The sequence below is a fragment of the Streptomyces bluensis genome, assembly GCF_014650715.1.
GTDB lineage: Bacteria > Actinomycetota > Actinomycetes > Streptomycetales > Streptomycetaceae > Streptomyces > Streptomyces bluensis.
In genome coordinates this window covers 739051-795902 of the sequence record NZ_BMVM01000001.1, presented here as the reverse complement: position 1 = coordinate 795902, position 56852 = coordinate 739051, and the positions used below count along the sequence as shown (strand labels likewise).

General features: G+C 70.3%; 52 protein-coding genes (2 of these 52 only partly in view). 19 read left to right on the top strand and 33 right to left on the bottom strand.

Annotated elements, in window-relative coordinates:
- Positions 1-2447: the 5' portion of a DEAD/DEAH box helicase gene (locus tag IE262_RS03625; RefSeq protein WP_189871181.1), read on the bottom strand. It extends 67 nt beyond the left edge of the window; the window shows 2447 of its 2514 coding nt (coding positions 1-2447); its start codon is at positions 2445-2447; its stop codon lies beyond the left edge, outside the window.
- Between the two features lie 145 nt (positions 2448-2592).
- Here IE262_RS03625 and IE262_RS03620 point away from each other — a divergent pair, with 145 nt between their 5' ends.
- Positions 2593-3384 carry a metal-dependent hydrolase gene (locus IE262_RS03620; RefSeq protein WP_134030787.1) on the top strand — a complete coding sequence of 264 codons (792 nt, stop codon included), beginning with the start codon at positions 2593-2595 and terminating at the stop codon, positions 3382-3384.
- Positions 3385-3518: 134 nt separating this feature from the next.
- On the opposite strand, the gene IE262_RS03615 is transcribed toward IE262_RS03620, so the two are convergent.
- The 4 genes from IE262_RS03615 to IE262_RS03600 all read right to left on the bottom strand — a co-directional run bounded on the left by IE262_RS03615 (position 3519) and on the right by IE262_RS03600 (position 8168).
- Positions 3519-3773, bottom strand: coding sequence for a type B 50S ribosomal protein L31 (locus tag IE262_RS03615; protein WP_134030783.1), 255 nt, complete (start codon positions 3771-3773; stop codon positions 3519-3521).
- A gap of 25 nt (positions 3774-3798) precedes the next feature.
- On the bottom strand, positions 3799-4269 hold the full coding sequence (locus tag IE262_RS03610; RefSeq protein WP_134030780.1) for a DUF5709 domain-containing protein: 471 nt from the start codon (positions 4267-4269) through the stop codon (positions 3799-3801).
- A 261-nt stretch (positions 4270-4530) separates the two neighbouring features.
- Complete coding sequence (locus IE262_RS03605) at positions 4531-6312, bottom strand: ABC transporter ATP-binding protein (protein WP_189871179.1); 1782 nt, start codon at positions 6310-6312, stop codon at positions 4531-4533.
- The gene (locus tag IE262_RS03600) at positions 6309-8168 is read right to left on the bottom strand and encodes an ABC transporter ATP-binding protein (RefSeq protein ID WP_189871176.1); all 1860 of its coding nucleotides are present in this window, start codon (positions 8166-8168) and stop codon (positions 6309-6311) included. Before IE262_RS03600 ends, IE262_RS03605 begins: the two co-directional genes overlap by 4 nt.
- Before the next feature lie 255 nt (positions 8169-8423).
- On the opposite strand from IE262_RS03600, the gene IE262_RS03595 reads away from it, so the two are divergent.
- The 3 genes from IE262_RS03595 (at position 8424) to IE262_RS03585 (ending at position 12411) form a co-directional block, all read left to right on the top strand.
- Positions 8424-9176: a hypothetical protein gene (locus IE262_RS03595; protein ID WP_189871175.1), complete on the top strand. Its 753-nt coding sequence runs from the start codon at positions 8424-8426 to the stop codon at positions 9174-9176.
- A 79-nt stretch (positions 9177-9255) separates the two neighbouring features.
- The gene (locus tag IE262_RS03590) at positions 9256-10860 is read left to right on the top strand and encodes a peptide-N4-asparagine amidase (RefSeq protein ID WP_189871173.1); all 1605 of its coding nucleotides are present in this window, start codon (positions 9256-9258) and stop codon (positions 10858-10860) included.
- Positions 10861-11004: 144 nt separating this feature from the next.
- Entirely contained in the window at positions 11005-12411 is a 1407-nt protein-coding gene (locus IE262_RS03585; protein WP_134030768.1) for a cation:dicarboxylate symporter family transporter, read from the top strand.
- A 25-nt stretch (positions 12412-12436) separates the two neighbouring features.
- Here the strand turns inward: IE262_RS03585 and IE262_RS03580 are convergent, their stop codons facing one another.
- Entirely contained in the window at positions 12437-12898 is a 462-nt protein-coding gene (locus IE262_RS03580; protein ID WP_134030765.1) for a MarR family winged helix-turn-helix transcriptional regulator, read from the bottom strand.
- Between the two features lie 153 nt (positions 12899-13051).
- Here IE262_RS03580 and IE262_RS03575 point away from each other — a divergent pair, with 153 nt between their 5' ends.
- Together IE262_RS03575 and mltG are read left to right on the top strand one after the other, a co-directional pair.
- Positions 13052-14857 carry an ABC transporter ATP-binding protein gene (locus IE262_RS03575; RefSeq protein ID WP_189871171.1) on the top strand — a complete coding sequence of 602 codons (1806 nt, stop codon included), beginning with the start codon at positions 13052-13054 and terminating at the stop codon, positions 14855-14857.
- A gap of 136 nt (positions 14858-14993) precedes the next feature.
- Positions 14994-15836, top strand: a complete 843-nt coding sequence (mltG, locus tag IE262_RS03570; protein ID WP_134030759.1) for an endolytic transglycosylase MltG — start codon at positions 14994-14996, stop codon at positions 15834-15836.
- 15 nt (positions 15837-15851) lie between these two features.
- Here mltG and IE262_RS03565 read toward each other — a convergent pair whose 3' ends face one another.
- From IE262_RS03565 to IE262_RS40480, 6 genes are all read right to left on the bottom strand, one after another.
- On the bottom strand, positions 15852-16934 hold the full coding sequence (locus IE262_RS03565) for an NAD(P)-binding domain-containing protein (RefSeq protein ID WP_134030756.1): 1083 nt from the start codon (positions 16932-16934) through the stop codon (positions 15852-15854).
- 93 nt (positions 16935-17027) lie between these two features.
- Positions 17028-18188, bottom strand: a complete 1161-nt coding sequence (locus IE262_RS03560; protein WP_134030753.1) for an LLM class flavin-dependent oxidoreductase — start codon at positions 18186-18188, stop codon at positions 17028-17030.
- A gap of 11 nt (positions 18189-18199) precedes the next feature.
- Positions 18200-19231 (bottom strand): ABC transporter substrate-binding protein, encoded by a 1032-nt coding sequence (locus IE262_RS03555; RefSeq protein ID WP_189871169.1) that lies wholly within the window; start codon positions 19229-19231, stop codon positions 18200-18202.
- Positions 19232-19326: 95 nt separating this feature from the next.
- Positions 19327-20091 carry an ABC transporter ATP-binding protein gene (locus tag IE262_RS03550; protein WP_189871167.1) on the bottom strand — a complete coding sequence of 255 codons (765 nt, stop codon included), beginning with the start codon at positions 20089-20091 and terminating at the stop codon, positions 19327-19329.
- On the bottom strand, positions 20064-20981 hold the full coding sequence (locus IE262_RS03545; RefSeq protein ID WP_134030743.1) for an ABC transporter permease: 918 nt from the start codon (positions 20979-20981) through the stop codon (positions 20064-20066). Before IE262_RS03545 ends, IE262_RS03550 begins: the two co-directional genes overlap by 28 nt.
- 146 nt (positions 20982-21127) lie before the next feature.
- Positions 21128-21211, bottom strand: coding sequence for a putative leader peptide (locus tag IE262_RS40480; RefSeq protein ID WP_350955903.1), 84 nt, complete (start codon positions 21209-21211; stop codon positions 21128-21130).
- 122 nt (positions 21212-21333) lie between these two features.
- Between IE262_RS40480 and IE262_RS03540 the strand changes: the two genes are divergently transcribed.
- Positions 21334-21756 carry a secondary thiamine-phosphate synthase enzyme YjbQ gene (locus tag IE262_RS03540; protein WP_189871165.1) on the top strand — a complete coding sequence of 141 codons (423 nt, stop codon included), beginning with the start codon at positions 21334-21336 and terminating at the stop codon, positions 21754-21756.
- Between the two features lie 22 nt (positions 21757-21778).
- On the opposite strand, the gene IE262_RS03535 is transcribed toward IE262_RS03540, so the two are convergent.
- Positions 21779-22243, bottom strand: a complete 465-nt coding sequence (locus IE262_RS03535) for a universal stress protein (RefSeq protein ID WP_134030737.1) — start codon at positions 22241-22243, stop codon at positions 21779-21781.
- A gap of 192 nt (positions 22244-22435) precedes the next feature.
- On the bottom strand, positions 22436-23311 hold the full coding sequence (locus IE262_RS03530; RefSeq protein ID WP_189871641.1) for a universal stress protein: 876 nt from the start codon (positions 23309-23311) through the stop codon (positions 22436-22438).
- 285 nt (positions 23312-23596) lie between these two features.
- Here IE262_RS03530 and IE262_RS03525 point away from each other — a divergent pair, with 285 nt between their 5' ends.
- The 3 genes from IE262_RS03525 (at position 23597) to IE262_RS03515 (ending at position 26417) form a co-directional block, all read left to right on the top strand.
- Complete coding sequence (locus tag IE262_RS03525) at positions 23597-24502, top strand: universal stress protein (RefSeq protein WP_189871163.1); 906 nt, start codon at positions 23597-23599, stop codon at positions 24500-24502.
- A gap of 85 nt (positions 24503-24587) precedes the next feature.
- On the top strand, positions 24588-25280 hold the full coding sequence (locus tag IE262_RS03520; protein WP_189871161.1) for a TetR/AcrR family transcriptional regulator: 693 nt from the start codon (positions 24588-24590) through the stop codon (positions 25278-25280).
- An 84-nt stretch (positions 25281-25364) separates the two neighbouring features.
- Positions 25365-26417, top strand: a complete 1053-nt coding sequence (locus IE262_RS03515) for a threonine aldolase family protein (RefSeq protein WP_189871159.1) — start codon at positions 25365-25367, stop codon at positions 26415-26417.
- A 69-nt stretch (positions 26418-26486) separates the two neighbouring features.
- Here IE262_RS03515 and IE262_RS03510 read toward each other — a convergent pair whose 3' ends face one another.
- The 3 genes from IE262_RS03510 to IE262_RS03500 all read right to left on the bottom strand — a co-directional run bounded on the left by IE262_RS03510 (position 26487) and on the right by IE262_RS03500 (position 28520).
- The gene (locus tag IE262_RS03510) at positions 26487-27302 is read right to left on the bottom strand and encodes an SAM-dependent methyltransferase (protein WP_189871157.1); all 816 of its coding nucleotides are present in this window, start codon (positions 27300-27302) and stop codon (positions 26487-26489) included.
- An 85-nt stretch (positions 27303-27387) separates the two neighbouring features.
- Complete coding sequence (locus IE262_RS03505) at positions 27388-27651, bottom strand: DUF397 domain-containing protein (RefSeq protein WP_134030722.1); 264 nt, start codon at positions 27649-27651, stop codon at positions 27388-27390.
- Entirely contained in the window at positions 27648-28520 is an 873-nt protein-coding gene (locus IE262_RS03500) for a Sco1979 family transcriptional regulator (protein ID WP_134030719.1), read from the bottom strand. The genes IE262_RS03505 and IE262_RS03500 overlap by 4 nt, the downstream gene beginning before the upstream one ends.
- Before the next feature lie 322 nt (positions 28521-28842).
- Between IE262_RS03500 and IE262_RS03495 the strand changes: the two genes are divergently transcribed.
- The 6 genes from IE262_RS03495 to IE262_RS03470 all read left to right on the top strand — a co-directional run bounded on the left by IE262_RS03495 (position 28843) and on the right by IE262_RS03470 (position 34145).
- Complete coding sequence (locus IE262_RS03495; RefSeq protein ID WP_134030714.1) at positions 28843-29289, top strand: ATP-binding protein; 447 nt, start codon at positions 28843-28845, stop codon at positions 29287-29289.
- A 162-nt stretch (positions 29290-29451) separates the two neighbouring features.
- Complete coding sequence (locus tag IE262_RS03490) at positions 29452-30279, top strand: DUF427 domain-containing protein (RefSeq protein ID WP_189871155.1); 828 nt, start codon at positions 29452-29454, stop codon at positions 30277-30279.
- Positions 30280-30656: 377 nt separating this feature from the next.
- Complete coding sequence (locus IE262_RS03485; RefSeq protein ID WP_189871153.1) at positions 30657-31829, top strand: ABC transporter ATP-binding protein; 1173 nt, start codon at positions 30657-30659, stop codon at positions 31827-31829.
- Positions 31826-32491 carry an ABC transporter permease gene (locus IE262_RS03480; protein ID WP_189871151.1) on the top strand — a complete coding sequence of 222 codons (666 nt, stop codon included), beginning with the start codon at positions 31826-31828 and terminating at the stop codon, positions 32489-32491. The genes IE262_RS03485 and IE262_RS03480 overlap by 4 nt, the downstream gene beginning before the upstream one ends.
- Entirely contained in the window at positions 32488-33177 is a 690-nt protein-coding gene (locus IE262_RS03475; protein WP_189871149.1) for an ABC transporter permease, read from the top strand. The genes IE262_RS03480 and IE262_RS03475 overlap by 4 nt, the downstream gene beginning before the upstream one ends.
- A gap of 38 nt (positions 33178-33215) precedes the next feature.
- Entirely contained in the window at positions 33216-34145 is a 930-nt protein-coding gene (locus IE262_RS03470) for an ABC transporter substrate-binding protein (protein ID WP_189871146.1), read from the top strand.
- 111 nt (positions 34146-34256) lie between these two features.
- On the opposite strand, the gene IE262_RS03465 is transcribed toward IE262_RS03470, so the two are convergent.
- The 16 genes from IE262_RS03465 to IE262_RS03390 all read right to left on the bottom strand — a co-directional run bounded on the left by IE262_RS03465 (position 34257) and on the right by IE262_RS03390 (position 54727).
- A complete protein-coding gene (locus IE262_RS03465) occupies positions 34257-35408 on the bottom strand; it encodes a S1 family peptidase (protein WP_189871144.1) in 1152 nt (383 codons plus the stop codon).
- A gap of 249 nt (positions 35409-35657) precedes the next feature.
- Positions 35658-36110, bottom strand: a complete 453-nt coding sequence (locus IE262_RS03460; protein WP_134030695.1) for a YbhB/YbcL family Raf kinase inhibitor-like protein — start codon at positions 36108-36110, stop codon at positions 35658-35660.
- Between the two features lie 90 nt (positions 36111-36200).
- The gene (locus IE262_RS03455) at positions 36201-37073 is read right to left on the bottom strand and encodes an LLM class flavin-dependent oxidoreductase (protein WP_134030692.1); all 873 of its coding nucleotides are present in this window, start codon (positions 37071-37073) and stop codon (positions 36201-36203) included.
- A gap of 61 nt (positions 37074-37134) precedes the next feature.
- On the bottom strand, positions 37135-38766 hold the full coding sequence (locus tag IE262_RS03450) for a cellulase family glycosylhydrolase (protein WP_189871142.1): 1632 nt from the start codon (positions 38764-38766) through the stop codon (positions 37135-37137).
- Between the two features lie 35 nt (positions 38767-38801).
- On the bottom strand, positions 38802-39941 hold the full coding sequence (locus IE262_RS03445) for a GDSL-type esterase/lipase family protein (RefSeq protein WP_189871140.1): 1140 nt from the start codon (positions 39939-39941) through the stop codon (positions 38802-38804).
- A gap of 235 nt (positions 39942-40176) precedes the next feature.
- Entirely contained in the window at positions 40177-43080 is a 2904-nt protein-coding gene (locus tag IE262_RS03440) for an ATP-binding protein (RefSeq protein ID WP_189871138.1), read from the bottom strand.
- 174 nt (positions 43081-43254) lie between these two features.
- The gene (locus IE262_RS03435) at positions 43255-44268 is read right to left on the bottom strand and encodes a (-)-alpha-amorphene synthase (protein ID WP_229877078.1); all 1014 of its coding nucleotides are present in this window, start codon (positions 44266-44268) and stop codon (positions 43255-43257) included.
- 5 nt (positions 44269-44273) lie between these two features.
- Positions 44274-45617 carry a cytochrome P450 gene (locus IE262_RS03430; protein ID WP_229877077.1) on the bottom strand — a complete coding sequence of 448 codons (1344 nt, stop codon included), beginning with the start codon at positions 45615-45617 and terminating at the stop codon, positions 44274-44276.
- Positions 45618-45870: 253 nt separating this feature from the next.
- Positions 45871-47970: a PQQ-dependent sugar dehydrogenase gene (locus tag IE262_RS03425; RefSeq protein ID WP_229877076.1), complete on the bottom strand. Its 2100-nt coding sequence runs from the start codon at positions 47968-47970 to the stop codon at positions 45871-45873.
- A gap of 98 nt (positions 47971-48068) precedes the next feature.
- Entirely contained in the window at positions 48069-49025 is a 957-nt protein-coding gene (locus IE262_RS03420; RefSeq protein WP_134030677.1) for a LamG-like jellyroll fold domain-containing protein, read from the bottom strand.
- A 161-nt stretch (positions 49026-49186) separates the two neighbouring features.
- Positions 49187-49978, bottom strand: a complete 792-nt coding sequence (locus tag IE262_RS03415) for an ABC transporter ATP-binding protein (protein WP_229877075.1) — start codon at positions 49976-49978, stop codon at positions 49187-49189.
- The gene (locus IE262_RS03410; protein ID WP_229877074.1) at positions 49968-50771 is read right to left on the bottom strand and encodes an ABC transporter ATP-binding protein; all 804 of its coding nucleotides are present in this window, start codon (positions 50769-50771) and stop codon (positions 49968-49970) included. Before IE262_RS03410 ends, IE262_RS03415 begins: the two co-directional genes overlap by 11 nt.
- On the bottom strand, positions 50746-51846 hold the full coding sequence (locus IE262_RS03405; RefSeq protein WP_229877073.1) for a branched-chain amino acid ABC transporter permease: 1101 nt from the start codon (positions 51844-51846) through the stop codon (positions 50746-50748). The genes IE262_RS03410 and IE262_RS03405 overlap by 26 nt, the downstream gene beginning before the upstream one ends.
- Positions 51830-52717, bottom strand: a complete 888-nt coding sequence (locus IE262_RS03400; protein WP_134030674.1) for a branched-chain amino acid ABC transporter permease — start codon at positions 52715-52717, stop codon at positions 51830-51832. The genes IE262_RS03405 and IE262_RS03400 overlap by 17 nt, the downstream gene beginning before the upstream one ends.
- Positions 52718-52724: 7 nt before the next feature.
- Positions 52725-53951 carry an amino acid ABC transporter substrate-binding protein gene (locus IE262_RS03395; RefSeq protein WP_189871136.1) on the bottom strand — a complete coding sequence of 409 codons (1227 nt, stop codon included), beginning with the start codon at positions 53949-53951 and terminating at the stop codon, positions 52725-52727.
- Between the two features lie 200 nt (positions 53952-54151).
- Entirely contained in the window at positions 54152-54727 is a 576-nt protein-coding gene (locus IE262_RS03390; RefSeq protein WP_189871134.1) for a TetR/AcrR family transcriptional regulator, read from the bottom strand.
- 348 nt (positions 54728-55075) lie between these two features.
- Here IE262_RS03390 and IE262_RS03385 point away from each other — a divergent pair, with 348 nt between their 5' ends.
- The 3 genes in view from IE262_RS03385 to IE262_RS03375 are tightly spaced (each overlapping or abutting the next) and all read left to right on the top strand, a layout consistent with a single transcriptional unit that may run on beyond the window.
- Positions 55076-55648, top strand: coding sequence for a (2Fe-2S)-binding protein (locus IE262_RS03385; RefSeq protein WP_189871132.1), 573 nt, complete (start codon positions 55076-55078; stop codon positions 55646-55648).
- A complete protein-coding gene (locus IE262_RS03380) occupies positions 55645-56637 on the top strand; it encodes an FAD binding domain-containing protein (RefSeq protein WP_189871130.1) in 993 nt (330 codons plus the stop codon). The genes IE262_RS03385 and IE262_RS03380 overlap by 4 nt, the downstream gene beginning before the upstream one ends.
- Positions 56634-56852, top strand: partial view of a xanthine dehydrogenase family protein molybdopterin-binding subunit gene (locus IE262_RS03375; protein ID WP_189871128.1) — the beginning only. It continues 1914 nt past the right edge of the window; the window shows 219 of its 2133 coding nt (coding positions 1-219); the start codon lies at positions 56634-56636; its stop codon lies off the right edge, out of view. The genes IE262_RS03380 and IE262_RS03375 overlap by 4 nt, the downstream gene beginning before the upstream one ends.

The window sequence follows — 56852 nt, the reverse complement described above, 5'->3', positions numbered from 1 at the left end:
ACCTCCGCGCTGATGCCCCAGTCATGATCGCCATTCGGGTCGGCGAAGGTCTGGCGGACCCTCCACAGCCCGTTCTGCGGCTCCTCCTCGATCATCAGCAGCCGGGGACCGCGTGCGTCCGGGCCGGTGCCCAGTTCCTCGTACTCGTCCCAGTACGTGCCCATCGCCTCGCCCCACCGCTCGGCGTCCCAGCCGGCGTCCGCGTCCATCTCGCCGAGTTCGTCGATCTGGTCGAGGGCGGCGAGTTCCACCCGGCGGAACATGGCGTTGCGGACGAGGACCCGGAAGGCGCGCGCGTTCGCGGTGACCGGCTTGACCTGGTCGGCCTTTTCCTGGGCCTCCTCGGCGGTCATCTCCTCCGGATTGGCGAGCTGCTCCCACTCGTCGAGGAGGCTGGAGTCGACCTGGCGCACCATCTCACCGAGCCAGGCGATCAGGTCCTCCAGGTCATCCGACTTGAGGTCGTCGGGGACGGTGTGGTCGAGGGCCTTGTAGGCACTGGCGAGGTAGCGCAGCACGATGCCCTCGGTGCGGGCGAGCTCGTAGAAGGACACGAACTCGGTGAAGGACAGCGCCCGTTCGTACATGTCGCGGATGACGGACTTCGGCGACAGCGGATGGTCACCCACCCACGGGTGGCTCTTGCGGTACGTGTTGTAGGCGTGGAAGAGGAGCTCCTCCAGCGGCTTGGGGTACGACACGTCCTGGAGCCGCTCCATGCGCTCCTCGTACTCGACGCCGTCCGCCTTCATCGCGGCCACGGCCTCGCCGCGCGCCTTGTTCTGCTGGGCGGCGAGGATCTGCCGCGGATCGTCCAGCGTGGACTCGACGACGGACACCATGTCGAGGGCGTAGGAAGGGGACTCGGGATCCAGCAGCTCGAACGCGGCGAGGGCGAATGTCGACAGCGGCTGATTGAGCGCGAAGTCCTGCTGGAGGTCGACCGTCAGGCGGACGATACGGCCGGTGGCGTCCGGCTCGTCGAGTTTCTCCACGATGCCGCCGTCGAGGAGCGAGCGGTAGATGGCGATAGCCCGCCGGACGTGCCGCAGCTGCTGCTTGCGCGGCTCGTGGTTGTCCTCCAGAAGCCGCCGCATCGCTTCGAAGGCGTTGCCGGGGCGGGCGATGACCGACAGCAGCATCGTATGCGTGACCCGAAAGCGGGACGTGAGGGGTTCCGGCTCGGAGGCGATGAGCTTCTCGAAGGTGTTCTCCGTCCAGCCGACGAAGCCCTCGGGCGCCTTCTTGCGGACCACCTTGCGGCGTTTCTTGGGATCGTCGCCGGCCTTGGCGAGCGCCTTCTCGTTCTCGATGACGTGCTCGGGAGCCTGCGCCACCACAAAGCCCGCCGTGTCGAAGCCGGCGCGGCCGGCCCGCCCCGCGATCTGGTGGAACTCCCGGGCACGGAGGGTCCGTACCCGGTTACCGTCGTACTTGGTCAAGGCGGTGAACAGCACCGTCCGGATGGGTACGTTGACGCCGACGCCGAGGGTGTCCGTGCCGCAGATGACCTTCAGCAGACCGGCCTGGGCCAGCTTCTCCACCAGGCGCCGGTACTTGGGCAGCATGCCGGCATGGTGCACACCGATGCCGTGCCTTACGTAACGGGACAGGTTGCGGCCGAACTTGGTGGTGAAGCGGAAGTTGCCGATCAGCTCGGCGATCTTGTCCTTCTCCTCCCGCGAGCACATGTTGATGCTCATCAGCGCCTGCGCCCGCTCCACGGCCTGCGCCTGTGTGAAGTGCACGATGTAAACGGGAGCCTGTTTGGTCTCCAGCAGCTCCGTGAGCGTCTCCGTGAGCGGGGTGAGCCGGTACGCGTAGGAAAGGGGGACGGGCCGGGTCGCCGAGCGGACCACCGAGGTGGGGCGGCCGGTGCGGCGGGTGAGGTCCTTCTCGAACATCGAGACATCGCCGAGCGTCGCCGACATCAGGATGAACTGCGCCTGCGGCAGCTCAAGGATCGGGATCTGCCACGCCCAGCCGCGGTCGCCCTCCGCGTAGAAGTGGAACTCGTCCATCACGACCTGGCCGACGTCGGCGTCCTTGCCGTCGCGCAGCGCGATCGACGCGAGCACCTCGGCGGTGCAGCAGATGACGGGCGCGTCCGCGTTCACGGAGGCGTCGCCGGTCAGCATGCCGACGTTCTCGGTGCCGAAGAGCTTGCACAGCTCGAAGAACTTCTCCGAGACCAGGGCCTTGATCGGCGCTGTGTAGAAGGTGACCTCGTCCCGGGCGAGCGCCGCGAAGTGGGCACCCGCGGCGATCATGCTCTTGCCGGAACCGGTGGGCGTCGACACGATCACGTTGGCCCCGGAGACCACCTCGATCAGCGCCTCCTCCTGGTGCGGATAGAGGGTGAGACCGCGCTCCTGGGCCCACGACTCGAAGGCGTCGAACAAGGCATCGGGGTCGGCGGTCTGCGGCAGCTGATCGATGAGGGTCACGCACCCATCTTGCCTGCCGTCCCACCTGATAGGGGAATCGGCTGCGAGTGCCAAGATCATGAACGCTACGCTGTGGCGCCGACGGAGTGTCAGAGCACTCTGACAACTGGGCAGCGGCACAACGGGAATGGGGCGGGACGCGGCCATGATGGGACCAGCACACTCACTGTCGGGGGCCGCGGCCTGGCTCGGCGTCGGGGCGGCTGCCGCAGCGGCAGGGCACACGATGCCCTGGCCGGTCCTGCTGATCGGTTCGCTGGTCTGTGCGGGCGCCGCGCTCGCCCCGGACCTGGACCACAAGGCGGCCACCATCTCCCGGTCCTTCGGTCCTCTCTCGCGCTGGCTGTGCGAGATCGTCGACAAGCTCTCGTACGCCGTCTACAAGGCGACGAGGAAGCCGGGCGACCCGCGTCGCTCCGGCGGGCACCGCACGTTGACGCACACCTGGCTGTGGGCGGTGCTGATCGGCGCCGGCTTCGCCGTCGCGGCGATGGCCGGGGGCCGGTGGGCGGTGCTGGCCATCCTCTTCGTCCACATGGTGCTCGCCATCGAAGGGCTGCTGTGGCGTGCGGCCCGGCCCAGCAGCGATGTCCTGGTGTGGCTGCTGGCCGCCACCAGCGCCTGGATCCTCGCGGACATACTCGACCAGCCGGGCAGCGGGGCGGACTGGCTGTTCACCGCGCCGGGGCAGGAGTACCTGTGGCTTGGGCTGCCCGTCCTCCTCGGCGCCCTGGTGCACGATCTTGGGGACGCGCTGACGATCTCCGGCTGCCCGATCCTGTGGCCCATACCCGTGGGCCGCAAGCGCTGGTACCCCGTGGGCCCACCGAAGGCCATGCGGTTCCGCGCCGGAAGCTGGGTCGAGCTGAAGGTGCTGATGCCGGTGTTCATGCTTCTCGGGGGAGTGGGCTGCGCGGCGGCGCTGAACTTCGTCTGAGAGCTGAAACTCATCTGAGTGAGGGGCCCGACCGGGCGGCGCGGACCGACGGGTCGCCGCTCCCGGGCTCGCGGGCTCCAGCCTGGCCGCCGGGCGCCCGAAGGCCTTGCCCCCAGCCGGCGCCCCGGGCCGTCTCAGGCTGTGCCACCGCCGCCGTAACGCCGCTCGAACCGGGCGATGCGGCCCTCGGAGTCCACGGTCCGCGCCCTGCCCGTGTAGAAGGGGTGGCTCTCCGAGGAGATCTCGACATCGACGACCGGGTACGTCTCGCCGTCGTCCCACTCGATGGTCTGGTCGCTGGTGGCGGTCGACCGGGTGAGGAAGGCGTAGCCGGCGGCGCGGTCGCGGAAGACCACGGAGTGGTAGTCGGGGTGCTTGTCCTGCTGCATGGTGCTCCTTCGCGGGAGGGCGGCGTCAGCCGGACGGGTTGTCCTCGTCGACGATGTGCATCGCGGCCTCCTCGGCCGACGCCGCCGCACCGTCGATGCCCACGTCGGTGGCGACCAGACCGCTCTCCTCGTCTTCGTGCGCGCCCTCGTCGGGGGCGACGAGACGGCCGGAGCGGGCGTCACCCACCTCGTTGTCCAGGGGTTCGCCGTCGGTGCCCTGACAGTCGCCGATGTCGTCTCCGTCGGGGGCTCGGATGTCCGGCTGTTCTTCGGAGAGCCGCTGCTCCAGGGTCTCGCCCCGTTGACGCTCGGCGGCGGTCACACCGGTGCTTTCCACCGCCCACGGCCGCTCCGGGGGTGACCAGCCCCGGTCCAGCGGATCGGCGACCCCGTCCGTCTCCAGGGTGTCCTCGGAGTCCAGCAGTCCGGAGTCTTCCTGGATGTCGGATGCGTCGGGCTGGTAGACGTCGTCCCCCCATCCTTCGGTGCTGTCCACGGCTTCCTCCAGTTGGTGGGACGGGGGCCCGGTGTCACCTCCAGCGTTCCACTCGGCTTCGGCACCGTGCAACGGCAGCGACCATGGCTTTTCAGTGGTGCCGTGCAGGTGGCGCGTGCCACCTGCACGGTAGTGACCGGCGTCCCGCCCACGTGCCCGGTACGCGCCCCCGCCGACCCGCGCGGACCGCGTCCATCCCGGTCCCGGCTCGCCCGCCCGCCGGGCACGGGCACCGACGCCGGTGCCCGTGTTCCGGTGCCGTCACCCGTGCCAGGACCTCCACAGCGCCGCGTACGCCCCGTCCGCCGCGACCAACTGGTCATGGCTGCCCAACTCGGTGATGCGGCCGTCCTCGACGACGGCGATGACATCGGCGTCGTGCGCGGTGTGCAGGCGGTGGGCGATGGCCACGACGGTGCGGCCGTCGAGGACGCGGGCGAGGGAGCGTTCGAGGTGGCGGGCCGCGCGCGGGTCGAGGAGCGAGGTGGCCTCGTCCAGGATCAGCGTGTGCGGGTCGGCCAGGACCAGCCGGGCCAGCGCGATCTGCTGGGCCTGCGCCGGGGTCAGCGCGAGGCCACCCGAGCCGACCTCGGTGTCGAGGCCTTCGTCCAGGGCGCGCGCCCAGCCGTCCGCGTCGACTGCGCCGAGGGCCGCCCACAGCTCGGCGTCCTGCGCACCCGTGCGGGCCAGCAGGAGGTTGTCACGCAAGGAGCCCACGAAGACGTGGTGCTCCTGGTTGACGAGTGCCACATGGGAGCGGACGTCCTCGGCCGGCATGCGGGACAGTTCGGCGCCGCCCAGGGTGATGCGGCCGTTCCGGGGCGCGTAGATCCCGGCGAGCAGCCTGCCCAGGGTGGACTTGCCCGCACCGGACGGGCCGACCAGGGCGAGCCGGGTGCCCGGGACGACCTCCAGGGAGACCTTGCGGAGCACGTCGACGCCTGCGCGGTAACCGAAGTGGATCTCATCGGCGTGCACGTGGCGCCCGTCGGGGGTGACGGCAGCGTCACCGGCGTCCGGCTCGATGTCGCGCACGCCCACCAGCCGGGCCAGCGACACCTGCGCGACCTGCAGCTCGTCGTACCAGCGCAGGATCAGGCCCACCGGGTCGACGAGCATCTGTGCGATGAGCGCGCCCGTCGTGAGCTGGCCGATCCCGATCCACCCCTGCAGCACGAACACGCCGCCGATCATCAGGACCGAGCCGAGGACCGTGACATGCGTGATGTTGATGACGGGAAAGAGCACCGAACGCAGCCACAGGGTGTAGCGCTCCCACGCCGTCCACTCCCGGATGCGGCGCTCCGACAGCGCGATGCGCCGCTCGCCGAGCCGATGCGCCTCGACGGTGCGGCCCGCGTCCACGGTCTCCGCGAGGACGGCGGCGACGGCGGCGTACCCGGCGGCCTCCGACCGGTAGGCGGAGGGCGCCCGCTTGAAGTACCAGCGGCAGCCCACCACCAGCAGCGGCAGGGCCACCAGCACGGCGGGCGCGAGCGGCGGCGCGGTCACGGCGAGCCCGCCGAGCAGCAGTCCGGCCCACACCACACCGATCGCGAGCTGGGGCACGGCCTCGCGCATCGCGTTGGCGAGCCGGTCGATGTCCGTGGTGATCCGGGACAGCAGGTCACCCGTCCCCGCCCGCTCCAGCACGCCCGGCGGCAGCCCCACCGACCGTACGAGGAAGTCCTCGCGCAGATCGGCCAGCATCCGCTCGCCGAGCATGGCCCCGCGCAGCCGCACCTGCTGCACGAACACGGCCTGGACGACGAGGGCGGCGAGGAACAGCCCGGCCGTGAGCTCCAGGTGCAGCTCGCGGGCGCCGTCGGAGACGCGCTCGACGAGCCCGCCGAGCAGCCACGGCCCCGCCATCGAGGCCACCACGGCGACCGTGTTCACGGTGACGAGCAGGACGAAGGCACGCCGGTGCCGGCGCAACAGCTCGGTCACATAGGCGCGTACGGTCGCGGGCGCGCCCACGGGCAGGGTGCTCGCCGTGGTCGGGGCGGCCGGGTCGTACGCCGGTGGCGCCACGCCGATCATGCTGTCTCCTCGATCTCTTCCAGTACGCCGCGGGCAGCAGGGCCATGTGCGGCGGCGGTTTCCTCGCCGTGCGGGACGGCTTCGGCCGCCCGTTCTTTGTCCACGGCCTCGCGCAGCGCGGCCTCGTCAGCGGTCTCGCGGGTCACGACCGCCCGGTACCGGGAGTCGCTGTGCAGCAGCTCACGGTGCACGCCCACGGCCACGACCTCCCCGTCGTGCAGCAGCACGACCCGGTCGGCACGGTCCAGCAGCAGCGGAGAGGAGGTGAACACGACCGTCGTACGGGCCGCGCGCAGCGACCGGACGCCCTCGGCGATCCGGGCCTCGGTGTGCGAGTCGACGGCGGACGTCGGCTCGTCCAGGACGAGCACCTCCGGGTCCGTGATCAGCGACCGGGCCAGCGCGAGCCGCTGCCGCTGGCCGCCGGACAGGGACCGGCCACGCTCGGTGATCCGCGTGTCCAGCGGGTCCTCGGCATCCAGCGACCCCTGGGCGAGCGAGTCCAGGACGTCTGCGCACTGCGCTGCGGCCAGCGCCTCGTCGGTGCTCACCGCGCCCGAGGCGGGAACGTCGAGCAGCTCGCGCAGCGAACCGGACAGCAGCACCGGGTCCTTGTCCTGGACCAGGACAGCCGTACGGGCGTGGGAGAGCGGCAGTTCGTCGAGCGGTACACCGCCCAGCAGGACCGATGTGCCCTCCTCGGCCGGATGCCCGCCCAGCCGCTCCGCCAGCAGCCCCGCCGCGTCCGGGTCACCGCACACCACTGCGGTGAGCCGGCCGGCGGGGGCGAGGAGCCCGGTCGAGGGGTCGTACAGGTCGCCGGACGGTACGAGGGCCTCCCGTGACCCGTCGATGTCCGTGGCGCGCTTCAGCGACAGCACCCGGGCGGCCCTTTTGGCGGACGGCCGTGAGAAGGAGTACGCCATCGCGATCTCCTCGAAGTGCCGCAGCGGATACGTCAGCAACATGACCGAGCTGTACACGGTGACGAGTTCACCTACGGTGATCCGGCCCTCGCGGGCCAGGTGCACGCCGTACCAGACGACCGCGATCATCAGCAGACCGGGCAACAGCACCTGAATCGCGGCGATGAGCGCCCACATCCGGGCGCTGCGCACGGCCGCGTGGCGGACCTCCTGCGAGGCCCGGCGGTAGCGTTCCAGGAACAGCTCCTCGCCGCCGATGCCGCGCAGCACCCGCAGGCCCGCGACCGTGTCCGAGGCCAGTTCGGTGGCGCGGCCCGCCTTCTCTCGCTGTTGGTCGGCGCGCCGGGTCGCCTTGGGCAGCAGCGGCAGCACGGCGAGTGCGAGGAGGGGGACGCCCACGGCGACGACGATGCCGAGCGCCGGCTGGTAGACGATCAGGCCGACGCAGACCAGCACCACGGTGAGCGCGGCCGCGGTGAACCGCGACACGGCCTCCACGAACCAGCCGATCTTCTCGACGTCCCCCGTGGAGACCGCGACGACCTCACCGGCCGCCACCCGTCGTGTCAGCGCCGAGCCCAGCAGGGCCGTCTTACGGGCCAGCAGCTGCTGCACGCGGGCGGCGGCGGTGATCCAGTTGGTGACGGCGGACCGGTGCAGGAAGGTGTCACCCAGCGCGATTCCCGCAGCGCAGAGAGCCATCAGCCCACCGGTCAGCGCCAGCCGGCTGCCGGAGCGGTCGACCACGGCCTGCACGGCGAGGCCGACGCAGAACGGCAGACCGCTCACGGCCAGGAAGTGCAGGAGCCCCCAGGCCAGGGCCTTGAGCTGCCCACCGAGCTGGTTCCGGAAGAGCCACCGCAGGAATCGGGGTCCCGAGCGCGCGTCCGGCAGACCCGGGTCGGGATACGGAAGGTCTTGAATCTGCATGACGTCCCAGTGGCTCTAGTCAGGTGGGGGCGGGAGTGGGGGAGAGGCCCGCGCGGACCCGGGCTACCGACCATGACGAGCGGTGGCCACCGGCAGCGCACGCCGACAGCAAACCGTGAAAGGCTCGCGTCATTGCGTGGTCGGAGGCAAACGATTTTCCTCCGCGAGGCAGAGTTCCGGCCCGGTTGCCCGCTGACGGGTGCGAAGGCCGGGGGCACGGGCAGACGTCCGTCGGGTGGTGCGACCATGGACGGCATGGGAACAGGCGGTGCGAGCGGCGCGAAGCGCACGCGGGTCGCGGCAGTGGTCTGCGGTGTGATGGTGATGTCCCTGGCGGCGTGCGGCGGTTCGGGCGGGGACAGCGGAGCCACGGCAGACGCGAGCCCGGGAGGCAAGGCAGCGCAGCCCAAAGCGCGCACCACCGACCTCAAGAGCATTCCGGACGTCAGTGACCGACTGCAGAAGCGGATACCGGCCAACTCCCGACAGGTGGTGGCCGTCTACGGCGAAGGCAAGGACGACGCCGACGCCACGGTCGTGCTCTACACGAAGAACGGCTCCACGTGGGACAAGACCCGCAGCTGGCAGGGCCACAACGGCAAGAAGGGCTGGACCACGAACCACCGTGAGGGCGACAAGCGCAGCCCCGTCGGCGTGTTCTCGCTCAGTGACGCGGGCGGAGTCCTCGCCGACCCCGGCGCGAAGCTCCCGTACACCCGGTCCGCGTCCTTCCAGGCGCCGCGCTACTGGGCCAAGTCGCACTGGCACGACTTCGACTACGTCATCGCCATCGACTACAACCGCGTCAAGGGCACCTCGCCCAACGACCCCACCCGCCCTCAGGGCCAGTCGAAGGGCGGCAGCATCTGGCTGCACATGGACCACGGCAGCGGAACGTCCGCCTGCGTGAGCCTGTCCAAGTCGGGCATGGAGTACCTGCTGCGGACCCTCGACCCGGCCCAGCACCCCATGATCGTCATGGGGGACAAGGCGGAGCTGAAGGCATGAGAGACCCGAGGGGGCGTCGGGTGCTCATGTGACCTGAGGTCTCATTGCGGTCCGGGCCAACTCCCCGTAGAACACCGCCATGAGAAGCAGGATTATCATGTCCATGCTCGCCGGAGCGACCCTCCTGGCGAGCACCCTCCTGGGAGCGAGCCCCGCACAGTCGGCCTCCTCCGCCGACATCCCCGCCGAGTTCGGCACCGACTGGCACGACCCGGTCACCGCCGCACCGCCGGTCACGAAGCCCGGCGGCCCCTCCTGCGAAGTCACGGTCGCCGAAGCGCAGTTCAAGGACTTCACGCCGTACAAGGGGGAGTACGCGCCCCCGCGCGCATGCGGCGACCGCTGGAGCAAGGTCGTCCTCCGCCTCGACGGCAAGGTCAAGGGCCGCCAGTACGACCGCCTCGGCTATCTGCACATAGGCGGCGTCGAGGTCTTCCGCACGTCGACGCCGCAGCCCTCGCCCGACGGCATCGAGTGGTCCGTCGAGAAGGACATCACGCGCTACAGCGACACGCTGCGCACCGCACAGCCCGTGGACATGCTGATCGGCAACGTTGTCGACGACACGTACACGGGCATCATCGACGTCAAGGTCACACTGACCTTCTACGCGGGCGGGCCGGAGGCGACGAAGACACCCGACCGGGTCCTCACCCTTCAGGACGGCACCCTCACCACGCCCCGCAACAGCGAACGCATCGTCGCCGAGGTGTACGCCACCGGCTCCGGCGGCGGCTGCGAGGAGTACTGGTATCTGACAGTGCCCGAACCGGCGCCGTACTCCTGCAAGGCGGACGACGGGCCGTACCGCGAGGTGCAGATCACGGTGGACGGTCAACTGGCGGGCATCGCCGCGCCGTTCCCCACCGTGTGGACGGGCGGCTGGTCCAACCCGTTCCTCTGGTACGTGGTTCCGGGCCCCCGCGCCTTCGACATCAAACCCGTCGAGTACGACCTCACCCCGTTCGCGGGGCTCCTCAACGACGGCCGCCCGCACCGGGTGGAGGTCTCGGTCGTCGGAGTCCCCGAGGGTCAGTCGGGCTGGAGCACCCCGGTCAACGTCCTCGTCTGGCAGGACGCCAAGAGCACGTACGTCAGTGGTGCGCTCACCAAGGTCAGGGCGGGTGACCTCGCCAACTCCTCGACCTACACACCGGGTTCCGGGCACCGTCTCGACACCGAGGGCGGCCACCGGCTGACGGTCGCCGGGTACGTGAACACCTCACACGGACGAGTGGCGACCACCGTGAGCCGGGAGCTGACGAACACCTCCGTCCACACCTGGGCGGACGGCGAGAACCCCGACGCGCTGAAGGCGACCTGGACCGACAACGAGACGGTCACGGTGGAGGGACAGGGACCGGCACGGACCACGCGGGCACACCGGACGTACACGATGGACGGCACGACGACCCTTGGCGCGGGTGACCGGCTGCGGACCGTTCTGACCCTCGGCGACCAGGCAGCGACGACTGAGACACGCGGCGGGCGGCGCACCGCGTGGTCCCGATCGGACGACACCTACACGGGTGACGCCACGTATACGGCGAATGTGCCCCGCGACCAGCGTCATGCGGTCGGCACGACCAGCGAGCGCTACCGGCTGTTCGGGTCGGGCGGCTGCTACGACCGTTCTCTGGTCACCGTGCAGGGCGTGCTGACGGAGGACAGTGACGGCTGCTGAGATGAAATGCCTGTGATGTGACCCCTGTTCGATGATTTACACGGCGGAAACGCGGGGGTCTTCTCCGCGAGCGGCAACTCCCCGATAGTGATCGGCGCGGAAGCGGTTTTCCGCATGCCAGAAAGTCACATCGGAGGAGTGCCCGTGCCGCAGTCCGTACCGTCCCTGCCGCGACGCGTCGCACGCATACTGCGTACCTCACTGTTCGCCCAGGTCGCCGTCGCCCTGGCGCTCGGCATCGTCGTCGGGAGGTTGTGGCCGGACACGGCCACGACCTTCCAGCCACTCGGCGACGGTTTCGTGCGCCTCATCAAGACTGTGATCTCGCCGCTCGTGTTCTGCGTGGTCGTCGTCGGCATCGCCAAGGCCGGAAATCTGAAGGCCTTCGGGCGGATCGGCCTCAAGGCCCTGATCTGGTTCGAGGTCGCGTCCACGGCCGCGCTGCTCATCGGTCTGATCGCCGCCAACGTCTTCGCCCCCGGCGCCGGGATGAACGTCGACCCGTCGAAGCTCGACGCTTCGGCGGTCGACGACAGGACCGCCGGGGGTGCGCTGCCGTCGACCACCGAGTTCGTCCTGAACGCGCTGCCGCAGAGCGCGATCGGCGCGTTCGCCGAGAACTCGCTGCTCCAAGTGCTCGTACTGGCCTGCCTCGTCGGTGCCGCCCTGCTCCACCTCGGTCACACCAAGGTCCCCGCGATCCTGCCGGCCATCGAGCAGGCCCAGGAGATCATCTTCGCGATCGTCGGCTTCGTGATGAAGCTGGCGCCGCTCGCCGTGTTCGGCGCGATGGTCCACCTGGTCGGCGAGTACGGCCTCGGGGTGATGAAGACGTACGGCAAGCTCATCCTCCTCTGCTACGCGGTCGCCGCGGCCTTCCTCGTCCTGCTCGCCGTCGCGCTGAAGCTGGTCACCGGGCTCAACCTGTGGAAGTTCGTGCGCTATACGCGTGAGGAGATGCTGCTCGCGCTGGGCACGGCGTCCAGTGAGGCCGTCATGCCACGCATGATGCAGAAGCTGCGCCAGGCCGGCGCCCGCGACGACGCCGTGGGCCTGGTGCTGCCCACCGGCTACTCCTTCAATCTCGACGGCGCCTCGATCTACCTCTCCATCGGCACGCTGTTCATCGCGCAGGCCGTGGGCGTGGACCTCAGCCTGAGCCAGCAGATCACCGTGATCCTGGTCCTCATGCTGACCAGCAAGGGCATGGCAGGCATCCCCGGTTCGGCCTTCCTCGCCCTCTCGGCCACTGCGTCCGCGCTCGGCGCCATCCCCGCCGGCGCCGTCGCCCTCCTTCTCGGCGTCGACCGCATCATGGACGCGATGCGCGTCGCCACGAACCTGCTCGGCAACTGTGTCGCCGTGTTCGCGGTCTCGAAGTGGGAGGGAGCGCTCGACACGGTGCGGGCCAGGAAGATGCTCGACGGGGAGATCACGTTCATGGAGGAAGAGGACGCCACCGGGAGGGACGCTGCCGAGGGCACGTCCGAGTCATCGGACAGCGACGCCGACTCGCCTGATCACGCTTCGAAGACTCCCATGAACACCTGACCCGACTTGTGCGCGGCTTCGCCGGTCAGCCGCGCCCGGCTCCGGTGGTCGTGTCCACCCCGTCGACGAGGGTGTTCAGCAGGCCACCCAGTATTTCGCGCTGCTCGTCCGTCAGCGGGGCGAGGATCTCCTCCGCCGCCGTACGGCGGGCGCCCCGCAACTCTCGCAGGGCCGTCCGCCCCTCATCCGTCAGCTCGATCCGTATCACCCGCCGGTTGGAGGGATCGGGCACGCGGCGCACCCGCCCGCTCGCCTCCAGCCCGTCGACCAGGGTCGTGACGGCCCGGGGCACCACCTCCAGGCGTTCGGCCAGGTCGGCCATGCGTGGGGGTGAACCGTAGTGGGTGAGGGTGCGCAGCAGTCGGGACTGTGCCGGGGTGATGTCCAGTCCGGACCGCTCCAGATGGCGCTTCTGGATGCGGTGCACGCGGCGGGTGAGCCGCAGCAACTGCTCGGCGAGCAGGCCGTCGGCGTCGGGTGTGGTCATGAGGGAACAATATCAGGACGGTGTTCATTGTGAGCATAGGTAACAATGAGCTATGCTCCATCAGACCGCCTGATCCCTGTGCGTGGGGCCGGCCCGTTTCCACGGGGCCGGCCTTCCGGTCGCGGGGTCCGCCCACACATCCCGTAGGAGCCCATGCATCCCGACGAACCCGCCCCCTGGACACCACCCCGGACCGAGCCGGGGCAGCCGCGGCAGGTGCGCCGCATCCTCAAGCTCTTCCGCCCGTACCGCGGACGCCTCGCCGTTGTCGGCCTGCTCGTCGGTGCCGCGTCACTGGTCTCGGTCGTCACACCCTTCCTGCTCAAGGAGATCCTCGACACGGCGATCCCCGAGGGCCGGACGGGCCTTTTGTCCCTGCTCGCGCTCGGCATGATCCTCAGCGCGGTTCTCACCAGCGTCTTCGGCGTGCTGCAGACCCTGATCTCCACGACGGTCGGCCAGCGCGTCATGCACGACCTGCGCACCGCCGTCTACGGCCGGTTGCAGCGCATGTCGCTCGCGTTCTTCACCCGGACCCGCACCGGAGAGGTCCAGTCGCGCATCGCCAACGACATCGGCGGTATGCAGGCGACGGTCACCTCCACCGCCACCTCACTGGTCTCCAACCTCACCAGCGTCGTCGCCACGATCGTCGCGATGGTCGCCCTGGACTGGCGGCTGACCGCCGTCTCCCTGCTCCTGCTGCCGTTGTTCGTGTGGATCAGCCGTCGCGTCGGCAAGGAACGCAAGAAGATCACAACTCAGCGCCAGAAGCAGATGGCCGCCATGGCCGCGACCGTGACCGAGTCGCTGTCCGTCAGTGGCATCGTGCTCGGCCGCACGATGGGGCGCGCCGACTCGCTGACGAAGTCCTTCGCCGAGGAGTCCGAGGGCCTCGTCGAGCTCGAAGTGCGGTCGAACATGGCCGGGCGCTGGCGTATGGCGGTCATCTCGATCGTCATGGCGGCGATGCCGGCCTTCATCTACTGGACGGCGGGACTGGCTCTCCAGTTCGGTGGTCCGGCCGTCTCGATAGGGACGCTGGTGGCGTTCGTCTCTCTTCAGCAGGGCCTGTTCCGGCCAACCGTCAGCCTGCTCTCCACCGGCGTTCAGATCCAGACCTCGCTCGCCCTGTTCCAGCGCATCTTCGAGTACCTCGACCTGCCCATCGACATCACCGAACCGGAGCATCCGATCCACCTCGACCAGATCAAGGGAGAGGTCCGGTTCGAGAACGTCGTATTCCACTACGACGACAAGAGTGGCCCGATACTCGACGGCATCGACCTCACGGTCCCCGCGGGCGGCAGCCTCGCCGTCGTCGGCCCGACCGGCGCGGGCAAGTCCACGTTCAGCCACCTGGTGCCACGGCTGTACGACGTCACGGGCGGCCGCGTCACACTCGACGGGGTCGACGTGCGCGACCTCGACTTCGACACGCTGGCGCGCGCGATCGGCGTCGTCTCCCAGGAGACGTACCTCTTCCACGCCTCCGTCGCCGACAACCTGCGCTTCGCCAAGCCGGACGCCACCGACGAGGAACTGCGCGCGGCGGCGACAGCGGCACAGATCCACGACCACATCGCGTCCCTGCCCGACGGATACGACACGGTCGTCGGCGAGCGCGGCCACCGGTTCTCCGGTGGTGAGAAGCAGCGCCTCGCCATCGCCCGCACCATCCTGCGCGACCCACCCGTGCTCATCCTGGACGAGGCGACCAGCGCCCTGGACACCCGTACGGAGCGTGCCGTACAGGAGGCCATCGACGCGCTCTCGGCCAACCGGACCACACTGACCATCGCCCATCGGCTGTCCACCATCCGTGGCGCCGACCAGATCGTGGTCCTGGACTCCGGCCGCGCCGTCGAACAAGGCACGCATGAGGAGCTGTTGGAGCAAGGTGGGCGCTACGCGGCTCTCGTGAGCCGGGACGCCCAGCTGGAACCGACGCGATCGTGATGCCCTCTGCCTCTCCTGAGAGGGACGAGATCGTGATACCCCGCCTCGCCGTGACGCTGGGTCATCGTGACACCGATCGGACTGACAAGATGAAGATATGCCGGATTTGTGAGCTTTGGCGGGTTACCGTGCCCGCATGCAGACCAACACTCCGCCACGGAGCAAGATTCGACTGACGCACCGCGGCCGGGTCGCCCTCATCGCGACCGGAGCCGTCGTGGCGGCTGCCGCCGTGGCGGTGCCGCTGCTGAGCATCAACGCCGGGGCCGGGCAGTCGCGCCCCACGTCCCTGGTGATCCCGGAGGGCTGGCGGGCGACCCAGGTCTACCAAGCCGTCGACAAGGCCCTCGCCCTGCCCGCGGGCACCACCAAGAAGTCCCTGGGCAAGGCCGCACTGAAGCTCCCGCCCGAGGCCGCGGGCAACCCGGAGGGCTACCTCTTCCCGGCGTCGTACTCCCTCGGCAAGAAGACGACCCCCGAGTCCCTGCTGTCGTCGATGGTCGACACTGCGAACCAGCGACTGAACGGAGGCCAGGTCACTGCCGGTGCGCAGCGCAACGCCCTGAACTTCTACCAGACGATCACCATTGCGAGCATCGTCCAGGCCGAGGCCGCCACCAAGGCCGACATGGGCAAGGTGGCCCGGGTCATCTTCAACCGCCTGGAGCGCGGAATGCCCTTGCAGATGGACTCCACCATCAACTACGCGCTGAACCGCTTCTCGGTGGACACCACCGAGAAGGAGACGAAGCTCAACAGCCCCTACAACTCCTACCAGCGCATGGGCCTGCCGCCCACGCCGATCGCGAACCCCGGAGAGGAGGCGGTGCGCGCCGCGATCAACCCGACGCCCGGTGACTGGCTCTACTTCGTCACCGTCAAGCCGGGCGACACCCGCTTCACGGCCAACTTCAAGGAACACCAGCGGAACGTCGCGGAGTTCAACCGGAACCGCAAGAGCGCGCAGGCCACCAAGTGACCCCGCGCCGGGGCGTCACGCGGCGAGTGCCTCCCCGGCCAGCAGCCGCCTGATGTCCCGAACCGCCGCGCGTCCCGCCCGGTTGGCGCCGATCGTGCTGGCCGACGGCCCGTACCCCACCAGATGGATCCGCGGATCGGCGACCACGCGGGTGCCCTCGACACGGATGCCGCCACCGGGCTCACGCAGCCGCAGCGGCGCCAGATGATCGAGAGCGGCACGGAACCCGGTGGCCCACAGGATGACGTCGGCGTCCACGCGCCGTCCGTCGTCCCACTCCACACCGTCCGGCGTGACGCGGTCGAACATCGGCAGCCGGTCGAGCACCCCGTCCGCGATGCCCTGGCGGACCGCGTCGTTCAACGGCAGCCCGGTCACCGACACCACACTCCTCGGCGGCAGCCCCTGCCGTACCCGCTCCTCGACGAGCGCGACGGCCGACCGCCCGGCCTCCTGGTCGAAGGGGTCCTCACGGAAGACCGGCGGACGCCTGGTCACCCAGGTGGTCGCGGCGGCGTACGGGGCGATCTCCAGCAGATGCTGTGTACCGGACGCACCCCCGCCGACGACCACCACCCGCTGCCCGGCGAACTCCTCCGGACCCGGATACTGCGCCGTGTGCAACTGCCGCCCCCGGAACGTCTCCTGACCGGGATAGCGCGGCCAGAACGGCCGGTCCCAGGTGCCGGTCGCGTTGATCAGGGCCCGAGTCGACCAGGTCCCCGCCGAGGTCTCGACGAGCAGCCGCCCTCCCTCGCCCTCCCGTACCGCGCGCACGTCGACCGGTCGGCGCACCCGCAGGCCGAAGGTCCGCTCGTAGGTGTCGAAGTACTCCGAGATGACGTCGGACGACGGGCGCGCCGGGTCCGCGCCGGTCAGTTCCATACCGGGCAGCGCGTGCATCCCGTGCACTTTGCCGTATGTCAGCGACGGCCAGCGGAACTGCCAGGCACCGCCCGGCCGCGGCGCGTGGTCCAGCACCACGAAGTCCCGCTCCGGCTCGAAACCGGTGCGCCGCAGGTGATAGGCGCCGGCCAGTCCTGCCTGCCCGGCGCCTATCACCACGGCATCGACATCTCGTACCCCGGTGTTGTTCACGCTTCTACCAACCGCACCGGGGCCGTGGATCTTCCCGGAGGAGACATGGTCTCGCGTTCTCGCGCTCACCGGAGTGCGCGCTGCCTGGCTACGTCAGCGACCGCTCGCGACCATCAGCGGCGCGCCACCCCCGGCCCTCGTGCTCGGGCCGGAGAGCAGCCCCCGGGCCGCCAGGTCCGGGATCACGCCCTCCCCGAACCAGTACGCCTCCTCCAGGTGCGGATAGCCGGAGAGCACGAAGTGCTCGATACCCAGGGCGTGGTACTCCTCGATCCGGTCGGCGACCTCGGCATGGCTGCCCACGAGCGCGGTGCCCGCGCCACCGCGGACGAGCCCCACGCCCGCCCACAGGTTGGGCGAGATCTCCAACTCGTCCCGTGAACCACCGTGCAGGGCGAGCATGCGCTGCTGGCCCACCGACTCGCTGCGCCCGAGAGCCGCCTGTGCCGCCGCGATCGTGTCCGCGTCGAGGTCGTCGAGCAGGCGGTTCGCCGTCGCCCACGCCTCGGCCGACGCGTCGCGCGAGATCGTGTGCAGCCGGATGCCGAACCGGACCGTGCGCCCCTGTTCCTCGGCGAGCGCGCGGATCCAGTCGATCTTCTCCTTGACCTGGGCGGGAGGCTCGCCCCAGGTCAGATAGACGTCCGCGTGCCGGGCCGCGACCGGCCCCGCGGCCGGCGACGAGCCGCCGAAGAAGATCTGCGGCACCGGGTCCGGCGGCAGAGCGGTCAGCCCGCCCTCGACCCGGTAGTGCGCGCCGTCGAAGTCGAACGGCTGCCCGCGCCACACTCCTCGTACGACCGAGAGGAACTCGTCCGTACGGGCGTACCGCTGGTCGTGGCCCAGACGGTCGCCGAAGCGCCGCTGCTCGGACGAGTCGCCACCGGTGACGACGTTGAGCAGCAGCCGGCCGCGCGTGACGCGCTGGTACGTCGCCGCCATCTGCGCGGCGAGGGTCGGTGAGATCACTCCCGGCCGGAACGCGACCAGGAACTTCAGCCGCTCGGTGTGCTGGGCGAGCGCGACCGTCGTCAGCCAGGCGTCCTCGCACCAGGTGCCCGTCGGCGTCAGCACCGCCTCGAAACCCAACTGCTCGGCGGCCTTGGCTATCTGGGCGAGGTAGGCGATGTCCGGGGCACGCACCCCGCGGACCCGGAGGGCGGCGTCGACGTGGTTCGGCGCGTACGCGTGCCGGTCGACGAGTGTGCGGCCGTCACCGCCCGTCGGCAGGAACCAGTGAAGGTGAAGGGGCATCAGGGTTTTCCTCAGGATTCCTTGTAGAGGCGGGGCTCGGCGGTGGACGGCGGCAGGTCGCCGTTGTAGCGGGTGTCGACGAACTTCCCGAAGTCCACCGTGCGCGGGATCAGCTTCAGGCTGGTGAACGTGTCCGCGATCGTCTGCTCGGAGGCGATCAGCGGCTTGTCGACGGCGACCGCGACACGGGAGGCGTTGGTGCGCTTCACCGAGGCCAGCGCCACCTCGTAGGGCAGGCCGGTGTCCTTGGCCCACACCTTCGCCCACGCCTCCGGGTGGTCGTAGACCCAGGCGTAGGCACGGCGCAGCCGATCCAGGTAGTCCTCGATGGCGGCGGCCTTCCCCTCGTCCTCCAGGGCGGACGGCGCCGCCACCTGGAACGAGAGGCCGTTGGTGATGCCCTCGCCGGTCGTCAGGATGCGGCCCTGCTCGGCCTGGAGCACCTGCGAGGTGTACGGGTCCCACACCGCCCACGCGTCGACCTTGCCGGAGGTGAACGCGGCGAGCGCGTCGGCCGGCTGGAGGTACTTGACCTTGACGTCGCTGAACGTCAGCCCGGCCTTCTTGAGGGAGGCGACGAGCTGGTAGTGCGCGGACGAACCCTGGGCCACCGCGATGGACATGCCCCTGAGCTCAGCGGGCTTCGTCAGCTTCGAGCCCTCGGGTACGAGGATGGTGTCGCCCCTGGAAGTGCCGTGCCAGGCGGCCACGACCTTGATCCTTGAGTTGGCCCCGGCCGCGAAGACCGGCGGGGTGTTGCCGACGCCGCCGATGTCGACGGCCTTGGCGTTGACGGCCTCCAGCAGCGGCGGCCCGGAGGTGAAGGTGGACCACCTGATCCTGTAGTCGAGGTTCTTGAGCTCTCCGGCGGCTCGCAGGATGGCCTCGGAACCACCCTTCTGGTCACCGACGTTGAGCGTGAGGGAGCCCTTGCCGTCGGTCCCCTCGCCGGCCGAGGTCTCGGCTGCCGAGGTACCACCGCAGGCGGAGAGCAGGAGGGCCAGGGGGACGAGCAGGACGGCGGGGACGAGACGTCGTCGCATGACGGTTCCGTTCGGTAGGTGCAGGGTGAGGGATTTTGCGGGGGCGGGGGCGGGTGCGGAGGCGCGGGATGCAACTGGCATCTGTTCTGGGGAGTTCAGGCGGCGTCGGCCGCGGTGTCGACGCCGAGGCGTTCGAGCAGCCGGCCCCGGAGCTCGGCGAAGCGCGGATCGGTGACAGCGCGGGGACGCTCCAGCTCGACCGGTGTCTCGTACGCGATGACCCCCTCGTCCATCACCAGGACGCGGTCCGCGAGCAGGAGGGCCTCCTCGACGTCGTGCGTGACGAGCAGCACCGCACAGCCGCGCCGCTGCCAGAGCTCGCCCACCAGACGCTGGGCCTTGATGCGGGTGAGGGCGTCCAGCGCGCCGAACGGCTCGTCGAGCAGCAGGAGGTCGGGCTCGCGGACCAACGCCCGTGCCAGTGAGGCGCGCTGGGCCTCACCGCCGGAGAGGGTCTTCGGCCAGGCGCCTGAGCGGTGGCTCAGACCGACCTCCTCCAGCGCCTGGTCGGCGACGGCGCGTTCGGGCTTGCCCGGCAGACCGAGCAGCACGTTGCGCCACACCTTCTTCCATGGCATCAGCCGGGGGGCCTGGAAGGCGACGGCCTTGCGGCGCGGCACGAGGACGGTGCCCTCGATGTCGCGGTCGAGTCCGGCGAGGATGCGCAGGAGCGTGGACTTGCCGCAGCCGCTGCGGCCGAGGAGGGCCACGAACTCACCGGGCTGGACATCGAGCCGGAGCCGATCGATGACGGCGCGACCGTCGAAGGACCGGGTCAGGCTCTCCACGTGAACGGCGTGGGCGGCTCGGGGCGCCCCGGTCGCCTGAGGACTCACCGGCCCGTGAACGTCGGTCGCCATTGCAGCAGCACCCTTTCGAAGGAGCGGACGATGAAGTCGGCGAGCAGGCCGAGGAAGGCGTAGACGATCAGGCAGACCACGATGACGTCGGTTCGCAGGAAGTCCCGTGCCTGCACCATGAGGAAGCCGATCCCGGCATCCGCGTTGATCTGCTCGGCGAACACGAGCGCAAGCCAGGCGATGCCGAGCGAGTACCGCAGGCCGGTCATGGCACCCGGAAGCGCGCCCGGGAGAACGACGTGCCGTACGAGCCCCCACTTGGACAGTCCGAGCGACTCCCCGGCCTCGATCAACTGGGAGTCGACGCCGCGGATCCCGGCGTACACGTTCAGATACAGCGGGAAGGACACACCGAGGGTGATGATCGCCACCTTCGGGGCCTCGCCGATGCCGAACCAGATGATGAACAGCGGGATGAGCCCCACGAAGGGCACGGTCCGCAGCATCTGGACGGGGGCGTCCACGAGGTCCTCGCCGATCCGGAACAGACCCGAGAGCAGGGCGAGGCCGGTACCGGCGACGGCTCCGAACAGCAGGCCTGCCGCGACCCGCTGCACGGACGTGCCCATGGCCGCCGGCAGTGAACCGTCGGCGACGAGGTCCCCCGCGACCCGCGCGATCCGCCCCGGTGAAGCGAGTACGTCCGACGTCAACACTCCTGTGGCGCTGAGGAGTTGCCACAGAGCGAGGAGAAGGAGGGGTCCTGTGGTGCGACGCAGCCACCGGGGGACACGGGTGCGTCGGGCGGAGCTGGGGACGATGGGTTCGAGGGCGACAGGAACGTGCCCGGCGGTGTCTGCGGCCGGGGGCCCGGCGGGCCCGGCGTTCGTCTTGCGGATACCCGAAATATCGGATTCGGGAGACCCGGGCGGGGCATGACTGATGCTCATGGATGCTCCACGGGGGAGGGGACCGGTGAGGGAACGCACTCGGGCGGCGCACGCCGGACACGGATCAGCCGCAGCCGAACACGATCAGGCGTGCGGGCGGGACGACGCGCGGGCGCGAGGAGAAGGAGAGAGCGGGGAGAGAGGCGTCAGCAGCCGCGCGGACACGCGGCGGAGGCCACCCGCAGCAGGTCGATGTGACCGCGCGAAGTGAGCATGACGGGACGCAACATGCCGCTGAACGTAACGAGGTGGCTCCCGCAGGGTCAATGGTGTCTCGCGGAATGGACCCCTGGTATCGCCCAGCGGGCAGTAGCTGCCGTGCCCGGCCCGGCGGGTGAGCGAGGATGGAGGCATGTCCGATGCCTTCACCACCCGAGTCCTGAACGTCGCCTCCGGCTCCCGGGAGTCGGTCGTCGATCTCACCCGCGAATGTGAGGAGTTCCTGCGGGAGGCGGCCGCCGGACGCAGCGGCCTCCTCAACGTCTTCGTCCCGCACGCGACCGCTGGAGTGGCCCTGATCGAGACCGGCGCCGGCAGCGACGACGACCTTCTCGCCGCGCTGCGCTCCCTCCTGCCCGCGGACGACCGCTGGCAACACCGCCACGGCAGCGCCGGTCACGGCCGCGACCACGTCCTCCCGGCGATCGTGGCCCCCCACGCCACGCTGCCGGTCATCGACGGACGACTGGAGCTGGGTACGTGGCAGTCGGTGTGTCTCGTCGACACGAACCGGGACAACCCCAACCGTCAGGTGAGGTTGAGCTTCCTGGGCTGAGCAAGGAACGTCCTCGCGGTGCTCAGGCTCCGCGGCCGGAATCGCGGACCACGACGACGGGGCACGGGGCGTGCTGCACACAGTGCTGGCCGACCGACCCCAGCAGTGCCTCGCTGAATCCGCCGTGCCCGCGGTTGCCCACGACCAGCAACTGCGCTCCCGCGGCGGCATCGAGCAGGACGGCGGCCGGGTGTCCGTGGGCCGAGACGGGGCGGAGGTCGACGGGCCGTCCCGGGCCCGGGCCGAGGGCCTCGTCGATCGCCTGGTCCAGCATCGTGCGTGCCTCCTTCTGGTAGTCCACCGGAGCCCTGTCTGTGGGCGGAGCCAAGCCGTACCAGGCCGTCGGGAAGTCCCAGGCGATGATCGCCTCGACCACACCACCCGTCAGCTTCCCCTGGCCGACCGCCCACCGCAGGGCCGCCTTCGACGATTCGGAGCCGTCGACACCCACCACAATCCGCGGCACTGACGTCGCCTCGTCACTCATCACGCACCTGCCTGATCGCGCCTTGTACCCCCCTCTCACCATCCCTGTGGCAGCCGTGTGCCGCCACCTCGCGGGGTGATCGAAGGAGCATGCCCACGCCTGAGGCGTGCCTTGCGGTCCTCGCACCGGCCCAGCGGCCCGGTGAGCTGACCCAGGACGCCGTTCCCTCCCGATTGCAGCCCTGGCCGGACTTCAGTCATGGGGGACGACCGCGACCGGGCAGCGGGCGTGGTGGATGGCGGCCTGGGTCACCGGGCCCAGGCGCGGTGCCGGGGTGGGATGCCGCCTGCGTCGCCCGACGACCAGCAGGTCGGCGTCCTCGGCGGCTTGTAGGACAGCCTTGGCGGGGCTTTCCAGGGGGGTGAGGTCAGCCACCGTCACGCCGGGAAACTTCTCCCTCCAAGGGCGCAGGGCCTGGCCCAGGTGCTGCTGCGCGTCCTGGATGATGCCTTCCGTGACGGAGCGGTCGAGGCCCCAGGGGGTGTGGGCGTGCAGCGGGACGCTGCGGCCATGAACGGCGCGAAGGGGCAGGTGCCGCGCCGCGGCGGTGGTGAAGGCGAATTCCAGCAGGTCGTCGCACGGGCCGTGCAGTTTGAGGGCTACCACCACGCCGGCCGGCGTACCTGAAGCGGGAGATGGCCTGTGTTCAGGTGGTGCGGCACGCACCAGAACGACTGGCCGTTCGGCCCGTGCCACGACGGACATGCCGATGTCACCCAGGAAGTAGCTCTCCACGGGTGCCAGCCCTCGCGAGCCCAGCACGAGCATCTCGGACTCCGACGCCGCCTGGACCAGTGCGTGCTGGGCCTCGTCAGGGACGAGGTTGCCCACGATGGTGAGGCCCGGCCGGTGTGCTTGGAGTTCCGCCCGTGTGGTGTGCACGATGTGCTTCGCCCAATAGTTCTGGTCGATCTCCGAGGGGAGGTGCGTCGGTTCCGGCGCCAGCACGGGCCAGGCGTGCAGCAGGCGCAGGGTGAGTCTTCGCCGCTCCGCTTCGTCAGCCGCCCAACGGGCGGCGGCAAGGCTCTCCGGCGAGCCGTCGAGGCCTACGGTGAGAACTCGTTCCATGGCGGCTGCCTCCGTGTCGTACGAAGCGGAGATGGCGTGGGCGTTCACGCCGGTCCGGACTGCCACCGGACGGCCATCGGCGGACTCATTCCCGGAGTACCCCGGATCCCGGGGCGCATGTGGTCCCGTTCCAGGTGGGTGCTCGGGCAGGCCCGGAGCGGCTCATGTCAGGGAATCCGGTCGGCGAGGGGTCGGTCGGTCCCGTGGAGGGACTTGCGGCCCTTGACCCCGTGAGCGTGGCGTCACCACGCTGGAAGGGGAGCCTGGTCCCAGGAGGTGGAGACGATGTTCCGAACCGTCACGGTGGGCTTCGACGGATCGTCCGAGAGCCGGGCTGCTGCCGAATGGGCGGCGCGCGAAGCACGGCTGCGCGGTCTGCCGCTGAGGGTCGTTGACGTCTGGGAGCCTGTGCCCGAGCTCGTGCTCCAGGCCGCGCTGCCTGGTGCCGAGACCCAGCGGCAGTGGACCGAGAGGGTTCCCCGTGAGGCCGCCGAGGGGCTACGGCTGCGCCATCCCGGTGTAGAGGTGATCACCCTTCACCTCACCGGGGACCCGGCCGAGGCCCTGATCGAGGCGGCGGACTCCACCGACCTGATGGTGCTGGGCTCATGCGGCTTCAGCGGGATCGTGGGCTTCGTGGTCGGCTCGGTCAGTTTGGCCGTCATCGCCCATGCCGAGCGTCCCGTGGTACTGGTCCGGGCCGGCGAGCAGGCCGCCGACGAGCACAGGATGGACCCGGCGGGCGTGCCCTCCGCCGCGACCGCCTTCCGGCCCGTCGTGCTCGGGCTCGACACCGGCCGCCCGGACGAGACTCTCCTGGAGTTCGCCTTCGACGCCGCCGCGCGCCGGAACGCTTCCCTGAGCGTGGTCCACGCCTGGCCCGAGCCGCCCACCTCCTTCTACCGCTTCCAAGGTGACGCCGAGCTCTACGACGTGCTCGCAGGCAAGCAGGCCACGGTCCTGACCGAGGTTCTGCGTTCCTGGCGGCAGAAGTTCCCGGACGTGGAGGTGACCGAGGTGAGCCAGTGCGGCAGCGCCGCGCAGGTTCTCGTCGACGCCTCCCGCGGGGCCTGCCTGGTCGTCGTCGGCCGACGCATCCGCACCAGCCGCTTCGGCACCCACATCGGTCACGTCGCGCACGCCGTCCTGCACCACGTCGAGGCCCCGGTCGCCGTGGTTCCGCACGACTGATCCGTCCCTGGAGAGGGAGCGCGATACCAGGCCGGCGATCGCGTGGCCGGCTGTGTTCGATACGGCGTACCGTACAATGACCCGTATGCCCCGTCACTCCCCGTCGCTGGACCGGGCGACCCCGGACCGCATCGCCGAAACCGCCCTCCTCCTGATCGATGAGGGCGGCCCTGAGGCGCTGACCTTCCGTGCGCTGGCCGCGCGGCTGGAGATCTCCCTCGCCTCTCTCCAGCGTCGCTGCACCGACCTGGCCGGACTGCTGGACCTGTGCACCGACCACCTGGCCGCCCGGCTGCCCGAGGTCGAGCCCGACACCCACTGGGCCGAGGCCACCGAGACCCGGTTCACCGCGCTGTACCGGCTGCTGGCGGCTCATCCGGGACTGCTCGCCCTGCGTGGCACGCGCCCCTGGCTGGGCCCGAACCTGCTGGCCCGCCTGGTCGAACCGCAGCTTGCCGACAGCCTCGCGGCCGGGATGACCCCCGAGGCGGCGATCGCCGCGTACCGGCGGATGTATCTGCTCACCCTCGGCAGCGCGAGCTTCGTCGACCACCGCGACCCGAAGTCGGCCCAGGCGGCGACCCGTACGACGCTGGCCGCGCTCGACCCGGAGGCGTACCCCGTGCTGACCGGCCATCTCGCCGTGATCCTGGCTGCCGTGACCGACCACGAGGTCTACTACGAGGCCCTGCGCCAGCTCATCCACGCGGCCGACCCGGCCGCGACGCCCGCCCCGCCCTCAGGCTCCCCGGCACCGGGGCCCCACCGCGGAGCCTGAGCCGCCGGAGCCGGATGCCGAGCCGGGACACCACGACCACCCGCCCCGCCCCCTTTCAAGCCCAGGAAACAAGGAACTTTGGCCATGAGCACCACAACTCCCGCCGCGCGCATCTTCAGCAGCGACAACGCCGCCGGCACCTCCCCGGAGATCATCGAGGCCGTGGCTCGGGCGGCCTCAGGGCATGCCATGCCCTATGGGGCCGACGACAGCACGGCCGCGGTCCGGCGTCGGCTGAGCGACATCTTCGAGCGCGAGGTGGACGTACTGCTGGTCTCCACGGGCTCGGCGGCGAACGCACTGAGCCTGGCCGCGCTGACTCCGCCCTGGGGCAGCGTGCTGTGCCACCGCGACAGCCACATCAACAACGACGAGTGCGGCGCGCCCGAGTTCTACACCGCGGGCGCCAAACTCATCCCGCTCGGTGGCGACGACGCCAAGATCGACCCCGGCGAACTGCGGGCGGCGGGACGGCACAAGGCCGGGGACGTACACAGCGTGGAACCCTCGGTCGTGAGCGTCACTCAGGCCACCGAGACCGGGGCGGTCTACACCCTCGACGAGATCCGCACCCTCGGCTCGATCGCCAGGGACGCGGGGCTGCGCCTGCACATGGACGGCGCCCGGTTCGCGGGGGCCGTCGCCTCCCTCCGCTGCACTCCCGCCGAGCTGACCTGGCGGGCCGGTGTCGACCTGCTGTCCTTCGGAGCCACCAAGAACGGCACGATGACCGCCGACGCGATCGTCGTCTTCGACCGCTCCCTCACCGCCGAACTGGCCTTCCGTGCCAAGCGAGCCGGTCAGCTCGCCTCCAAGGCGCGCTTCCACGCCGCCCAGCTCGACGCCTACCTCACCGACGACCTGTGGCTGCGCAACGCGACGCACGCCAATGCCATGGCCGCCCGTCTCCAGGAGGGCCTGAAGGGCATACCCGAGGTCGGACTGCTCGGCGCCGCCGACGCCAACATCCTCTTCTGCCGCCTGCCCCAGCAGGTCACGGAGGGGCTCCTGGCCGACGGCTACGCCTTCTACCACGACCGCTGGGAGCCGGGAGTCGTCCGCTTCGTCACGTCCTTCGCCACCACACCGCAGGACGTCGACCACCTCCTCCAAGCCGTCAGCCGGCATGCCGCCTGATGTCCGACCTGCGCAGGAGCGATCCCGGCGGCGCCGAGGGGCCGGTCGCCCGGCCCCTCGCCGCGGTGCCTACCGCTTGATACCCACCCCGGTCCACAGGCTGACCTCGGCGTCCGTGGGGGCGGTGTCACCGGCCGGGGCGTCGGGGCGCCAGCGGTGGCCGACGGTGATGCCGGGGTCGAGGAGGTCGAGCCCGTCGAAGAAGCGCGCGACGTCCTTCTGGGAGCGGATCTGCACCGGAGTTCCGGCGTTGGTGTAGATGTCGGTGACCTTCTGCCAGGTGGGCGGGTCGAAGTCGGGCGTGCAGTGGCTCAGTGCCAGGGCGCTGCCCGAGGGGAGGGCGCCCAGCAGACGGCCGACGATCCCGTACGGGTCCTGGGCGTCGGTGATGAAGTGCATGAGCGCGTTCAGGGACAGGGCCACGGGCCGGCTGAGATCCAGGACCTCGGCCAGCTCGGGGGCGTTCAGGAGCGCCTCGGGGTCGTTGACGTCCGCCTCGATATAGGTGGTACGGCCCTGGGGCGTGCTGCGCATCAGGCGCTCGGCGTACTTGAGGACGAGGGGGTCGTTGTCGGCGTAGACCACCCTGGCCTCCGGCACCACGGCCTGGGCCACCTGATGCAGGTTCGGCTCGGTGGGGATGCCGGTGCCGATGTCGAGCCACTGCCGGATACCGTGCTCCCGCGCGAGGACGCGGGTGGCCCGGTGCATGAAGGCGCGGTTCTCGCGGGCGCACACGAAGACGCCGGGATACGCCGCGGCGACCGACTCGGCAGCCTTCTTGTCGATGTCGAAGTGGTCCTTGCCGCCGAGGTAGTAGTCGTACATGCGGGCGGAGTGTGGCCGGCTGGTGTCGATGTCTCGCGCGGCGTGGGGGGTGCTCATGCTGTTCCTTTCAGTGGTGTGCGTCGGTGTTGCCGGGCAGGCCGTGACCAGGGTGGGCCCGAATCCGTCCCGCTCGTGCTCTGGTTCAGCCGGCTGCCAGATGAGCCGTCAGATGATCGGCGAGACCCTTCTTGACGCCCGCGACGAACGCGGCGATCTCTTCCGGTGTGTAAATCAGCGCGGGGCCGGCCGGATCGGCCGACTGCCGCAGCGCCACGCGGCCGTCGGCGAGTTGCTTCGTCTCCACGCACTGACCTCCGTTGGGACCGCTCCACGGACACTCCCAGCCCTGCTCGCCGAGGGCCGACGCGGGCATCCCGTTGTAGACACTGCCGTCGGTGATGGTCATGAGTACTCCTTGCGCATGCGGTTCAACAGGGCCTTGCTGTCCGCCAAGGAGGTCAGCAGGGACATCCGGTTGTGCGCCTCAAGATGGGCCGCGACGTCGGAGCGCTGGTCGAGATACATGGAGCCGGAGAGGATCTCGCTGTAGACGATGTCCGGCAACTCACGTTCCTCGAACCGGAAGTAGGTGAAGGGGGCGCACACCCCGAAGTGGGCTCCTGCGGAGAACGGCACGATGTCGATGCTGACGTGGTCCAGCTCCGAAGCCGCCAGGAGCCGGTCGATCTGCTCCCGCATCACCTCGGCCCCGCCCACCACGCGGTGCAGTACCGCTTCCTCCATCACGACCCACAGGGTGGGCGGCTCGGCCTTCTCCAGCAGGCTCTGGCGGCGCAGCCGCAGATCGACTCTTCGCTCCAGGTCCTCGTCACTGTCGTGCGGGAAGCCCGCGCGCAGCAGAGCGCGTGCGTAACCGTGCGTCTGCAGCAGCCCCGTGACGTAGTGGGGCTCGTAGGTGCGCAGGGTCTTGGCGCCGGTCTCCAGACTCACGTAAGCGGTGAACCAGGAGGGCAGCACATCGCGGTACGGGTACCACCAGCCGGGCTGGTTGGCCCGCTCGGCCAGCGTGACGAACTCGTCGATCTCCTGCTGGCCGGCCCCGTAGGTCTGCAACAACTTCTCGACGTAGAGGGGCTTCAGGGCCACCTCCGCCTTTTCCAGGCGGCGGATGGTCAGAGGCTTCACACGCAGCGCCTTCGCGGCGTCGTCCAGTGACACCTGCGCACCCTGCCGCCTGTCCTGCAGCCGCCGGCCGAGGATCATGCGGAGAACGGTGGGCGCGCTGGTGCCCGCGCCGGAACGAGCCTCGCTCACGCTCTACCTCCTGAGGACTGCCCTGAGCACGAGTTTGACAGTGACTTGCTGATGCCGCCAGACGGATACCACCAGTCGGATACCGCCTTCCTGAAATTATCAGGCAGGCGGTTGCAGCCTGAACTCGCCTGTGAGCATAGTTACTTGTGTGAGTGAACCCGCCGGGCAACGAGCGATCCTCGTCAACTGCACTTGTGCCTGGTGGAGTTGGCGTTCCCGGACGTCCGGGTCACAGGCCGTCCCCTCCCGGCGGGCCCGCTGCTCACCCTCCCCGTCTCCGCGTCTCCGCACCGCGGCCGCCCCACGATGGAAGGCGTCAACCGTGTCCCCCCACACGACTCCCTCCCCCCGGCTCACGGACGTCGCGAGCCCAGGTCGATCGCACTGGCTTGAGCTCCCCGCACAGCGTTCCAGTGTCAGAGTCGCCCGTCACTCCATGAGCGCGAGGCTCACCGCGTGGCGCCTGCCCGGTGAGCTGTGCGCGGACGCAGAACTGCTCGTGTCCGAGTTGGCCACCAACGCCGTGCGCCACACGATCAGTACGCGGTTCCTGTGCGGTATCGGGCTCATACCGGAAGGGTGCCTCCGCCTCGAAGTGCACGATCAGGACGGCACGGGCCGCGGTCTGCCCACTCGTGAGCCGGGCCCGGACGACGAGAGCGGCCGCGGACTGCTCCTGGTGCAGGAGATCGCGGACAGCTGGGGAGTCGATCGATCGCTGCTCACCGGTGGGAACGCCGTGTGGGCGACTCTGACCATCCCCCTGTGAAACCTGTCCCGCCGGACGCTAGGCCCGAATAAAGGAGTCCGTCAACGCCACTTTCTGAACCGGCGGGGAAGCCCCAGGCGCCCCCGGCATGCTCTGCGGGACACGACCCGGCACACCACACTGGTGTTGTGGTCCGTCTCGACAGATGAAGGAGAGCCGGTCATGACCACCCCGTTCCCCACAGCCCGGGCCGTCAGGGTCACCCCGGAAGGACTCCGGTGGGAGCCCAGCGAACGCTGGGTGCGCGGCCGCAAGGGTGATGTCACCGTCGTGGACAGCAGGCATCCCGTCCTGGTGTGGGAGCCCGACGTGCCGGTGCCGCTCTATGCCTTCCCCCGCGCGGAGGTCCGTGAGGATCTGCTGCGCCCGGCGAAGAATCCCCCGACGGGCGCGCACACCGGATCACTCGTCTTCTACGACCTTGCGGTCGGCGGTGATCTGCTGCGGAACGCGGCCTGGACGTTCCCCGCCGACGACCTGGCCGGTCACATCGCCTTCGAGTGGTTCCGCCGGAGCGGCACGGGCCTCGACCACTGGTACGAGGAGGAGGAAGAGATCTTCATCCACCCCCGCGACCCGTACAAACGGGTGGACGCCGTCCCCAGCAGCCGCCATGTCCAGGTCGAGATCGGCGGCACGGTCGTCGCGGACACCCACCGCCCGGTCCTGCTCTTCGAGACCGGGCTGCCCACGCGGTACTACATCCCGCGCGAGGACGTCCGCCTCGACCTGCTCGACCCCACCGACCACAGCACCGGATGCCCGTACAAGGGCACCGCCGTGTACTGGTCGTTGCGCGGCGACATCGACGTGCCGCCGAACGTCGTCTGGAGCTACGCGGCCCCGCTGCCCGCGGTCGCTGCCGTCAAGGGCCTTCTCGCCTTCTACAACGAGGCGGTCGACATCACCGTGGACGGCGAACGCCTGGAGCGGCCCGTCACCCCGTTCACCGCGACGCTCCCGGCGCGTTCCGCGAACCCGCCCTCCTGACGCAGCCGGGCGAGGACCGCGGTCAGTCGCCGCGCACCGGGCGGTACGACGACAGGTTCGCGGGCAGCTCGCGGCCCCGTGCACCTGGACCGCGCGGTGCAGGCTGCCTATGAGTGGCTCCGCGTGCGACCTGTGAGCGCGGACGCGCGGTTCGATGTCCGACCCGTTCACGAAGGTGAATCAGACCGGTTCCATCGTGGTGTCTCCTTACGTCTGCGATGGCCGATCTGAACGGCTTTCAGCAGGACAACATGGGCATTGTGGACGCGCCAGCCTGATTTCGTGGGACCGTAACACGCCGTTCACGGTCGAGTATTGACTGTCATTCAGGCACCGATAAACCTGCATGACCATATGCAGTCGGGTAAGGGGCAACCTTGATCAGATTCCATGCGGTGAGCAAGAACTATCCGAACGGCACCACGGCCGTGGACGAGCTGAGCCTGGAGCTGGCCGAGGGCGGCATCACGGTCCTGGTCGGTCCCTCCGGCTGCGGCAAGACGACGACGCTGCGCATGATCAACCGGATGGTGGAGCCGACGGCCGGCACGGTGAGCCTGCGCGGCCGGGACATCCGGGAGATCCGCGCACCCGAGCTGCGCCGTGGCATCGGGTACGTGATCCAGCACGCCGGGCTGTTCCCGCACCGCACCGTCCTCGACAACATCGCGACGGTTCCGCTGCTGCTCGGGTGGAACCGGAAGAAGGCGCGGGCGCGGGCGGCGCAGCTGCTGGAACTCGTGGGGCTGCCGCACGAGATGGGCAGGCGCTACCCGAACCAGCTCTCCGGCGGACAGCAGCAGCGCGTCGGGGTGGCCAGGGCGCTGGGCGCCGATCCGCCGGTGCTGCTGATGGACGAGCCGTTCAGCGCGGTCGACCCGATCGTGCGCACGGAGCTGCAGGCGGAGTTCGTGCGGCTGCAGAAGGAGCTGCACAAGACGATCGTGTTCGTCACCCACGACATCGACGAGGCGATCAGACTCGGCGACCACATCGCGGTGTTCCGGACCGGCGGCAGGCTCGCCCAGTTCGACACCCCCGAGCGGCTGCTCGCCCACCCCGCCGACGCGTTCGTGGCCGGTTTCGTGGGCCAGGACCGGGGCATTCGCCGGCTCTCCTTCGTCAAGGCGGCCGAGGTGCCGCTGCGTGACGGCCCGGTGCTGCCGGCCACCGCTCCCGTGGAGCGGGCACGGGCGGCTCGCGAACCCTGGGTGCTCGTCATCGACGACGAGCGGCGACCGCTCGGCTGGGCCGCGGTCCCCGAACTGCCGCAGAGCGGCACGCTCGCGGACGCGTCTCTGCTGCCGCTCGGCCCCACCTTCAGCCTCGTCGCCGACTCGGCGCGGGCCGCCCTCGACTCGGCGCTCCTGTCGCCTTCCCGGCTCGCGGTGGGCGTGGACACGGACGGCGCGGTCGTCGGCGTCGCGGACGCGTACGAGCTGTCCGCCACGACGGTCGCCGCCGACGCTGCCGAGACGGAGGCCAACGAGGACGTGGAGGCAGCCGGGGACAGGGCGGGCGCGGGCAGCGCGGGCGGTGGTGAGGGATGAGCGACGGTGAGCCGCTCGTCCGGTGGCAGTGGATCGGCGACCATGCCGGTGAGCTCGCCGACTACACCGGCGTCCACCTGCGACTGGGCCTGCTGCCCGTGCTGTTCGGGCTGATCATCTCGGTTCCCCTCGGGATCGTCTGCCATCGCCGGGGATGGCTGTACGCGCCGGTGCTGACCGTGGCCAACATCCTGTACGCGATCCCGTCCCTGGCCCTGTTCATGATCTTCGTCAACTACACCGGGCTGACCGAACGCACCGTGATGATCCCCCTGACGCTCTACACGCTGTCGGTCCTGGTGCCGGCTGTCGTGGACGGGCTGGCCTCGGTCCCCGAACCCGTCCGGCAGGCGGCCACCGCGCTGGGATTCGGCCCGGCACGCCGTATCGTCCAGGTCGAACTGCCGATCGCCGTACCCGTCGTCATCGCCGGCGTACGGGTGGCCGCCGTCTCGTCCCTCAGCCTCGTCGCCGTGGGACAGCTGATCGGACAGGGCGGTCTCGGCTACTACATCACCCGAGGCCTCCAGCTCGACTTCCCGACGCCGATCGTCACCGCGATCGCGCTGATCATGCTGCTCGCGCTCACCACCGACGCACTGCTGGTCCTGGCACAGCGGCTGCTCACCCCCTGGTCCCGGAGCAAGGTGACGACGTCATGAACGAGCTCCTGAACCAACTCCGGCTCGTGGGGGACTGGCTGGCCTCCTCGCAGCAGTGGCACGGTGACGGGGGAATCCCCCAGCGGCTCCTGGAGCACCTCACCTACAGCGGCCTGTCGCTGCTGTTCGCCGCCCTGATCGGGCTGGCTTCCGGGCTGCTCGTCGGGCACACGGGCCGGGGGGCGTTCGCCGTGGCCGGAGTGGCCACCCTCGCGAGGGCGATCCCCACCTTCGGACTGGTCGTCCTCGTCGTCACGCTCGCCGGGCTCAGCACCACGCCCGTGCTGGTCGCCCTCGTCGCGCTCGCGGTCCCGCCGATCCTCCTCAACACCTTCGAGGGAGTCCGGGGTGTCGACCCCGCCACCAGGGACGCCGCACGCGGGGTCGGCATGACCGAGTGGCAGGTCCTGGTGCGGGTGGAGGTACCGATGGCGCTGCCGCTGATCCTCCTCGGGCTGCGGATCGCCGCGATCCAGGTCGTGGCCACCGCCACCGTCGCGGCCTATCCCGGTCTCGGCGGCCTGGGCCGTTTCATCGTCGACGGACTGTCCCGCAACGACTACGAGCTGGTCATCGGCGGCTCCACGCTCGTCGTCGTCCTGGCGCTCCTCGTCCAGATCGGGTTCACCGCGCTGCGGCGCGCCATCGTCTCACCGGGCCTTCGGGTCGCGGCCTTCACGTCCTGAGCTGTCCGAGCCCCCGGGCTCCAAGAAAGGAAACACCCATGAAAGGCATCCACCGCGGCGCCGTTGTCGCCCTGCTCGCCGCGCTGTCGCTGACCGCCTGCGGCGGCGGGAACGACAGCGACAGCAATCCGCTGACGGGCGGCGACGGCGGCGACGGCAAGTCCATCGTCGTCGGCTCGGCGAACTTCCCCGAGAGCCAGCTGCTCGCCGAGATCTACGCCGAGGCCCTGGAGGCCAAGGGCCTGAAGGTGACGCGCAGGTTCGACATCGGTGCCCGTGAGGTCTACTACGGCCAGGTGGTCAAGGGGGCCATCCAGGTCTTCCCCGAGTACAACGGCGCGCTGCTGGCGGTGGCGGTCGACAAGACGAGCACCGCGACCAGCACGGAGGACATCAACGCCGAACTGAAGAAGAAGCTTCCGTCGTCGGTGACGATCCTGGACTCCGCCGAGGCCCAGGACAAGGACTCGGTCACGGTCACCGCCGAGACCGCCAAGAAGTACGACCTCAAGACCATCGCCGACCTCAAACCGGTCGCGGGGGACTGGATGATCGGTGCCGGTTCGGAGTTCAAGACCCGTATGCAGGGCGGGGTCGGCCTGAAGAAGATCTACGGCGTCGAGTTCGGGAAGTACCAGCCGCTCGACGCGGGTTCCCAGAGCACTCTGCTGAAGCTGCTGAAGTCGAACGAGGTGCAGGCTGCCAACATCTACACCACCGATCCCGCCATCGTCAAGGACAAGCTGGTGGTGCTGGAGGACCCGAAGAACCTGTACTCCTCGCAGAACGTCACGCCCCTGATCCACAAGTCCGCCGTCGACGACAAGGCCAAGTCGGCGCTCAACGCGGTCTCGGCCGAACTCACCACCCCGGACCTGCTGGACATGATGAAGAAGCTGGTCCACGACAAGGAGGACGCCGCCACCGTCGCGAAGGAGTGGCTGACGAAGACCGGCCTCGCGAGCTGACGGGCCCGGCCGTGCGCCGAGGGCCGCCGCGTCGCGGTGGCGGACCGTCCGGCCAAAGCGGGCTCCGTCGGTCGGTCCGCGACGGAGCCCGCTCGTCCGAGGTGCTGCGGTTCAGGCGGTGTGCAGTGTCAGCCCGTAGCGGTTGAGGATCTCGTTGACGGGCTGGTACCAGGTCTCGCCGCCGGAGCTGCAGTTGCCCCAGCCGCCGGAGGTGACGCCCTGTGCCTGGTCGCCGCTGATGAAGGAGCCCCCGGAGTCACCGCCCTCGGCGCAGACGCTCGTCTTCGTCATCTGGTGGACGGCGCCCTGGCTGTAGTTGACCGTCTCGTTCTTGGCCAGGACGGTGCCGCAGCGCCACTGCGTGGTGGAGCCGGAGCGGCAGATGGACGTTCCCACGGGCGCTTCGTTGGAACCGCGGACGAGCTGGTCGGGGATCGTGCCCCAGCCCAGGACCACCGGTACGGTCCACCAGCCGCTGCCGACGTTGACCCACGCGTAGTCGTTGTCCGGGAACGACGATCCCTGGAAGTTGCCGACGTACGAGCGGTCCCAGCCGTACACCGCGGCACCGGCCCCGCCGCAGTGCCCGGCGGTGACGAAGCCGCCGTGCACCGAGAAGCCTATGGAGCAGCGGACGTTGCCGGTGTAGTAGGGGTCACCGCCCACGGTCCCGGCGGCGAAGGTCTGCGGTGCGCCGGGCGTCTGCTTCACCGTCACGGGAGCCGCCTGACGGGCCTGCGCCAGGAACGCCTGGACATCGTTGTCATCCTGGCGTGGGGTGACGACGTTCACCACGACCTTGTTGGCCTTGGGGTCGACATGCCAACTGCTGACTCCGGCGGGCGCGGACAGCTCGTCGATGCGCGCCTTCGCCGCGTCGAGCTGCCGCGCGCTGTGCCTCACGAGGCGCACGGTCGCGCCGGTCGCGCGTATCGCCTCGGTGTCCGCGCCCCGGGTGACCGCGACCGTCAGCTTTCCGCTCTCGGCGTCGAACCACGAGCCGCCGTACGACGGCCCGGCGGCACGCTTCGCCTTCCGCTCCACGGCCGTCGCGGTCTTCTCCGCGGCCAGGCGTGCCTCGGTCTGACTCCTGGTCAGGCCCAGATCGCGCTGCATGGCGGAGAGGAGTTCCGGGGAGGCCGGTGCCTCGGCCGAGCCGGCCGGGGAGTCCGCGGCGGAGGCGGGCAGGGTGCTCGCGGTGGCCCAGGTGCCGAGCAAGAGGAGCGCGGACAGTCCGGTGCGCAGGGCTGTTGTGCGTCTCAAGGGAGTGCCCCTTCGTTGTTCCAGCAGGGTGGGGGTGGAACAGCAGAACTTGAGAGCGCTCTCACTTGCATGCGGGGCAGAGCATAGCGGTGGATCAGGGGGAGGTCCATACCAATTGCGGTGGCGGGTGACGCGGCGAAGTGGCCAACGTCCATGCGGGGCACGCCGGTTGCCTACGTGCGGGCCCGATCCGTCGGTGTCGGTTCCGTGAGGCGGGCGCGGAGCAGCGGCGTGCGGCCGCGTAGGTGTTCAGCGTTGGTACAGCCCCACGAGGGTGCCGCTCGCGAGCTGCCGCTTCTCGATGATCCGATGCACCTGGTCGGCGCTGGGCGCGTCGGGGAGCACGCACGGTTCCGACAGGGCGTACAGCCGGAAGAAGTACCGGTGCGCTTTGTCTCCTGGTGGCGGATGTGGTCCGTCCCAGCCCTGGTCTCCGAAGCCGTTGACGAGCTCGGTACCACCGGCGGGGACCTGCCCGGCGCCCACGCCGTCGCTGTGGGGATCGATGCCCACCACGATCCAGTGCGCGAAGGTGCCCGAGGGTGCGTCCGGGTCCTCGCACATCAGCAGCAGTTCTGCCGCGTCGTCCGGCGCGCCGCTCCACGTCAGCGGAGGGGACACGTTCTCGCCCTCGTACGCGTACCGCCGCGTGATGAAGGAGTGATCGTTGAATGCTTCGCTTGTGAGGTCGATGTCAGTCATGTGGCCCGAGGTACCCCTGGCGGCGAGGCGTACCCGTGTCGGATGCGGAAAGCGCTTTCGCGTAGAGTTGCAGGCAATTCCTGGGCCCTCCTACTGCCCGAGGGCCTTGAGTACGGCCCCCAGTTGCCGTACCGGCTCGGGGCCGGCCATCCGCAACACGACCGTGCCCGCGCCTGCGTCCGCGAGTTCGCGGACCTGTCCGGCGGTCTCCACGGCTGTGCCGGACACAGTGAAGACCTGCTCGGCCGGGCGGCCGAGCCAGGCGCCCTGGCCCTCGACATGAGGCCGCAGCGCCCGCGTCACCTGGTCGGCGTCGTCGCCCACGCAACAGAAGGCGAACACCGTCAGCGTGTGGTCGGCAGCGGCACCGCCCTTGTCGATCAGGGCCCGAGCGCTCTCCAGGTCACGCGGCCCGTGCCCCTCGGCGATCAGTGTGCCGTCCGCGACCCGCCCGGACAGTTCCAGCGAGCGGGGGCGCACCACACCCGCGACCAGCGGCGGTGGCTCCGCGGGCGGGTGCACCAACTCGACACCGTCCAGGCGTACTTCCCGGCCGTCCAGCTCGACGCGCTCCCCGCGCAGCAAGGCGCGTACGGAGCTGATCGTCTCCTCCAGCAGAGCGAGCGGCGACCGCGCCGCGACGCCGACCGAGGCCATCCATTCCGGCACCCCGTGCCCGATCCCGGCCACGAGCCGACCCGGGAAGACCCGTGCCAGCGTCGCCACCTCCATCGCCAGCAAGGCCGGACTGCGCAGCGGCGCGGGCATGATCCCGATGCCGACCCGCAGGCGCTCCGTCGCTGCGAGCGCGACGGACGCCGCCGACACCCCTCCGGGCCACCCGAGATCCTCGACCACCCAGAGGTCGTCCGCTCCGAGGGCCTCGACCTCGCGTGCGAATCCGGGCAACCCCTCCGGAGCCCAGTCGCGGTCGTACATCACACCGATCCGAATCCTCGTCATGCAGGGAAAGGTATGCCTGCGCGGGTGAGTGATCAATGGTGCCGGACGGCGGCGGCCGGGGTCAGGCCAGTGAGCAGGTGGAGCCATTGAGCGTGAAGGCGCCCGGGCTGGCGTTGGCCGTCGAGCGGGTGGCCGTGAAGCCGAGGGCGACCGAGCCCGCCGCGGGGATCGTCGCGGTGTACGAGGCGGAGGCGACGCTGACCTCGGCGCCGCTCTGCGTCACGGTGCCGCCCCACAGGTTGGTGATGCGCTGGCTGTCGGGGAAGGTCCAGCGGAGCGTCCAGCCGTCGATCGCCGTGCTGCCGGAGTTGCGGATGACGATCTCTCCCTGGAAACCGCCGGACCACTCGTTCGCCACCCGGTAGCCGACGCCGCAGGACGCCGGGGATCCGCCGGAGGCGGTGGTGACCGTCACCGTGCCGGAGCGCGGTGAGCGGTTGCCGGCGGCGTCGCGGGCGTAGACGGCGAAGGTGTAGGAGGTGGACGGGGTGAGGCCGGTGACGGTGGCGGAGGCGGTGGCCGTGCTGGTGGCCGCGGTCTCGTTCCCGCCGCTGACGCGAACCACGTCGTAGCCCGTGACGCCTGCCGCGTCGGTGGCGGCGGTCCAGGTCAGTCTGACGGACGAGGAGGTCACAGCGGAGGCGGTCGGTGTCCCGGGAGCGGTCGGGGGAGTGGTGTCGCCGCCGCCCGAGGAGTAGACGGTGGCTTCCTTCGAGGTGGCGGCGATGCCGTTGGCGCCGTTGAAGACGCGCTGGCCCCACGAACTGAGCTGGTTGGGATTGAAGTTGACCGCCAGGTCGAGGATCGGGTCGGTGTTGCCGCTCCAGGACCAGGCCAGGTAGCCGAGCTTCAACTGCTGGGCGGCGGCCATCATGGTGTCCTCGTCCGGGTCGCCCCACTGGTCGGCAGGACCGCCGAACTCACCGATGAGGATGGGGAGCTTCGCGTTGACGAAGGCGTTCAGGTAGTCGGTGATCTCTGCCGCGGTGTCGTAGACGCTGTACATGTGGATCGAGAAGATCAGGTTGCCGGTGGTGTCGGCGGCATAGACGGACTGGGCGTTCGCGCGCATGACGCCCTGCCAGTCCTGGCCCCAGTTGGGAGCGTCGACCATGATCGTGTGCTCGAAGCCTGCGTTCCGCAGCTTCTTGATCGCGGCGATGGTGGGATCGGTCCAGCCCTCGGGATTGGTGTTGCCCCAGGGCTCGTTGCCGATGTTGATGATGACGTAGTTCTCCTGGCCCGCGAGCACGCTCTTCAGACCGATCCAGTACTCGGCCGCCTGGTCGAGGGTCCCGGCCGCGGCGTCCTCGCCGTAGCCGGTGGTGTCGTGCACCTCCAGGACGCAGATGAGCCGGTTGGCCTTGCACTGGGCAATGACGTTCGCCACGTCCGAGGCGCTGTTCGCGGTCCAGCGATGGCCGTCGGCGAGAACCACCCGCACGGTGTTGGCGCCCAGCGCCTTGACGTCGGCCAGCGACTGCGTCTGGTTCGGGTACCAGGTGTGGGCGTGGTTGACGCCCCGCATGACGAAATCACTGCCGTTGCCTTCCAGCAGACGGCCGTTGCTGATGTGGAGGCCGGTGGCCGCTGCCTGGGCGGGCGTGGCGAAGGAGAGCAAGGGGACGAGCAGGCTCAGGAGGGCGGCCACGACGGCGGCCACTCGTGGGGCGGTGCGGGTGCGGGATCTCATGGCGGCTCCCAAGGGATGAGATGAGTGACGGTGCGTCAGGAAGAAGCGGTGTGCGCCGTACACGTGACAGTCGCCGACGGGGTGCCGGCCGTTGCCGGGGCACTGGCGATGAAGCCGAAGGTGGTCCTCGCACCGGGTGCGAGGGTGCCGTTCCACGGCGCGCTGGTGACGGTGGCCGTGCCGTCGGCGGTGGTGGTGAGGGTGCCGCCCCAGATCTGGCCGAGACGGGCGCCGCCGGCCGGCGCGACGGTCACGGTCCAGCCCGCGACGGGGGACGTGGACGTGTTGGTCACCGTCACCTCGCCCTGGTAGCCGCCCTGCCAGACGGAGGGGGCCCGGAACGACGCGGCACAGGAGGGCTGACCGCCGCCCGGGTCACCTGGATCGCCCGGGTCGCCCGGGTCTCCGGGATCTCCCGGGGTGCCCGAGTCGAGCAGTGAGGTCAGGGCCGGGTACCAGCGAGCGGCGATCTTGTCGTCGCCCGAGGCGTTGGGGTGCACGCCGTCGTAGGTGTCCGTGGCGGTGCTGAAGCCCGTCCACTGGTCGACCACGGTCACGGGCGAGCGGTCGGTGCTCGTCGTCCGGGCCCAGTCGGGGATCCGGGCGTTGAGGTCGACGACGCGCTGGGCGCAGGCCGTGCAACTGCCGGGGTTCATCGGGATGAGCTGTGCGACGACGATCTTCATGTCCGGGTTGGAGGCCCGCATCTGCTCCACGAGCCTGGAGTAGGCGGCGAGGATGCGGTCGGGTGCGATGGCGCTCCAGACGTCGTTCGTGCCGAAGTGCATGACAACGATGTCCGGCAAGGTGGCCGCCAGCCGTCCCGGCAGGAGGTTCTGGTCCGCCACGTTGGTGACCAGTTCGCCGCCGTGGCCCTCGTTGTCCCCGTCGTGCGGCTGTCCGCAGCCCTGGGGGCCGAGGGTGCCGACGAAGTCGATGTCCGTGTAGCCGGTGCTCTGCAGCCGGTTCCACAGCACCGCTCGCCAGCAGCCCGGCGAGCCGGTGATCGAATCGCCCAGCGGCATGATGCGTACGGCTCTCGCCGCGGGGTCCGCGGCTGTGGCGCGGGGCGCGAGCGGTCCCCCGACGGCCAGCAGCAAGGCGGCCAGGAAGCCGAGAAACGGAACGATCCGCACGGAGAGACTCCGCGGTGGTAAGTGGTGGGTGCTGCGCATGATGGTCCCTTCCCTCGCAAGGTGGGAGCGCTCCCATGAAGCCATCAAGCCAGCTTGTCATTTACGCGTCAAGCCCTGACTGATGAGCAATCAGGCGTGGCACTCGCCGGAGGGCCACGGAACCCGGACGGTGGTGGCCCGATCTCCACCCCGGCCGGCCTCGTGAAGGCTGACCGAACGTGACACCACGGGTGTAGCGCGCGGAGCGGGCCGCGCTCACGAGACCGAGCGAGGGTCACGGTCGGGGGCGGGGAAAGCTCTCCAGGGCCCTGGAGAGGCCCGCGGCATCGGTGCCGATCTTGCGGTAGACGGAGGACAGCAGCCGCGTCACCCCCCGCTCGCTGAGGCGCAGTTCCTTCGCGACCACCGCTGCCGGGCGCCCCTGGGCCGCCATTTCGGCGGCGCTGCGTTCCTGCGCGGTGAGGGTGTCCGTCTGCGCGTAGCGCAGCGGTAACGGCCGCAGTCCCGCCGCCGAGAGCTCTTCTCTGGCCCGGGCGGCCAGGGCTTCGGCACCGCAGTGGACGGCGCCTTCCTGGCCTCGGTACAGACGGTCCGCGGCCTCCTGCAGGCGGCCGTTGCGGGCCAGCGCCGCGCCGTGGCCGACCAGCGCGCGGGCCAGTTCGTACGAGGCGGGTGACTGCTCCAGTTGATCGACCGCCTCCGCGTACAGGCCGAGCGCCGCCGGACCGCCGGTCACCTCGGCCTCGGTGCGGAGCGCCTGGCCGATCGCGGAGGCGGCACCGAAGTCCCGGGCCGCCTTGACGGCGTCCCGGGCGAGACGGATCGCCCGGTCGGGAGCGGTGGGGGCCAGCGCGGAGGCGAGGCTCAGCTGCCAAGGGCACCAGGTCGGGTTGTGCCAGCCCTTCGACGCCAGCCAGTCCCCGACACCGGACAACAGGTGAGCGGCCTTCCGGCGCCGGCCCTCGGCCAGGAGCAGCTCGGCGTACACCGTGCGGGGATCGGGGTAGATGACGGCCTTCGGGACCGCCTCGCCGTAGCGGTGGCGGTCGGCGAGCCGGCGTGCCTCGGCGGTCCGGCCGCGCGCCAGCAGGGTCTGGATGAGGATGCCCACGGCGAACCACTGGGCGGGCACGGCGCCTTCCACCCGGTCGGCGATGCGCAGGCCCTCGCGTGCCAGTTCCTCCGCCTCCGCCAGGCAGCCGCGCCGGTAGCGGATGTAGCCGAACAGGGCCTGGCCCAGGGCCAGATGGGAGCCGCGCCAACCCTTGGCCTGGCACTGGGCCAGGCCCTCGGTGAACAGCTCTTCGGCGCGTCGTGGCTGGTCGCAGTACATGAAGACCAGGGCGACCGAAACGGGGACCTCAAAGCCCCGGTTCTCATCGGTCCAGCTCAGTCCGCCGTCGAGCGCCTTCTCGGCACAGGTGAGGACGGTCCGCCGCGGCTCTCCGCGCAGCATGGCGTCCCAGGCCCGCAGACCCAGGATGTACCGTTCCTCCACGCGGCGGCCGGTGAGCCGGTCCGCCATCCGCGCCAGCCTGCGCGAGCGGGCGCACGCGTCGGGCTCGTCCGTGCGGAACGCGCTCCATACGAACTGATCGGCCTGCATGCGCAGCCGGATCCGTGGATGGGGTGCCTGCCGCACCTCGTCGGCGGCCACGGCCGCGGCTTCGGCGACCTGGTCGAGGTGGGCCAGGGCCTGGGTCAGCCGGTAGACGATGGAGGCGCGCAGGTCCAGGTCGACGCCGGGCTCCGCCAGAGCCGCCCGGAGGTGGGTGACTGTGGCCGCGGGTTCGATCAGGAAGGTCGAGCTCGCGAGTTCGTGGAGGAGCGCCGCGCGGTCCTCCGGAGGGGGCGGCTCCTGCAGCGCTCGCGTCAGGACGCGCCGAGCGGCTTCCGGAGCCCCGGCACGGAGGTACTCACGGGCGGCTTCCCGCAGGCACTCGACGGCTTCGGGCCTGCCTTCGGAGGGGACCTCCAGCAGATGCCGGGCCGCGGCGGTGGGGCCGAGCCCCGCCGCACGGACGGACACCGCCGCGGAGTTGTGCAGACCGACCCGCAGGGCCTCGGGGATGTCCTGGTAGATCGCTGTGGCGATCGTCGGGTGGACGAACTCCAGGCTGCCACCCGGTCCGGGGGCGTCCGCGAGGATCCGCGCGGCGCGTAACTTCTCGGTCGCCCGGGCGGCTCCCTCGCTGCCGACCACCGCGATGGTGGCGGCGAGTTCCGGCGAGATGGACGTGCCCAGGACGGCGGCCGTCCACGCGAAACGGACGGTGGCCGTGTCGAGACGGTGCAGTCGTTCGAGCAGGCCGGGACCCTTCACGGCCGAGGCGAGATGCCGCATCGTGGGCAGTTCGTCCCGGGTGCCCGTCAGCCGGCGTTCACCGAGCCGGATGGCGAGTTCCACCGCCTCGAACGGGCTTCCGCCGGTGACCGTCCAGCATTCCTCGCAGAACGCGTCCTCGGCACCCTCACCCACCTCGTTCCTGACGATCCGGGCGACGCCGGCGGCGGAGAGCGGCGTCAGGACGTGCGGGCGGTTCTCGTGGTGTTCCACGAGGGCGCGGAAGGCGCGCGCCTCGGGCGGGAGTTCGTCCGGCCGGTAGGCGAGGACGATCAGCAGCGGAAGGTCCGCGGCCCGTGGCGCGAAGGAGGCGAGCCAGTTCAGGGACTCGGCATCGGCCCAGTGCACGTCGTCGAGCAGCAGGACGACGGGCGCGTTCATCACCGCGAGGCGCGTCATGACCCAGTCGAGGCCGTCGCGCACCCCGACCGGGTCCGGTACCGTGCCGGTCGCTTCAAGGCCGAGCGCGGCGGCGACGACGTCGTACCAACTCCCCAGCACGTCCTGGCGCCCGGGCTCGTCCATGGCCGCCAGGGTGGGCTGCAGGAGCTGGCGCACCACGCGGAAGGCCAGCTCCTGCTCCTGCTCGCCGCCCTTGCCGGAGAGCACCGTGAATCCGTGTGCCGCCGCCCGGGCGCGTGCTTCCGCCATGAGTGTCGTCTTTCCCAGCCCGGCCGAGCCGGTGAAGGCGAGCAGCCCGGCGCGCCGCGCTCGCGGCACGCCGCCGACGGCGTCCCTGAGATCCGCCAACGCCGCGTCGAGCGCGCGGAGTTCCCGTCGGCGTTCCAGCAGCAGACGGTGCTCGGTGATCGGTTGCCGCAGCCCAGGCGCCATGTGCCGTATCGCTTCCTGTCGTCGCTCCTCGGAAGACAGCAGAGCGTACGCTCTTGTGGACAGTCGCTGGTCGTATGGAGAAATGAGAGTACAGGGAAGGGCGAATCAGCCACCGGAGCGGTTTGAGGCCCGTCCCTGCGGGTAACATGCGCCGACTCCGGCGTCCCTGTGCAGTCAGCGGTGGGACGCCGACCCTGCGCCCGCGTAACGCGGCACCGTGCGGGACCAGTAGTAACACCCGCGGATCCAGCCGGCCATGGCGTCCACATAGCCGATGCCGGACGGGCTCAACTCCGGCCTGATCTCGTCGTACAGCTTCTCGAACTCGCGGATCGTGCTGTTGATCCGCCCGATGGCCAGCGTGACAGCCACCGGCAGGGAGCAGCGGTGCGCCCGCTGGTAGGCGAGGGCCAGATTGATCAGCTCACCCGCCCGCTGCTCCTTCACCGCGGAGAACAGGTCGGGTATCCACACCGCAGCGTCGGCCGACAGCCGTCCCAGGCGCCGTACGACGGGGTGGTGGAGCTCCTCGGGCGCCAGTTCGCACGGCTGGGCGGCCTCGCACAGCGGGTGGAAGGGCTCGACGCCGGCGGTGAGCGAGCGTATGGAGCCGCACACCCCGAGCCGGAGAGGGAAGGGCTGCGTCTGGGCGACCGCCTCGTACATCAGGCCGTGCACGTACTCGCGGCTGTGCCAGGCCCAGCGCGCGGCCTGTGCGGGTGTGCAGCGTTCCCGGACCTGTCGGTGGAGGTCGGCCAGGGCCGCCCCGAGGGCGGTGACGGGCGGCCCGCCGTCCCGCAGGATCGCGACGCTCTCGCACACCAGGGGCAGCAGACGGCCCGGCCACCGACGGCCGAGTTCCTCCGCTCGGTCGTCGAAGATGAACTGGTAGGCGATCTGGTTGGCCACGATCTGAAGGACGTCGGAGTCCATCGCCGGGCTGTTGTAGGACGCGAGTTGGGCGGGGCGCGTGCCGGCGATCATCGCCGCCACCGCCGGTTCGTCGGTCAGCCCCCACGTGCGCAGCCACGCCTCGACGCCCGCCGCCGCCTCGGATTCATGACGGTTCCTCAGGAAGGGGAAGGGCATGTAGAGGCGGTCGTCGATCAGGTCCTTCAGGCTGTCAGCCGTACCTCCGCCGTGCCGGTCCACCGCTGGTTCCGCTCTGTCCCCATGTGTCGTCAACACCGTTGTCACCTGCCGATCGGGAGTCCGGTACTCGTGTTGTCGCGGTTGCGGGATTCGCAGGTCATCACCAGCGACCTCGGCCCCAGCGTCGCCGCGGGACGCGGTGGTTCGACGGGGCCGGGCAGATGGCGCAGGCGCCAGCGGGCGGCGACGGTCGCGAGGGTCACCGTGGCCTCCGCCATGGAGAACGTGTCGCCGAGGCATGTGCGGCTGCCCGCGGCGAACGGAATCATCGCGCCGTGCGACGCGCCCGCGTCCTGCCCCGGCAGCCAGCGCTCGGGGAGGAACCGGTCCGGGTCGGGGAACGACACCGGATCGTGGTGCAGGAGGTAGGGGCTGTACACAACGGTGCTTCCCCGGGGAAGACGGCACCCGGCGAAGTCCGTCTCCCTGGTGGTCACACGGGTGAAGAGCCAGCCGGGCGGCCAGTGGCGCAGCGTCTCCGTGACGACGCTCCGCGTGTACACGAGCCGTGGCAGATCGGCCGGGCCGGGCCGTCGCCGTCCGGCGAGAACGGCGTCGACCTCGGCATGCAGGCGGCGCTCCGCCTCCGGATGCCGGGCCAGGAGGCTGAACACGGAGGTCAGGCACAGGGCGGTGCTCTCGGCTCCGGTCAGCAGGAGCGAGACGAGCTGGTCGCGGACCTCCCGATCGGTGACCGAGGCTTCCTCGCCGTCGCCCCGCGTGGCTGCCAGCAGGGTCCCCAGCAGGTCGTCGCGGGGGGCACCCCGGCGGCGCTCGGCGATGGCCGCGTCGACGATCGCGTGCACGCGGCCGACCGCGTGCCGGTAACGGCGGTTCGCGGGCGTGGGGAGACGGAACAGGGCGTCGATCGGTATGACCGTGCGGACGAACAGGCCGCGGACCACGACGGCCAGACAGCGCCGGATCTCCGCGGTCGTCGCGGCGTCGAGCGAGTCGCTGAAGAGGACGCGGCTGATCACCCGCGTCGTCAGGGCGAGCATGTCCGCGCTGACGCCGACCTGCTGCCCGGCCCACCAACCGTGGCACAGCGACTCGGCTTCCTCGGCCATGAGTTCCGTGTGTCCCGCCACGCGGGAGGGGCGGAAGGCGGGCTGGACCAGCCTGCGCTGCCGCCGGTGCTCCGCCGCGGGACAGGTGACGACGCCGTCGCCCATCAGCGCGCGGAGCCTGTCGTACAGCGGGCCTCCCTTGTCGAAGGTGCGTGTGTCCCGCAGCATCCGCTGGACGAGCTCCGGATGACACACCACCCACGCACGCTGGAGACCCAGGCGTATCTCCACCAGATCGCCGTGGGCGGGCAGTGAACGCAGAAACTCCAGCGGCCGCCGGAGCAACGCGATACCGCAGCCGAGGAACGGGAACATGCCTGACGCGGTACCCACCGACCATGCGCGCTCGGGTGCTCTGGACGAGGTTCCGCTCATCGAAAACCACCTGCCTCAGTCGGCACACGTAAAACGGTGAACGCTCCACAGGCTTGATGCATGAGTCATGTCCTGCCCAGTCCAGCCGCCGTCGCCTCCTCGGAGGATGTGTCCATGGGGGCGTGCAGAAGCACAAAGAGGCGTTCGCGAACCATGGTTGACGGGTGTTCCATCCATGGGCAACTGCTCTCACTCAACCGAGTCTTTCAGGAGACGAGACCGTCAGGTTCCGCAGCCGTCCGGTGTTGTCGAACGATCCGAAGCCCACCCGGCCGGAGCCGAGGGTGGAGTCGACGGCGGTCATCAGCGGACGCTTCGAGCCGTCGACGTACACCGCGATCTCACCGCTGCTCGCACAGCGCACTACCCGCACCCTGTGCCAGCCGGTGTCGGCGATGGCGGGCGGTGCGCCCGTCCTGCCGTTCCACTGGTCCTCGATCCGCGCCCGGTCGGCGTCGTTGACGACGAAGACGCCGTTGTGCGGATAGATGGAGTTGTCCGAGGACAGATGGACGTACGAGAACCTCGTGTCCGACTGGTGGTCGAAGACGATGATCACGTCCCGGTTGGTGATCTCGACGGGGGTGTCGATCCGTACCTCCGCGTCGATCCGTACATCGCCGTACTCCCGGCCCGCGGTCAGCACGGCGTACTCGAACGGGCGGCGCGGACCCGGGCGTTGGACACCGGCCTCGGCGAGAACGGCCTCGTGGCCCGGGAACCGCCACTTGGACGGGGTGACCGGCGCCCAGTTCGCACCGTCCATGACATGGGTGAGCCGGGAGCCGTCGGTGTCGCAGGAGGCGAACGTGCGGGTGCCGGTGACCTTCCAGATCTTCCCGTTGGCCTTGGACAGCAGATACAGCTCGCCGTCGGCGTCCCGCCCGAAGCGCAGGTCCACCCGGGTGTCCCCGGCCAGATCCCGCATCGTGACGCGCCGGCCGCTCCCGTCGTACAGCATGAGCTCGTACAGCTGGGCGAGTTCCTCGCTGCCGCGCCGCATGTCCTTGGTGTCCGCGAAGAGCAGACGTCCGTCGACGAGGTCCCCGAAGACGTAGGTGCCGCGCAGCTCGGGCAGGTCACGGCCGCGGTAGACGAAGCCGCCGACGATGGCCCGGCCGACATCGGAGCGGCAGTTCCAGTCGGCGGGCGGGTCGTGGTCGTAGGCGGCGACGGGATACGTGTAGCCGTACCGTTCGTCGTCCTCGGGGAGCGTGCGGAGCCGCTCGCAGGGGTTGGCGGGTGTCCTGTCGAAGACGAAGGCGCCCTCGCGTTCACTCCAGCCGAGGTTGTCGCCCGCGCGTACCTCGTAGACGGACTCCACGGCGTGCTCGCCGATGTGACCGAGGTACATACGGTGGCGGCCGCCCGGGTCCCAGCTGAAGCGGTGTGGGTCGCGCATGCCGAACGCGTAGATCTCGCCCAGTGCTCCGGGAGTGGAGGTGAACGGGTTCCCGGCCGGGATGCCGTACTCGCCGTTGGCGCTGTTCGTGCCGCGCGGGTCGATGCGCAGGATCTTGCCGTGCGGCAGGGAGAGATCTTGGGGTTCGGTGTTGCGCACGCCCTCGCCACCGTCGCCGACGGCGACGTAGAGCAGGCCGCGGTCGGGGCTGTGGGGCCGGGCCGTGGGGTTGAAGTCGATCTGCTGGATGCCGTGGATCGTGCCCGCGAAGCCGATGCGCAGGATCTCGCGGCGGGTGCCCCGGAAGGTGTCGGCCGAGGGATCGTCGGCGGTCCACTCGGTGACGACACCGTGGTACTTCGTCGTGGCGGCCTGCCGGAAGTCGGGTACGGCGGTAGTGGTGGAGGCCAGTTCCGTGTGGACCGTGTAGAAGCGGCCGTTGCGCCGGAAGCCGGGGTCGAAGGTGACGAACCCGAAGCCCTGGCCCATGCCCTGGCTGGCGAAGAACTGCGGGGCGAAGGCGGCGGCGATGTCGAGGTAGACGCGCGGGGTGCCGTCCTCGACCAGGTACAGCTTGCCGTTGAGGTCGGGGACGGCCATCCGGCCGGACCGGTCGGGGAGTTCGCTCAGATAGTTGATGCGGGCGTGCCGTACGAGCCGTGGATCGGTGACCGGGCCGGGCGGCGGCTCGGTCTTCGGGAAGGCGGCGTACTCCTCGACGGTCAGCCCGATGCCGGAGGCGGCGGGCCGCTCGGGAATGGGGTCGGTGACGGGGTCGCCGGCCGCGTACGCCGTGCCGGGGAGGGCGACGAGGGCCGACAGCAGCAGGGCGAGGACGACGAGGGGCGCCAGAAAGAGGACTCTCGGTCTCACACAGGGAGATGCGGGCACGGGTGACACTCCTTCGGGACGCGGAGGGGCGGGGGTGGTGGGCGGTGGTTCGTCGGGCGGTGGGCGATGACGGGAGGGCAGAGGACAGGGGGGCAGGGTCAGAGGCTGGTCACCAGGCGGTACTGGGCCCGTATGTGCTCCCCGTCCACCGCCCGGTTCAGGAACATCAGGCTGTCCATGCGGCAGGAACAGGGATTGCGCTCCGCGGTGTTCTGCGGGAAGCTGCCGCCGATCTTGATGCCCCGGGGGTCGGTGGGCGAGGACCGGTGCGGCCCCGGTCCCGACAGGTCCCAGGGATCGCCGGGAACCGTGTAGAAGCCGTCGAGCCGCTGCCCGTTGCGGTACAGCGCCATGGCTCCGGTGCCGAAGTCGAAGGTGGCGGCGAGGAAGACCCACTCACCGTCCGGCAGCAGGGTCCGCCAGTCCCGGGAGGCGGCGAAGGTCTGCGAACCCGCCCCGTCGACGCGTCGGCCGAGGGCGACCAGCCGCAGCTCGCCGTTCACATCGATGATCTCCAGCAGGGCCCGCACCGCGTGGCCGTCGGAGTCCCCCGACAGCACTCCGGCCAGGCCGACCGCGCCGTAGCGGTCGTCCGGGGCGGCCGTGTTGCTGTTGGGGGCCGGGTTCGGGCCGGTCGCCTTGAACCAGCCCATGACGGTGACTCCCTCGACCGCGTTGAAGGCCCCCAGCGTCGGAACACCGGACGGGCCGTGGACACCCGCCTTCCAGTCGTCGTTGCCCGCGGTCCGCGGGTTCACCTGTCCGACCTGGAGCGAGGCCCGGCTGCCCCGGTGTGCCCCGTCCGGCGTCCGCATCCGGGCCCCGCCGTTCACCAGCTCGATGTCGGTTCGCGAGAAGCCCAGGTCCCGCTCCTTCGCCGGGGCACCGCGCACGGGGTGCTCGAAGTCGTAGTACGCCGCCAGGTGCTCTCGCAGAGAGGGGTGTACAGGGGTGGGGTGGCTCCCGGCTTCGGCGGGGGTCGCGGTGAGGGTGGTCAGGAGGGCGACAGCCCCTGCGAGAACGGCGGCCGTGTGCCTTCTGGGTCGTATCAACATGCCCTTCGCTCCTTTGCGGCGGGATGCACTCGCGGGGCGTGGCCGGAGCGGTCTCGTCTGCCCGGGTTTTTGCCGGTGGTCGGCCGCGGGCCGGTTCGTGGCTTGTCGCGCAGTTCCCCGCGCCCCTTGAGGTGCGCGGGCGTCTCGTGGTCCGGAACCGCTCAGTGACGGGCGGGGCGCCCTCCGAGATAGAGCTCGCCGAGCTGTGGATCGGCGAGCAATTCCCGTGCCGGTCCCGAGACATGGACCCGGCCGAGGTCGAGGACGCAGCCGGTGTCGGCGGCCTCCAGGGCACGGCGCGCGTTCTGCTCGACGAGCAGGACGGCGGTCCCCGCGTCCCGCATCCGTACGATCTGCTCGAAGACGGCACCGGTCGCCTTGGGATCGAGGCCCATGGACGGCTCGTCGAGCAGCACCACCCGGGGGCTGACCATCAGCGAGCGCGCGAACTCCACCTGCTTCTGCTGGCCGCCGGAGAGCAGCCCGGCGAGGTCCGTCCATCGCTCGGCCACGACAGGGAAGAGATCCCGCACGAACGCCACCCGCTCGGCGAGGAGCGCCTTGTCCCGCAGGGTGTAGCCGCCCAGCAGGACGTTCTCGGCGACCGTCATCTCGCTGAAGACGCTGTGACCCTGGAGGACATGGGCCACTCCCGCGGCCAGCATGCGCTGCGGTCCGCTGCCGGTGACGTCCTCGCCGTCGACGAGGATCCTGCCGGAGCGAGGGGTGAGGAGCCCGCTGGCGACCTTCAGGACCGTGGACTTGCCCGCGCCGTTGGGCCCGACCAGGCAGACGATCGCCCCGGCGGGCACCCGGACCGTCAGCCCACGCAGGACCAGGGCGGCCCGGCCGTATCCGGCGCGGATGTCGTCGAGTTCGAGCAGGAACTCAGAGCGCGAGTCAGCCCGATGGCCGGAGTGGAAGTCAGAGTGGAAGTCAGAGTCAGACGCCAAGGTATGCCCCGAGGACTCGTTCGTCGGACTGGATCACCGAGGGCGGGCCCTGCGCGATCGGCCGCCCCCGGTCGAACACGACGACGTGGTCGCTGAGGCTCATGACCATGTCCATGTTGTGCTCGACGATCAGGAACGTCCGCCCCTCGGCGTTGAGTTCGCGGACCAGGTCGCAGATGCGGTCGATCAGCGCCGGGTTGACACCACCCGCCGGCTCGTCCAGCAGGATCAGCTCCGGCTCGCTCATCAGCACCCCCGCGAGCTCCAGCAACTTCTGCTGCCCCCAGGACAAGTGGCGAGCCTCAGCCCGCTCCAGGTGCTCGATGCCCATACGGGTCAGCCAGCCGCGAGCCCGCTCCGTCTCCTCGCGCCCGCCCGAGCGCGCGAGCTGTCCGGCGAGAGAGCGGGGACGCACGGCGGCGAGGAGGTTGTCCAGCACGGTCATCCGGGGGAAGACACGGCAGAGCTGGAAGGAGCGCCCGATGCCGGCGCGGGCGATCCGGTGCGAGGGCCATCCCGTGAGGTCGCGGCCGCGGTAGGTGACGTGGCCCGCGTCCGGGCGGATCATCCCGGTGACGCAGTTGAAGAACGTCGTCTTGCCCGAGCCGTTGGGACCGATCAGGGCGTTGACCTTGCCGTGGTGAAAGCTCACGGTGGCGGAGTCCAGCGCGGTGACTCCGCCGAAGGCCTTGGTGAGCCCTGCGGTGGCCAGACTCGGCTCGGGCCCGGGCCCGAGCTCGGGCTCACGCGCGGGCTTGCGGCCGACCTCAGGCGCCCCTTCCGCGTCGCTCACCGTCCCTCACCTCCTTTCCGTCGCTCTGTTCACGCCGCCCCCGCAGTTCGGCGGCGGTCACCTCCCGGATCGACGTCCGGCCGGTGTCGCGGAACCGGCCGAGCAGAGCTGCCGCGGCCGGGATGACTCCGTCCGGCATGAATGTCACGACCACCCCCAGGAGCAGTCCCGCCACCACCAGGTGCAGGGGGGTGTCCCCGTACTCGACCTTGGCGTACTCCAGGGCGTATCCGACGGCCACGGCCCCGAGCAGCGGCCCGTACAGCCGGCGTACGCCCCCGAGCAGGGCCATCAGCACCATGTACGCCCCGCTGAGGATGGAGAACTGGAAGACCGGGTCGAGATCGCCGAACCAGAGCGCGTAGAGCCCGCCGGCCAGCGCGGTGAAGGCGGCGGAGACGACGAAGACCACCAGCTTGTACGTGTAGGTGGGCGTACCGAGGGACTGGGCCTTGTCCTCGTCCTCGCGGATCGCCTTCAGCCCCATGCCGAACCGCGAACGGTCGATGAGCCACCAGACCAGCAGGGCCGTCGCGAGCAGCGCCAGGAAGAGGAAGTAGAAGGTGCGGTGGTGCTCGGCGCGCAGCATGCCGGGGAAGGGCCGCGGTACGACCAGCCCCCGGGAGCCGCCGGTGAAGGAGGCCCAGCTCTGGAAGACCAGCAGCAGGACGAGGACGAGCGCGATGGACACGATGACGAAGGAGGCGCCGCGCACCCGCAGGGCGGCGTAGCCGACGGGCACGGCGAGCACGGCCACCAGGGCCGCGGCCACGAACAGCGCGGCGAACGGCGGGAGTTCGCCCTTGGCGACCAGCAGCCCCGTCGCGTAGGCGCCGAGTCCGGCGAACGCCCCGTGCCCGAGGGAGATATAGCCGGTGAAGCCGCCGACGAAGTTCCAGGAGGTGGACAGCACCGCGTAGTTGAGGATGGCGATGCCCACGGTGATCTCGTACGGGCTCGGGGCCATGGACGGGAAGGAGACGGCCACGGCCACGGCGGCCAGCAGGGCGCCGAGGTGCAGCAGTCGGCGCCTCGGGAACGGGACGGACGACGGGGTGTCAGAATCTCTGCGCAAGCCGCCCCCCGAAGAATCCCTGTGGCCTGACCGCCAGGGTGGCGAAGAGCGCGACGTAGAAGACGGTCTGCGCCCAGGTGGTGGAGAGCTCCAGTTGCAGCAGGCTCTGCAGCATGCCCAGCGTCATGGCGGCGATGGCGGCTCCCGGCACGCTGCCGAGGCCCCCGACGACGATGATGGCCATCAGCGGGCCGATCCAGTGCCAGTGCAGCGACGGGTAGATGGTGGTGTCGAGGGAGAGCGCCGTACCGCCGACGGCCGCCGTGGCGAGGCCGAGCCCGAAGCCGTAACCGGCGATCCGGTCGGTGTCGATACCGAGCAGCTGGGCGGCTTCGCGGTGCTGGATGGTGGCCCGCAGCGCCTGGCCGAACCGGCTGTGCTTCATCAGGACGTAGAGCCCGAGGAGGGCGAGCGCCGCCATGCCGAAGGCGATCAGCTTGACCACCGCGACGCGCGCCCCGAAGAACTCGATGCTCGCCGAGCTGTAGCCGAGCCGGATACGGCGCTGCGTGCCGCTGAACGCGTAACCGAGCAGCCCCTCGATGACCAGCGCCACCGAGAAGGTGAGCAGCACCGACATCATGGTCAGTGTCGCCGGACGGAGACGGGTGAGGAGCAGCCGCTGCATGGCGACACCGGCGGCGAAGAACAGCGGCACGGTGACGAACAGGGTGAGCAGCGGGTCGATCCCGGTCTCCCGATGGGCGTACCAGGCGAGGTAGGCGGCGAGGATCAGGAAGGCGGAGTGGGCGATCATCACGACGCGCATGACGCCGAAGTAGAGGGTGAGGCCCGCGGCCAGGAGGGCGTAGAGCCCACCCAGCAGCACACCGAGGACGACGCTCTGGAAGACGAGGCTCGCGGAGGGCACGCGGGCATCACCACTTCGGCTTCGGGTAGACCGGATCGGTTTCCTGCTGTGCCTCGGGGAGCACGATCTGGATCTCGCCGTCCACCCACTGCTGGATCATGTGCGCGCTCTGGGGGCGGCCCTTGTCGTCCCACTTCAGCGGCCCGACAACGGTCTGCACCGAGTTGCCGCGCAGCCACTTCACCAGCTTGCCCTGGCAGTCCGGGTCCTGGGAGGCGCACTCGGCCGCCTCGACGGCCGCCGCGACGACCTGCCCCGTGGTGTAGGCGTTGGCCTCGTCCTCCTCGGGGGCCTCGCCGAACTGCTCGGTGTACTTCTCGACGAACTCCTTGTTGCTCGGGTAGTCGGCCTTCTGGGTGTAACCGGTGGGCGCGAGGATTCCCTCGGTCCTGTTGCCGATGGCCTTGGCGAACTCCGGTTCGGTCGGTGCGGTGGAGAAGGCGGCCAACTTCGGCTGGTAGTCGAGCTGTTGGAGGGCGACGATCAGGTTGACGCCGTCCTGGTACTGGGTGCCGCCCACCACCATGTCCGCCCCGGAGTCGGCGATCTTGGCGGCGATGTTGCCGAAGTCGGTGGTGTTGGGCGGGTAGACCTCGTCGGCGACGGTCCTGATGCCGCCCTTCTCCAGTTTGTCCTTCAGCCCGTACGCCGTCCCCTGGGCGAAGGGGTCGTCCATGGCCGCGTACGCGACCGTCCTGGGACGCTCGCTCTCCGGCATGGCCAGGAGGTACTCGGCCAGGTGGTTGTAGTGGTCGTCGGCGACGGCCGGAGCGGCGTAGAAGAGGTTCTCGAAGCCCTGGGTGAAGACCTCGGGTGCCGCTCCCGCCGGCTCGACGAAGAGCATTCCGTACTCCTCGGCCACACGCGCGGAGGGGACGACGAGCCGGGTGGAGAAGGGGCCGAAGACCAGGTCGACCTCGTCCCTGCCGATCAGCTGCTCGTAGTCGGAGACGACGCGGTCGGCGTTGGACTGGTCGTCGAGGATCTTCAACTCCACCTTGCGGCCGAGGAGGCCGCCCTGGTCGTTGACGATCTTCGCCCAGGCCTTGTAGCCCCTTTCGACGCCCTTGCCGGGTTCGGAGAAGTCGCCGGTCAAGGGTAAGGAGACGCCGATCAGGATGGGGTCATCGGACGATTCCTGGGAGCCGGAGCCCGATCCGCACGCGCTGGCGGTGAGCACCAGGGCGAGCGTGGCTGCGGCGATCCCTCCTTGCGGACGGTGCTTTCTGGTCATCGCTGGACACCCCTCGTCGGCTGGACACGCCACACGGGTCGGCCGGAGTTCGTGGTGCAGGAAAGTGCAGGAAAGCGCATTCGTCGGAGCCCTCCATATGTAAGCCGCCCGGCGCCGATCCGGACAACAGTCGTGCACGCACCAGTTGTCCTCGATGTGGCGTCTGGGTACTTGAGGGGCTCGTGTGACGGTGCGAGGGCTCAGCGCCCGGGTGCTCCCGCGCGCAGTCCGTCCATGATCAGGTCCAGGAGCCGGGTGACGCGCGGCTGCCAGTCCCCGTGAGGGTCGATCTGCCAGAGGCCGCCGATGGCGAGGAAGAAGTCCTCGGCGGTCACTCCCGGTCGGATGATGCCGGCCTCTTCGCTGGCGTGGAGCAGGAGTTCGGCCGCGGCGGTCACCGGGGCGTGTCCCGGTTTCGCCGGGGACCCCGGTCCGCTGGTGGCCTGCCGGATCGCGTCCGCCAGACCGGCCTTGGTCATGGCGAACCGGGCGAGGTGGTCCATCCACTCGCGCAGCGCCCGGTCGGGTTCCCGGGTGCTGAGCAACTGGGCGGCGCTGTCGGCGACCTGCTGCATCTCGTGGCGGTAGATCTCCAGGACGAGCGCCTCGCGATTGGGGAAGTTGCGGTAGAACGTGCCCTGCCCGACGCCCGCCTTCTTGGCGATCGCGCTCAGCGGGGCGTCCGCGCAGAGGGTCAGCTCGGCCACCGCGACTTCCAGGATGCGCTCGCGGTTTCGCTGCGCGTCCGAGCGCAGAGGTGCGTCCTTCTTCTGCACGCGTCCTCCTCGCGGGCTCGTGGCCAAAACCCGTCCTTGCTTAACCGGACAACTGTCCGTTACGTTTCTATGGGCGGACAGCTGTCCGGTCAAGGGCACCTTACCCCTGGGTGCGGGGGTGCCGGCGGCCGATGGCCGTCGCTCTCAGTGTCCCCCCACCGTGCATGCTCCCGAACCGGCGTCGTCACGTACAGCGCCATCACCGTCTCTCCTTCATGTTTCCGCCTCCCTCAGGTCACCTCCTGATACATCACCTACTCATCTGTCGTCTTCCGATATGTCTCCTGATGCGTCTGACTGCCGGACCGTCTCCCCGACGTGCTCCGGATATGCGAAAGAAGGCTGATCATGGCCCCAGTCCCCTCCTCGACGTACAGCGCCATCACCCTGAACATCAACGGCGAGAAGCACACGCTGTCCGTCGACCACCGCACCACCCTGCTCGACGCCCTGCGTGAGCGTCTCGATCTGACCGGCACCAAGAAGGGCTGTGACCAGGGGCAGTGCGGTGCCTGCACGGTCCTGCTCGACGGACGCAGGGCCGTGTCCTGTCTGCAACTCGCCGTGGCGGCCGAGGGCCGTGAGATCACGACCATCGAGGGCGTGGCGGAGGGGGAGCGGCTGCACCCGGTGCAGCAGGCGTTTCTCGATCTGGACGGCTACCAGTGCGGTTACTGCACACCGGGACAGATCTGTTCGGCGATCGCGGTGATCGAGGAGCACGCCGCGGGCTGGCCGAGCGCCGCCACCGACGACGTCCGGCCCGAGGCGGGGCCGCCACCCCTGACGCCCGAGGAGATCCGGGAGCGGATGAGCGGCAATCTGTGCCGCTGTGGCGCGTACGTGTCCATCGTCCAGGCGGTCGCCCGCGCCGCCGGGGCCGAGGTGGAGACCGCCAAGGCCGAGGAGGCGGCGGCATGAAGGAGTTCGCCTACCAGCGCGCCCTCGACGTCTCCGGCGCCCTCGCGCTGCTCGACGCCGACCCGGACGCCCGTTTCCTCGGCGGCGGCACCAACCTCGTCGACCTGATGAAGACCGGCGTCGAGCGGCCCACCCGCCTCGTCGACGTCCGTGAACTCCCGCTGGACCGCATAGAGGTACCGGCGGACGGCGGCCTGCGGATCGGCGCGACCGTCACCAACAGCGACCTCGCCGCCCACCCCGAAGTCCGCCGCCGTTACCCGGCGCTGACGCAGGCGGTGCTGGCGGGTGCCTCCGGTCAGCTGCGCAACATGGCCACGGTCGGCGGGAACCTGCTCCAGCGCACCCGCTGCGGCTACTTCGCCGACGTGACCAAGCCGTGCAACAAGCGCGTGCCCGGCAGCGGTTGCCCCGCCGTCGAGGGCGAGCACCACAACCACGCGATCCTGGGCGCTTCCGCGCACTGTGTGGCCACCCACCCCTCCGACATGGGGGTGGCGCTGGCGGCCTTCGACGCCGTCGTGTCGTACGAGACGTCCGACGGGCCCGGCGAGTTGCCGCTCGCCGAGTTCTACCTCCCGGTGGGCGACACCCCGCACCGGGAGACCGCCCTGCCGCCGGGGGCGCTGATCACGGGCGTCACTCTGCCGCCCGCGCCGGTCGCCGCCCACTCGCGGTACCGGAAGGTGCGCGAGCGCGCCTCCTACGCCTTCGCCATCGGCTCGATCGCGGCCGCGCTCGACGTGCGGGACGGTGTCGTACAGGACGTGCGCCTGGCCTTCGGGGCGGTGGCGTCCCGGCCGTGGCGGGCCCGCACGGCCGAACGCGCCCTGGCCGGGGCACCGGCCGACGCCGAGACCTTCGCCGCCGCCGCGGACGCCGAACTGGCCGCCGCGAAGCCGCTGCCGCACAACGGATACAAGGTGACCCTCATGCGCAACCTCGTGGTGGCCGTGCTGACCGAACTCGCCGAGGAGACCGCCCGATGACCACCGCCACGACCACGACCGGTACCAGGGCGGTCAAGGGCTCCGTCGGCAGCGCGCACACCCGGGTGGAGGGCCGGGACAAGGTGACGGGGGCGGCCCGGTACGCGGGCGAGATCCCGTTCGCCGAACTCGCCCATGGCTGGCTGGCGCTGTCCACCGTCGCCCGCGGCCGCATCCGCTCGGTCGACACCGCGCCCGTCCTCGCCATGCCGGGC

Excerpts from the sequence above, each read along its gene's own strand:
- IE262_RS03620 (WP_134030787.1), top strand. The coding sequence starts at position 2,593 with ATGATGGGACCAGCACACTCACTGTCGGGGGCCGCGGCCTGGCTCGGC.
- IE262_RS03615 (WP_134030783.1), bottom strand. The coding sequence starts at position 3,773 with ATGCAGCAGGACAAGCACCCCGACTACCACTCCGTGGTCTTCCGCGAC.
- IE262_RS03605 (WP_189871179.1), bottom strand. The coding sequence starts at position 6,312 with ATGATCGGCGTGGCGCCACCGGCGTACGACCCGGCCGCCCCGACCACG.
- IE262_RS03600 (WP_189871176.1), bottom strand. The coding sequence starts at position 8,168 with ATGCAGATTCAAGACCTTCCGTATCCCGACCCGGGTCTGCCGGACGCG.
- IE262_RS03595 (WP_189871175.1), top strand. The coding sequence starts at position 8,424 with ATGGGAACAGGCGGTGCGAGCGGCGCGAAGCGCACGCGGGTCGCGGCA.
- IE262_RS03590 (WP_189871173.1), top strand. The coding sequence starts at position 9,256 with ATGAGAAGCAGGATTATCATGTCCATGCTCGCCGGAGCGACCCTCCTG.
- IE262_RS03580 (WP_134030765.1), bottom strand. The coding sequence starts at position 12,898 with ATGACCACACCCGACGCCGACGGCCTGCTCGCCGAGCAGTTGCTGCGG.
- IE262_RS03575 (WP_189871171.1), top strand. The coding sequence starts at position 13,052 with ATGCATCCCGACGAACCCGCCCCCTGGACACCACCCCGGACCGAGCCG.
- mltG (WP_134030759.1), top strand. The coding sequence starts at position 14,994 with ATGCAGACCAACACTCCGCCACGGAGCAAGATTCGACTGACGCACCGC.
- IE262_RS03560 (WP_134030753.1), bottom strand. The coding sequence starts at position 18,188 with ATGCCCCTTCACCTTCACTGGTTCCTGCCGACGGGCGGTGACGGCCGC.
- IE262_RS03555 (WP_189871169.1), bottom strand. The coding sequence starts at position 19,231 with ATGCGACGACGTCTCGTCCCCGCCGTCCTGCTCGTCCCCCTGGCCCTC.
- IE262_RS03550 (WP_189871167.1), bottom strand. The coding sequence starts at position 20,091 with ATGGCGACCGACGTTCACGGGCCGGTGAGTCCTCAGGCGACCGGGGCG.
- IE262_RS03545 (WP_134030743.1), bottom strand. The coding sequence starts at position 20,981 with ATGAGCATCAGTCATGCCCCGCCCGGGTCTCCCGAATCCGATATTTCG.
- IE262_RS40480 (WP_350955903.1), bottom strand. The coding sequence starts at position 21,211 with ATGTTGCGTCCCGTCATGCTCACTTCGCGCGGTCACATCGACCTGCTG.
- IE262_RS03540 (WP_189871165.1), top strand. The coding sequence starts at position 21,334 with ATGTCCGATGCCTTCACCACCCGAGTCCTGAACGTCGCCTCCGGCTCC.
- IE262_RS03535 (WP_134030737.1), bottom strand. The coding sequence starts at position 22,243 with ATGAGTGACGAGGCGACGTCAGTGCCGCGGATTGTGGTGGGTGTCGAC.
- IE262_RS03530 (WP_189871641.1), bottom strand. The coding sequence starts at position 23,311 with ATGGAACGAGTTCTCACCGTAGGCCTCGACGGCTCGCCGGAGAGCCTT.
- IE262_RS03525 (WP_189871163.1), top strand. The coding sequence starts at position 23,597 with ATGTTCCGAACCGTCACGGTGGGCTTCGACGGATCGTCCGAGAGCCGG.
- IE262_RS03520 (WP_189871161.1), top strand. The coding sequence starts at position 24,588 with ATGCCCCGTCACTCCCCGTCGCTGGACCGGGCGACCCCGGACCGCATC.
- IE262_RS03515 (WP_189871159.1), top strand. The coding sequence starts at position 25,365 with ATGAGCACCACAACTCCCGCCGCGCGCATCTTCAGCAGCGACAACGCC.
- IE262_RS03510 (WP_189871157.1), bottom strand. The coding sequence starts at position 27,302 with ATGAGCACCCCCCACGCCGCGCGAGACATCGACACCAGCCGGCCACAC.
- IE262_RS03505 (WP_134030722.1), bottom strand. The coding sequence starts at position 27,651 with ATGACCATCACCGACGGCAGTGTCTACAACGGGATGCCCGCGTCGGCC.
- IE262_RS03490 (WP_189871155.1), top strand. The coding sequence starts at position 29,452 with ATGACCACCCCGTTCCCCACAGCCCGGGCCGTCAGGGTCACCCCGGAA.
- IE262_RS03480 (WP_189871151.1), top strand. The coding sequence starts at position 31,826 with ATGAGCGACGGTGAGCCGCTCGTCCGGTGGCAGTGGATCGGCGACCAT.
- IE262_RS03475 (WP_189871149.1), top strand. The coding sequence starts at position 32,488 with ATGAACGAGCTCCTGAACCAACTCCGGCTCGTGGGGGACTGGCTGGCC.
- IE262_RS03470 (WP_189871146.1), top strand. The coding sequence starts at position 33,216 with ATGAAAGGCATCCACCGCGGCGCCGTTGTCGCCCTGCTCGCCGCGCTG.
- IE262_RS03460 (WP_134030695.1), bottom strand. The coding sequence starts at position 36,110 with ATGACTGACATCGACCTCACAAGCGAAGCATTCAACGATCACTCCTTC.
- IE262_RS03455 (WP_134030692.1), bottom strand. The coding sequence starts at position 37,073 with ATGACGAGGATTCGGATCGGTGTGATGTACGACCGCGACTGGGCTCCG.
- IE262_RS03450 (WP_189871142.1), bottom strand. The coding sequence starts at position 38,766 with ATGAGATCCCGCACCCGCACCGCCCCACGAGTGGCCGCCGTCGTGGCC.
- IE262_RS03445 (WP_189871140.1), bottom strand. The coding sequence starts at position 39,941 with ATGCGCAGCACCCACCACTTACCACCGCGGAGTCTCTCCGTGCGGATC.
- IE262_RS03440 (WP_189871138.1), bottom strand. The coding sequence starts at position 43,080 with ATGGCGCCTGGGCTGCGGCAACCGATCACCGAGCACCGTCTGCTGCTG.
- IE262_RS03430 (WP_229877077.1), bottom strand. The coding sequence starts at position 45,617 with ATGTTCCCGTTCCTCGGCTGCGGTATCGCGTTGCTCCGGCGGCCGCTG.
- IE262_RS03420 (WP_134030677.1), bottom strand. The coding sequence starts at position 49,025 with ATGTTGATACGACCCAGAAGGCACACGGCCGCCGTTCTCGCAGGGGCT.
- IE262_RS03395 (WP_189871136.1), bottom strand. The coding sequence starts at position 53,951 with ATGACCAGAAAGCACCGTCCGCAAGGAGGGATCGCCGCAGCCACGCTC.
- IE262_RS03385 (WP_189871132.1), top strand. The coding sequence starts at position 55,076 with ATGGCCCCAGTCCCCTCCTCGACGTACAGCGCCATCACCCTGAACATC.
- IE262_RS03380 (WP_189871130.1), top strand. The coding sequence starts at position 55,645 with ATGAAGGAGTTCGCCTACCAGCGCGCCCTCGACGTCTCCGGCGCCCTC.